Below are 57,230 nucleotides of genomic sequence, written 5' to 3' on the forward strand. Positions count from 1 at the left end.
CCGACTCTCTTCAATAGAGAAAGACCAGCAGTTCCACCTCCAATCACTAACCAGTCGACGTCGAGCTTACGCACTTCATGCTCTCCATCAAGTCTCGAATAGTGGGACGGAACGTTGAAACTTAGAGAGTATCTCTCTAAAATTGAGGGGAAGAACCTGAGTGTCCTCCAATGGAGGACCTTCCTCCTCATCCTCAGCCTGAGAATAGGCCTTGATGATCTTACCCCCTCCCTACATAGGTTCACCCTACGGCCCTCCATCACCTCTTCAGTGTAAGGAAGTCCAGGTTCGCAGTCCCTAACACTCCTAGGCCTTCCGTGAACCTTACTATAAACTACTGGAAGGGGCATGGGGGAACCAGCGCTATCAGGTTAATAGGACTTCCATAAGGACCCTTCCATCAGATCTATTATTGTTCACCCCAAGTACACGGCAGATGGTCGGAGCGACGTCGACTATCTTAGCGTCTTTAACTCTAACTCCCTTCCTAATCTTGTCTCCCATGGTCAGGAACACACCGTACATGTCCTCTCCCCTATAATAACCGTGGTCTCCTGTTATAGTCCTGTAGGGCTTCACAGATTCCAAACCTTCCTCCCTAAGCGTGCTAGAGATCGAATACCCCTCTCCCACCGTCAGAAACACGTCTGCTCCCCTGTCTTCAGCCGGAACCTCTGTCGACACTATGCTCACAAACACCTTCTCACCGGTCTCTGGATCCCTGAGGGCATCGAGATGCTTCACGATGTAACGTACCAGCTTGGGGAACTCAGTTTTACTTACTACACCGTCCTCCTCTCTACCCTTTAGGTTGATCCTTAATACTCCACCTCCGCCGTAATACGCCTTAGTTCTACTCCAATCTATTCCCCTTTCTCCCGTCTTGAGGACGTTGATATCCCTCAGCAACGAATTGACATTAACCCTCTTCCTGACCTTAACAACACCGTGGTCGGAGACCACGAAGATAACGTCGGCTAAGCCCAACTGGGACCCCACGAATCTGTCGGCCATGCGATAGGCCTCGACAACTAATGTGAAGGCGTCATCAACGCCATATAGTAGATGTTGCACGTTGTCAATAGTAGGGAGGTAAGTGGAGGCGAAGTCCCACTCACTTCTCCTCAAGACGTAAGAGGTGTAGGAAAGGAAGAAGTTGAAGGAGAGTCTAACTGTCTCCAAGTATTCCTCGAAGCTTATAAGGCCCTTCTCCAACGACTTGTAGTCACCGTCTAACAACATACCCTGCTTGCGGGACACCTCTTCCCATACTGCCGAAGCCAAGTCGGGATCGTTGCTCCACTCGCCCGTGGTGAAGGACGCTGGGGAAAAATAAACGTCCTCGGCCCTCGCGTGCAGGAACGTGATTCCCTCCACTTTCGATTTCCTGTATGTAGCTGAGAAGGCGATAGGGGAGGACCACTGCCCATTCTCTAGCTCCACCGTTCCTTTACCGTCTCCACTAGGGAAAGAGATCGTGAACTTCCCTCCTTCCTTAGAGACCTCCCAAGTTACCCCCGCGGCTTGGTTGGAGCCCACCTTGAGCACAGTCCCCTCGCTGAGCTCCTTCGGCCTGGCCCTGTAAGGATCCATCAAGGTGAGGCCTGGCAACTTCCACTTATCGGGCAGGGCCTGTGGAGCAGAGGTTATGAGTACCTTCAGCCCCCTCTTTGACAAAGTCGCCCAGATGGGATCCACCTTGAGCGACTCGCTGGAGAACGCAGACACTGCCCTTTGAATTCGCCTTCCCTTGACGAATATCTTAGGAGAGATCACGCCGTGAACCTCTGGACCGAATCCCGTGAACAGGGAGGCCAACGCGACAGGGGTGAGGGAAGGGGTGCTACTAGTCAAAGGTCCATAGGCTCCTTCCTCGATCATCCTACTGAACGTGGGTAACTCGCTCCTCAGCCTCTCCATGACGTGAAAGGAGGCACCGTCGAGCACTACCATGAGTGCCTTCAAGGGAAGTCAGCCCTGCCTCATCTTCCTCTCCACATCCTCGAACACTCCCTTAGTAGAGATCAAGTTCGTGTGGCTCCTCTTAATCTTCCCCTTGTCGTCGAAGCTCACCGCGAATTCGTACAGTCCCCAAGGCGTCCTATACCTACCAAAGCAGTCGTGTCTCTCCTTTCTTCCTTGGTAGAACATTATCTCGACAGTCTCTGGAATCACGTCCGGTTCTATGTCCCTCAGCACCTTGAGTAATAATGCCTTCACCCTGTCCTCCATTTCCTCATCTCCTCCAGTACCCTCCTCAATCCTTGCACGTCGTGTTCCTTAGCCTCTAAGAATGTCAACCCCCTCGACGTGAGGACCTTGGAGGTCTCCGGCCCTATTGAGATTACCGCAGTTCCATTGGGAATTGAATCCGCTACAAGGGAGGCAATAGTGGAGCTAGTTAACACAACCGCATCGACTTCTCCGGAAGCCAACACCCTCTTAGCCGCCTCGACGCCCTCGCTCAGCACGACAACCGTGTAGTTCTTGACCTCCACGTAATTAACCTTACCGGCTAGCTCTCTGACAAGTGAGTCCGAGGCGGTGGAGCTTCTAAAGGCAATCAGGCTCCTAACTCCGTCGGACACGGCCGTCCTGACCATCGCCAGAGTAGTGTACTCGGAGGGGACTCTGACGCTATCCATCCCCAATTCTTTCGCAGTGGCCGGTCCTACGGCGTAAATCCTTTTCCCTTGAAGGAGGGATCTATCTCTGAAACAACGAACTGCGTTGACGCTAGTGAAGGCCACAGCCTCGAAATAGCTCAGTTCTGAGGCTGAGTATGGAAGGCAACGCAGTTCTATGACCGGTAGGCTGATGGCTTCGATCCCGTCGATAGATGGGATCTCCCTTCCCTCAGGCCTCAGCCAAAGCACCTTCACTTCTCATAGCCTCCAATAACTTCCTACCAAGTTCCCTCCCCGCGTAGGTTGGATCTGCCCTGAAGGTACCCTGTACTGACACTTTCAGGTATGGGGTAATGTAAGTGGCCACTCCCCAGAGCGAGTTTCCCTCAACCCTGAACAACACGCCCACAGGGAAACTACATCCCCCTCCCACTATTCTCAACACCTCCCTCTCTGCCTTCACCTCAGTCCAACTCTCATCGTCCAATACGGTCTTGATCTCTTCCGCACCACTCCAATTTGACCTGCCCACCACTGCGATCGCCCCTTGATTCGCCTCTGGAGCTAGCTCCGTGGGATCTATGACGAAGTAGTTAACGTGCTCTCCCAACCTAGCCAGAGAGGCCTCCGCCAAGATTAAGGAATCCACCTCCCCCTCTCTGTACTTTCTGAGTCGAGTGTCGACGTTCCCCCTAATGGGTACCACTCTGAGGTCAGGTCTCAGGAAACGAACGAAGTTGGCCCTGCGTTCACTACCTGTGCCTACCCGAAAACCACCCTCGACATCCCTCAAGGAACGGGGTGAGACGAAGACGTCGAAAGGAGTGTCCCTCTTTAGTACGCCTAGTACAGTTAGCCTTGGGTCGATCTCGGTAGGTAGGTCCTTCATGCTGTGCACTGCCAGGTCAGCTTCCCCCCTAATCACCGCAGAGTTGACTTCGGCCTCGAAGGCCCCTCGACCTAAGGACCTCAAAGGTGTATCCGGTGCTAGGTCTGCCCGGGACTTCACAGGCACGAACTCCACATCCAACCCAAGAGATCGCAAGGCCTCGGAGACTTTCTCGACCTGGATCCTGCTCAATATGCTGCTCCTAGCGGCCAATCTAACCAACTGACCTCACCGCGTTCCTCAGGGCCCTCACGACGAAATCAACGACATCCTGATCGTGTGCGGCAGAAGTGAAGAGTGCCTCGAATTGGCTAGGAGGAATGAAGACCCCTTCTCTTAACAGGCTGGAGTGAAGTCTCAGGTAGGCTTCTCTGTCCGCTTTTCTTGCCTGAGAGGCGTTTCTGACCTCGGAGACTCCTAGGAATACCTGGAACATGCTCCCTACTCTGTTAACCACGTGGGTCAGCTTAAGCGAGTCATCCAAGGAATCGACGAAGGCTTTGGCCGCCCTCTCTGCGACAACATGGTGGTTGCCGTTCTCAAGTTGCTCTATGACTGCAACACCTGCAGCCATTGAAAGTGGATGGGCATTGAAAGTTCCCGCGTTGAATACAGGCCCAGATGGAGTCAGTTGATCCATTATCTCTTTCCTCCCTCCCACCACCCCGATGGGGAAGCCCCCTCCCACTATCTTGCCCAAGGTAGTTATGTCTGGGTTCACTCCGAAGAGCCCTTGGGCACCTGAGATAGAGAGCCTGAAACCTGTGATCACTTCGTCAAAGATCAGTAGGGTTCCAGTACTTGAACAAATCTCCCTCAATCCGCTCAGGAACCCCTTAGAGGGCGGAATGACGCCCATGTTGCCCATCACAGGTTCCACGATAACTGCTGCGTGGTCTTCCTTCGATAGAATCTTCTGGACGCAACTGAGGTCGTTGTAGGGACATACTGAAACTGTCCTCGTCACTTCCTCAGGAACGCCGGCCGACGTTGGAACACCGTACTCGGAGGCTGCGCTTCCCGCATCGATCAATACGTAATCGTGGGCCCCGTGATAATTGCCATCGAACTTAAGCACTTTAGTCCTACCTGTGTACCCTCGAGCGAGCCTCAGGGCGACCATGGTAGCCTCGGTACCGCTATTGACGAACCTCATTTTCTCCATTGACGGGACGTGTCGCCTTATCTTTCTCGCTAACTCCACCTCTGCCCTGCTGGGTGTTCCGAAGAGCCAACCCCTCTCCAATTGTCTTTCCACTGCCCTCCTCACGTAGGGAGGATTGTGGCCCAAGAAGAGGGGGCCGTACCCTAATACGAAGTCTACCAACGCTTTGCCTTCCTCAGTGAAGATGTAGGGACCTTGACCTCCCCTCACGTAGAATGGATAGGGCTGGACCTTGGCCCTTACTGGGCTATTCACCCCTCCCGGAAAGAGACTTTTGGCCACCTCCCAGAGTTCACCGCTCAAAATGGGACACCCTCTCTGAGCCACTTGGCCAACTGTTCCGCGTAGTAGGTGATTATCAAGTCCGCTCCTGCCCTCCTTATCGCCGTGGTGACTTCTAGAACTGCAGACTTCTCGTCTATCCACCCGTTAAGGGCCGCCGCCTTGAGTAGGCTGTACTCCCCGCTGACATGATAGGCCGCCAGAGGGTACTCTGGAAAGCTCTCCTTTACTCTCCTGAGCACGTCGAGGTAGGTGTGGGCCGGCTTCACCATGACAATGTCAGCTCCCTCCTCAATGTCTAGCTCCACCTCTCTCAGAGCCTCTGAGCTGTTGCGGGGATCCATCTGATAGGACCTCCTGTCTCCGAAGGCTGGCCTAGAGAAGGCAGCGTCCCTGAAGGGAGAGTAGAAAGAAGAGGCGTACTTTGCGCTGTAGGCCATGATCAAGGTCTCTTGGAACCCGTTCTCGTCTAGGGCCTTCCTTATGGCCCCAACCACCCCGTCCATCATACTAGAGGGAGCTACCACGTCGGCCCCAGCTTCAGCCTGGCTCAGGGCTATGGTGGCGTGCACCTTTAGGCTCTCGTCGTTGTCCACCCTGTAGCCCTTCTCTTGTCGCTTAACTATCCCGCAGTGACCGTGGGAGGTGTACTCGTCAGTGCACTCGTCAGCGTAGAGTAGCACACTTTCTCCGAAGGTCTCCTTCAAGAGCCTTAGGGACCTTTGTATAACTCCGTCCCTGGCGTAGGCCGAGCTAGCTATGTCGTCCTTATAGGAAGGTACTCCGAAGAGGATGAACTGCTTGAGACCCAGCTCCACGTGTGACTGCACCACCTTGGGCAGATACTCCACCGGGAACCTGACGACACCCGGCATACTCGAAATGGGCTCAGGCTCGGATATTCCATCCCTTACGAAGAGTGGAACTATGAAGTCGTCAATGGACAGGTTCGTCTCCGCCACAGCGTCCCTTACTAACTTACTACTTCTGAGCCTCCTTGGCCTTTGCGTTGGAAACGTCGCCATTGGTTAGAGTGTCCACGAGAAAGTTAATGTAGTTTTCCTGGTTCTCCTTGACCAACTGGGAAATCCTGCTGAAGACCGGCTCCATGGACTTCCTAGCAATGGAGTTAGACATGGCCTCCAACACCTCGACCACTTCGGGGGTGACTTGAATGGCCTTAGAAAGCTCATGAATGGCCCTCTTGACCTCCCTCCTCCTTATGTCCTCAACCCTCCTCATCACCTTCGACACGTACACCTTGGCCTTGTAACTTTGGTACTGTCTGGCGAAGTCGCCAATCTCCTCTTCTATTATGGACTTCGCCTTCTCTATCTCCCCCTCCCTCTGTTCGGCCACCTCCCTAGACACCTCCCTGAGGTCGTCCATGGTGATAACGTTATCCCCAGAGAAGATTGGGGGAACAGAAAGATCCACCACTAGCCTAGCGTGGGGCGCTGTGAGAGAGGGACCAGTGGATGGGTTGGTGACTGCGGCGAAGACCAGTTGATTACCGTCAGTCAAGGCACTTAGAGAGGACCAGTGGACCCCGAGCTTACTCGCCAGTTCCTTGGCCCTCTCTTCCGTTCTGCTGACAACAGTTAACTGCCCCACACCCTCATCCCTCAACATCTTGGCCAACTTGGATCCGACTACGCCTGCACCCACAACGGCGACCCTCAGGTCCTTTAGATCACCGAGCCTCCTCCTAGCGTAATCGACGGCGAGGGAGTAGACCCCGACCTTCCCCCTGGAGATCATCGTCTCCACCCTCACTCTCCTCCCCACTCTTAGGGCCCTCTCCACTAGCATGTGGACCCCGTAGTCGCTAGCTCCTAGGGAACGGCTGTCCTCTAGGCTCTGCCTCACCTGCCTCAGGACGTCGTATTCCCCCACAGCCAAGGAATCCACGCCCGAGCTTACCTCGAAAAGGTGCCTAACTGCTTCCACCCCATACAACACTTTGCCCTCGTTAGATACGTCCCTGGAGTGAACAGCCCTCAGGAAGTCTACCGCGTTTCTCAACTTCGACTCAGGCGATTCGTGGAAGTAGAGCTCGACCCTATTGCAGGTCTGAAGGACTAGGACTCCTCTCCCCACTGCCTTCACAAGTGCCCTCTCCTCGCTGGGCTTAAGGTAGTGGGCGGGAAGTGACTTGAGCCCAACCGTTCTGTAAGTGAAGAGGAGGGCCCCGTAGTTCCTCAGCTCATCCTCAACTCCCACGTTCGACCACCTCCTCAGCCCTCTTTAGGGCCCCCGAGACGTCACCCTTAGCCACCCTTTCCTGAAAGATGGAGTCAGAGAATATGGATGAGTAGAGCTTAAACCTCTTAGATGGGTCACTCACCTTGGACTTCAACATCTTCTTCACCTCGTACATAGCGTCGACCCTGGCCCTCACGTCACTTCCATCTACGACATCCTTCACTAGGTCTAACAGGTACTTGGAACTGAGACTTGACCTACCGTAAGTCGTCACGGCCACCGCAAGCGTTCCGTCGTCGAAGTATATGGGGACTATGAAGTTGGAGTCGGGAGGGGAGGTGGGATCGTTGCACAGCTTCCTCATGGACTTAGCCATAGAACAAACCTTCCTATTGATCTCCTGGTCGTTTGTGGCAGTCACCACGACGTCGAAGTGAGATAAGAACTCCTCGTCCAATTCCCTAGCATCCCCCCTCACTTTGTTCACTTTCATGGACTCGAGTTCAGGAGAGAACTCTAGGCTGTATACCGTGACCTGTGCGCCTAGCTCCGAGAACTTGGAAGCCCTCTTAGTCCCCACCTTCCCTCCACCTACAACCAGCACCCTCATGTCCTTGACGTCAACGAACAGGGGCAGCAACTCCACCAACGCATCACCCATGTTGGGGGACTAGACTTTATATAGATTTTCTAAAAACTGCAAAGCCGAGTTAAAACCACTTATCCAACCCAGATTGCTTGGAGGATCCCTTTAGTTCGCTCATCGCCCTCTCCATTCTCGACAGGGCGCTGGCAACCCTCTCCTCGTTAAAGTCGTGTTCCTCTACTAACAACCTCAACACTGACTCCCTATCCACCTCCCCTAGGTTCAGTTCGCCCTCTACATCCTCCACCCGAGGATTCAAGAAGGCGTCCCTGAGCTCCCTCAGGTCCACCCCGAGATCGCTCAGGTCAAGTTCCCCCGCTCTTGCCGCCGCCTCAAGCGAGCCGTACTTCTTCACCAGGGAGTAGGCCCTCTTGGGGCCGAAGCCTCGCACCCCCTCTGGGTCGTAGTCCGTGCCAACGAGGAGGGCCACGTCTATCAGCTGCTCCCTGGTGATCCCGAGCTCCCTTAGCATATTACTCAGCTCCAAGATCTCAGGTTTGATCTCCACGTAGACTTCCTTGTTAGGCAACTTCCTCCTTCCAGTTACGGTGAGGTTCCTAATCAACCTCTCAGCACCGAAGAGGAGGGAGTCGTAGTCCTGACTGCCAACCGCCCAACTCTTTCCTTGGATGTGAATGTGAGCAGCCTCGGCCTCCCCTTCAGCGGGGGCCTGAACGTGAGGAACTCCCATAGCCTTCAGAAGCTCCTTGGACTGCCTAACCATCTCGTCGGTGAGGTAGGCCGAGGCCGCTGCGTATTTCCGCTGGGATTGAACGTCCCCCCTCTCCTTGGCTTTCTCGTACTTTAGCTTGGCCTCCTCCTTCACTTGCCTCCTCCTCTCCAACTCCCCTCGCTTCATCTCGGGTGGCTTGCCGTCAAAGACGTAGATGGGAGTAACCCCCTCCTCCAGCAGGTTCACTGTCCTATAGAACAGCCCACTGAGGTGACTTGTGACCCTTCCCTTCGAGTCGACTAGCGGAGTCCCGTCAGGTTGCCTGATGGCTGCCAGGAATTGGTAAATCGCGTTATACGCGTCGATGGAGATCTTCTTGCCCTTCAATTCCCTGAGGGAGATCTCCTTCCTTACTCCCTCAGCTAGATCCCCTAAGTCTACTCCTATTCCTTATCCCCCAATAGGGAGATCATGCGCACGTCCTCCTTTATGAGGGTTACTGATATGAAGCCCCTTATCTCCAAGCTCATGAGAGCTCTTAAGAAATCGGAGAAGGAAACTTGCGTAGTGGAGCTCTTCACTACGTCGGCATAGAGGTCCTGATCCCTCACTGATGTTCCCATCTTCCTCAGTCTTTCGAGGACCAAGTAATGAAGCGGGACTTCCCTCCACATGCTCTCACGCGAAGGTGCTCGGCTTCACTACCTGCTTGGGGAGTTGCTGCCTAGCCCTTTCGAACCACGAGGCGTAGAACTGCGTCATCTCCTGAGTTATTGAGGGCTTCACCTTCCTCATGGCCTCCATGAAGTGAGTCCAGTTTACCTTTAAGTCCTCAGCCCTTATCCCCTTTCTGAGGCCTTCCCTTAGAGCCACTAGCCCAGCCTCTCTAACTAGGGCAGCTATGTCAGCTCCAGTGTAGCCCTCGGTCTTCGCTCCCAAGTCGCTTAAATCTACGTCGTTGGCCAGGGGCACTTTGCTGGTGTGGACCTTCAATATCTCCGTCCTAGCATCCCTATCGGGAGGTGGCACAAGTATCATCTTCTCGAACCTCCCTGGCCTGAGGAGCGCTGGGTCAACTATGTCAGGCCTGTTAGTTGCAGCTATGACAGCAACGTGCTGCATCTCTTCTATTCCGTCCATCTCAGCCAGCAACTGGTTCACCACCCTCTCAGTCACTCCCGAGTCGTAGCCCGCTCCCCTCATTGGAGTTATGGCATCTATCTCATCGAAGAATATCACAGCTGGAGCGTACTGCCTTGCCTTCCTGAATATTTCCCTTATGGCCTTCTCGCTCTCCCCAACCCACTTCGACAGTATCTCGGGGCCCCTGACGGCTATGAAGTTGGCCCCACTCTCCGTGGCCACCGCCTTGGCCAACATGGTCTTACCCGTCCCAGGTGGACCGAAGAGGAGGATGCCCCGGGGCGGCTCTATGCCCACCTTCTCGTAGTAGTCTGGGAACTTCAGGGGATACTCCACTATCTCCCTCAGCTCCTGCTTGGCCTCCTCCAGTCCACCTATGTCGGACCACTTGACCTCGGGGACCTCTATATATATCTCCCTGAGTCCACTCGGCACTATCTCCTTCATGGCCTTCATGAAGTCGTCCATCCTCACCTCCATCTTCTCGAGGATCTCGGGCGGGATCTTGTCTTGGGAGAGATCTATTTCTGGGAGGTACCTCCTCAACGTATTCATGGCTGCCTCCCTCACTAAGGCCGACAGATCGGCACCAGTGTAACCGTGAGTTATGTCGGCCATCTTCTCTAGGTCGACGTCCTTGGAAAGCGGCATGTTCCTAGTGTGGATCTGTAGTATCTCTAACCTCCCCTGCTTGTCGGGGAGGGGTATCTCTATCTCTCTATCGAACCTCCCAGGCCTCCTCAGGGCTGGGTCCACCGCCCCCGCCCTGTTGGTGGCTGCTATAACTATGACGTTACCCCTACTCTCAAGGCCGTCCATGAGAGTAAGGAGCTGAGCCACAACTCTCCTCTCGACCTCCCCTATCACTTCGTCCCTCTTGGGAGCTATCGCGTCTATCTCGTCTATGAATATGATGGCGGGAGCGTGTTTCTTGGCGTCCTCAAATATCTCCCTGAGCCTCTGTTCGCTCTCACCGTAGAACTTGCTCATTATCTCGGGGCCGTTTATGGAGGTGAAGTAAGCCTCAGTCTCGTTGGCCACCGCTTTCGCCAATAAGGTCTTCCCTACTCCTGGAGGACCTATGAGCAGGATCCCCTTGGGTGGCTCTATGCCCAACCTCTTGAAGAGTTCGGGGTGCCTCAGGGGGAGCTCCACCATCTCCCTGACTTTGTCTATTATGTTCTTCATGCCCCTATGTCCTCATAGGTTATCCTAGGGAGCCTAGTCTGCTCTATCGGCTTCTCGGATATGGTTATACTAGTCTCGTCGTTAGCTATCACCACTCCGACCGGCTTAACCTGTATTACAGTGAACGGTATGGCCTGCCCCAGAACTGGAATCAAGACGGTGTCTCCCTCAACCATGGGGTAGTCCCTCAACTTCTTCTTGACGTAGCTGACGAAGCCTGGATCGACCGTGATGGAGAAGTTGGAGGGAGCTAGCTTTACGAAGCTGGCTGGCCTGACCTGGGCCTTCCTCACTACCACTCTGTCCCCTATGCTAACTCCAGCGTTCTTCCTTGTTATCCCGTCCATTCTTATGACGTCCATCCCTGCGTCCTCGCTGGCGTTTGGCCAGGCTATGGCCGCGGTTTTCCTAGTTCCCTCTATCTCCACCACGTCCCCTGCGGTGACCCCTATTGACGCCAGGAGATCGGTGTCTATCCTAACCTTACCCCTACCTACGTCCTTCTGTTTCGCCTCGAGGACCCTGAGCTCGAGCTGCCTCCTCTGTGGCTGTCTCTGCTCCTCAGAACCGCTCGCCATGGTAATCTACTACTATCTCTCGGAGAGGAGGTTATTAGAACTTGCTATGAGGGGTTTAACCCCAAAAATTCACTGTTTTGAAGTGAGGGTGGAGGAGTGGGGGAGTTCTGGGAACTTCTCCTTCATGCGTTGTTCCGCTATCACGGTTGCCTCGCTCAATATCTGCCTAGCCTCGGGGCTCGAGACAGCGTAACCGTACCCTGAGCCGGTGAACTCACCCGCGCTCAACACGACGTCGTTTAGTCCCTCCCCCAACTCCGAGAGCTCCAGGGAGAGTTCGGGCATCATGCCCCTTATGGAGTTCTTGAGTTCATTTATCACACTCACTACCGGCCCTAGGCCCACGAAGACGTCCGCGAACTCACCTATCGTCTCTAGCCTCAACTGCACCTGTTCTAGGGCGATCTGTGTGACTAAGAGCTGTTTAGACATCTTCCGCAGTTCGGCGACCTCGTTAGCGTATATGGATGCCCTCTGACTGTCCTTGCTCATCTGCGCCTCCACTACCCTCTCGAAGAGCACCCTGTCCCTCTCTTGCATCCTAGATATCTGAGTCTCCAATCTGCCTATCATGGTCTTCAGCTTGTACTGAGCGTGCACCAGCCTATACTTCAGGGGCTCCTTGTTCTTGAAAGCCCCTCTGACCCTCTCACCGAGGGAAGGTTCGTCACTTCCTGCCCAATACCTCTGGAAATCCTTGCCCAACATACGCAATGTCTATCTTATATCACGGAACTTAAAAGGGGGTTCCCACGGTAATATCCGATAGGCCGCCCAGGAAACCTGGAGGACCCCTTCGTTCTTGGAAAGAGGCTCATCTGTTAGTCACCTCTAGGAGTTCCACCACGCTAGGGTCTTGTAGCCAGTCGACGCTCCTGCACTCTCCTTCCTCAAAACGCCTTATTACTTCCTGTACTGTGACATTACTACCATCGACCACACAAACCTTCCTAAAACTCTCCCAAGCTTCGGCCTCAACCACTCCTAAGGCCTCGGCTTCTACGTTCTCCATCACTTTACTCTCCGGCCACCCCCTGTTCGACAAGTCCCTGTAAACTAGGAGCGGGTGCCTCCTCAGGACGAGGACTTCGTCCCCTTCCACCATGGATGGATATATGGACTCCACCACTGCGTCCCTTCCACGCAAGTACATAGAGAGCTCGGCTCTAGTCCTCTCCTCGTCCACCAAATAGCTTAAGCTTCCCTGGTCGAAGGAGGTGTAAAGTCCTCGAGAGACGACGAAGGAGGAGAGGGAGACGTACTCGGCCCTTCTCCTTTTGGCCAACTCCGTGGCCACGGCGGTCTTCCCAGTCCCCGGAGTGCCGCTCACCACTAATATCATACGAGGAGGAAAAAGGTCTCCGCCACAAATAAGACTACCGAGACCGTCAATAGCACCATCCTCGTCCTTCCCCTGAACTCGTTCCATAACTCCCTCATTCCGTAGGGAAAGGAGAGGAGCCCAACGACGAAGAGGATCAGTTCCAGCGTCTTCACGTCGACCTCTTTGCTTAGCTCACCTTTTAAGGGCTTCAGCTAAGTATAACAGGTGTTCTCCGAGCTCTTGGACGTGGTGGATAAGCTCAACAAGAACCAAGTGGTGGAGGCGGCCGAGGCCCTGATAAGGTTGGCTAGAGAGGAAGATGAGGCAGCCCTAGTGTGCTCTGAGATGGAACGTGAGCTGATGGACGTCAGGAGGAGGGCGGAACTAGAGGTAGAAGGGGAACTCGGGAGGAAACTTAGGGAAGTGGAGGAGGACCTGAGGAGGCTGAAGCTGAGGAGGCTGAAGCTGCTTACGCTATACGCCGTGCAAGTGCTTAGCAGGGGAAACCCAGTGATAATGAACGTTGCTAGAAGGGACGACATAGATACGACACACACGTACCTCTAACAGCTGCTACACCTAACGAGAGATCCACGTACGTGAACGCTTCCACTATTGAAAATTAAGGCATGAAACTAAAGATCCCGGCACTTCTCGACTTCTCTGAAGTTGTAGAACAATCTACCTTCGTGGCGTATCCTATAAGTGATGCTAGCCCCACTACTGTCCTTCCCCCGATTCGATTGGAAGAGACTGCCCGGAACTGCCCTAGGCATCCCTCTTGCGGGACTTCCGAGGTTCCAGGATGGAGCCCCACCTTCTTAGTTTACACAGCTTTGACCAAGCCATAGAAAATCAAACGAATTCCGCAACGAACCGTGAATCCCAAATCAAACCGATAGCAAACACATCAGTCCACCAGCCCTGTATACATGCGACAAGCGCTTGGTCGTGGGAGGATTTGGCCGTGATAAGCGTAGCTTGGCCCAGCCGCCTAGACTCACTCCAAGGGGGCTGACCCGTTTGGGAGCAGCGGGCTAACCGCTCGGACTGACGCCCTCGCGGCGCACACCCCTGCCCCATCAACCCCCTGTTCTAGAGGAGGGTCCCTGGCCCGACGAGTTGCCCCGCCAGACCAGAACCACCTATTTTCGGGGAGGGTTTCCCACTTAGATGCTTTCAGCGGTTAACCCTCAGGGCGTGGCTGCCCGGCTTTGCCCTACCGGACAACCGGTAGACTAGAGGCCCCGGTACTCTGTTCCTCTCGTACTAGGAGTACCTTCCCCTCAGGTGGTAGGCACCCCCCACCCTTAGAGTCCGACCTGTCTCGCGACGGTCTAAACCCAGCTCACGTTCCCCATTAACGGGCGGGCAGCCCTACCCTTGGGGGCTACTGCACCCCCAGGGTGGGAAGAGCCGACATCGATATAGCAAACCGCGGGGTCGATGGGAGCTCTCGCCCGCGACGACCTTGTTATCCCCGGGGTAACTTTTCTGACATGCCCAGCCCCCACGTGTGGGGGCATGAGCGTTCGCTAGGCCGCGCTTTCGCGCCGAGACCCCGTACTTTGAAGGGTCTCGTCAAGCCGGCTTTTGCCCTTGCACTCCACGGCGGCGTTCTGTACCGCCTGAGCCGACCTTTGGGCTCCCGTGTTATCTTTTCGCGGGAGTGCCGCCCCAGCCGAACTGCCCACCTGACGTTGTCCCTCTGCGAGGTAAGTCGCTCGAACACCCGTGGGTAGTGTTTCACTTTCGGCTCCACCGTCCCCGAAAGGACGGCTTCGACGCCTCCTACCTACTCTACGCACAGGCGACCGAACGACAGCGCCAGGCTGCAGTTAAGCTCCACGGGGTCTTCTCTCGGTGTGGGGGGTTGCGGGACTGTGCACCCACTCTGGGCGTTCACGGGGCCCCTGGCTGGGACAGTGGGGACCGCGTTGATCCATTCATGCGCGCCGGAACTTGCCCGGCAAGGCATTTGGCTACCTTGAGAGGGTCAGAGTTACCCCCGGCCTTTAGCGGAGCTTCGTCCGGTTGGACCCGGATTTCACTTACCGCCAGTGGCCAGGATTCAGCTCCCGTACACACCCTTACGGGCTAGCGGGAACCTATGTTTTTATTAAACAGTCAGGTCCCCCTTGTCACTGCGACCTACTGCGACGTTTCGCGCCGCGGTAGGCACCCCTTATCCCTAAGTTACGGGGCTAATTTGCCGAGTTCCCTAGCCAGGGTTAGCCCCCATACGCCTTGGGCTTCTCACCCAGGGGCACCAGTGTCGGTTCTTGGTACGGGCACGGAGGATCGATCTGCACTCCCTTTTCATGGGGACCGGGGTTCGGGAGAACCCCCCATACGGGAGGCCCATCGCACCTTCGCCCCCTTCTCACCATTACGGTACTCCAGGGGCTTCAGTACTTGGCCGAGGCGGTTACCTCGGTTTCCCTACCCCCATCCGTCAGGAGCACAGCTTGCGTTGCCGCACCTACCTCCGTGGCAGGGGAATATTAACCCCTTTCCCTTTCGGCAACTGCCAATTGGGCGTTGCCTTAGGACCGGCTCACTCCCGGTCGACGACCGTTGCCGGGAAAACCTGGCCCTTCCGGCGAGGGGGATTCTCACCCCCTTTCGCTGTTACTGCCGCCGGGATCTGCACCTGCGACGGATCCAGTGGACCTCACGGCCCACCTTCTGCTCCGCCGTAGCGCCCTCCTACCGATGGGGCTCCAAAGGAGCTCCACCCTTGGGTATCGGCGGCCGGCTTGAGCCCCGACCAGTCTGCAGGGCCCGTAGCCTCGGCGGGTGAGCTATTACGCACTCCTTAGAGGATGGCTGCTGCTGGGCCCACCTTCCCGCTGTCTGTGGCTACGGACGCCCTTGTACGCACTTAGCCGGCACTTTGGGGCCTTAACCCAAGTCTGGGTTGTTCCCCTCTTGCCACCCAACCTTACGCCGAGTGACCCACTCCCCCCTTCTACGGCGCTCGCAGGTTCGGAGTTTTACTGGGAGTCCGGACCTTTCGATCCGAAGCCCCAATAAGTAACTCTACCCCACGAGTAACCTCAGGGGAGGCTGCGCTAAGACGCATTTCGGAGGGAACTAGCTATCACCGGGCTAGATTGGTCTTTTGCCCCTAGGCCAGGGTCAGGGGAACGAATTGCACGTCAGAACCCCTATTCGGCCCTCCACCAGGGTTTCCCCTGGTTTCGGCCTGCCCCGGTCTAGATCGCCCGGTTTCTAGCCTCACGCCAGTGACTTGAGGCCCTGACAGACCCTGCCCCTCACTCGTCGCCGAGTTGCGGGCATTCGGTTTCCCTTCGCCTTCGGGGTTGAACCCCTTAAGCTCGCCACTGACGTGAACTCCCCGGCCCGTGATTCAAGACGAAAGGCGAAACCCTGATCAGGCCCCCACGTACTAAGGGCTCGCGCCCTCCTCCTTACGGAGCCCTCACCTCTTTCGAGCCTCGCCCTGTATCGCCAGACGGTTTCAGGCACTTTTCACCGCCCTCCCGGGCTACTTTTCAGCTTTCCCTCACGGTACTTAGTTCGCTATCGGTCTCGGGAGATATTTAGCCTTAGAGGCACGTGTCCCCTAGATTCCCACCCTCAAACCAGAGGATGGTACTCGGTACGCTGTCACGCCCACTCTCCTTTCGTCTACGGGGCTTTCACCCTCTTCGGCCCCCCATCCCAGGGGAGTTCGACTAGGAGAGTTAGGACGTCCAGGTTTCCCCCGACAGCGCGCCACTACCCCACATCCCCAGACTACTTATCGCAGCCGGGTTCGGTCTGGGCTCTTCCCCTTTCGGTCGCCCCTACTCAGGGAATCTCGCTTGATTTCTCTTCCTTCCCCTACTAAGATGCTTCCGTTCGGGGAGTTCCCCCTCCCACTTGCGCGGGAGTGCCCATACGGGCAGGAAGTCCCATTCGGGAATCCTGGGGTCGACGGCCGCCTGCGCCTAACCCAGGCGTTTCGCCGCTTGCCGCGCCCTTCTTCGGTCCCCGAGCCGAGCCATCCACCGCCTGGCTTGGTGCCCTCTTGGGCTTGAGTCCAGTCGGCTGTTTAGCCCTACGCTTACCACGGCCTCATAGAGCCTATACCTCCTCAACGAGAGGCCTCAGCTCTAAGCCCTTCACCCTCCTCCCTCCCGAAGGGGGGTTGCATAGACTAGAGGAGGAACGGCTTTCACGGGGTTTCCCCAATGGGGAAGCACTGTGAGGTGATCCAGCCGCAGGTTCCCCTACGGCTACCTTGTTACGACTTCTCCCCCTTGCAGGAAAGAAGTTCGACTCCCCACACGAGGCAGGGAGCCTCACCCCTCCCCCGCTCGGGTGGAGCGACGGGCGGTGTGTGCAAGGAGCAGGGACGTATTCACCGCACGTTGTTGACGTGCGGTTACTAGGGATTCCTCGTTCACGAGGGCGAGTTTCAGCCCTCGATCCCAACTGAGGCAGGGTTTAAGGGATTGCCTCCCCCTTTCGGGTTTGGATTCCCGCTGTCCCTGCCATTGTAACCCGCGTGCGGCCCGGGAGTTTCGGGGCATGCTGACCTGCCGTGGCCCCCTCCTTCCTCCGGCTTAAACGCCGGCAGTCCCCTTAGTGTGCCTCCGATCCGGAGACCAGAGTAGCAACTAAGGGTGGGGGTCTCGCTCGTTGCCGGACTTAACCGGACATTTCACAACACGAGCTGGCGACGGCCATGCGCCTCCTCTCCGCGAGTCTGGCAAGGTCGTCAGCCTGGCCGTCATTCTGCGGTCTCCCCCGGTGAGATTCCAGGTGTTGACTCCAATTGAGCCGCAGGTTCCACCCCTTGTGGTGCTCCCCCGCCAATTCCTTTAAGTTTCGGCCTTGCGGCTGTACTCCCCAGGCGGCGGGCTTAAAGGACTTCCCTGTTGCACCAGGTGGACTCCAAGCCCACCTGACACATAGCCCGCATAGTTTACGGCCGGGACTACCCGGGTATCTAATCCGGTTTGCTGCCCCGGCTTTCGCCCCTCACCGTCGGGCGCGCTCTAGCTGGGCGCCTTCGCCACTGGTAGTCCTCCTGGGATCTACGGATTTCGCCCCTACTCCAGGAGTACTCCCAGCCTCTCTCGCCCCCTAGCCCGGCAGTATTCGCACCATTTCCGAGGTTGAGCCCCGGCCTTTAGACACGAACTTACCGGGCCGGCTACGGGCGCTTTAGGCCCAATAAAAGCCCAGACCACTCGCGGAGCTGGTATTACCGCGGCGGCTGACACCAGTCTTGCCCCCCGCTTATTCCCCCACCTTTTTAGAGTGGGGAAAAGCCTCTAACGAGGCACTCGGAGTAGCGCCATCACGCAAACGCGCATTGTGGACGTTTCGCGCCTGGTGCACCCCGTAGGGCCTGGGCCCTTGTCTCAGTGCCCATCTGGAGGCTCCCGCTTTCACGGCCCCTACCCGTTATAGGCTTGGAAGGCCTTTACCCTTCCAACTACCTGATGGGCCGCAGCCCCATCCTGAGGCACCCTTGGACAGTAGCCCAAGGGCCTTTCGGCGAGGGGACCTTCCAGTACCCCTCACCTATCGGGAATTATCCCCAGTTTCCCGGGGTTATTCCCGTCCTGAGGGCAGGTTAGCCACGTGTTACTCAGCCGTACGCCACACCTCCTTGACCCGGAGGTGTAGACTCCCATGGCTTAGCCCTACTCCGATAGCGGTCTGGTCCGGCAGGATCAACCGGAATTGGTGGGGAAACCCTCACGTGGCCATTCCTCCCCCATCAGACGTAAGAATTCCGCAGTTACCACCGCGGGGAGCTTACGTCCTCACATCGCCGGCAACCTTGATTGTAAGGTGCCTATCGGCGAAATAACCTTATGCACCGAACCCCATATAAAATTATCCTCGTAATGGTACGGACTTAGAACTCCTTCACCTGAAGGTAGAGAGGACTTGGTTTACCTACCTCCTCATTAACGAAACGTTTAAGAGCGACTGTCTTCCCGTATCCCTTTTTTCCACGAGGAACCGCTCCACATGACTTCGTCAACGCCTTCCTTCAAGTTGACCCATAGAGCCATGACAAAGAGTAGAGAAGATAGTCTGTTTAGATACTTCACGTAGACTCCCTGAAGAGAACCCTCCCTAGTCACCCTCACTAGGGACCTCTCTGCCCTCCTGCACACGGACCTAGCTAAGTGTAGAGTGGACGCGCCGATGTTCCCACCTGGCAGGACGAAGTTCTTAAGCTCCGGCACCTCGTCAGCGAATTTCTTCAAAGTGAGCTCCAACCTTGTTACCCTGTCCTCCCCGAAACCCAACGGAAAGCCGGCCAGCTCGGAGGAGATTGCTAGGATCTCCGATTGAATAGGTAATAGGAACGACCTGAGCCTAGGGTAAATTGAAGCCGCCAGTCCCAAGACAGAATTCAACTCGTCTAAGTCCCCAAGGGCCTGGACTAGCGCGTCGTCCTTCCAGAGTTCTCCGGCCGAAGGTACCTTAGTCCTCCCTCCGTCGCCCGCACCAGTATACCACACTTAGTCCACCTTTGTACCAATATTCCTTCGGAGAGCCTCCTCGTACACGAGGAGGGCCGCCGCCAAATCCTGTGCTGCCACCCCTACTGACTTGAACACCGTCGGCCTACTAACTCTCTGGCCCTTTAGAAGGGCTCCTAACTCCACGATCGGTTTGCCCAGTTCTCTCGCTTTCAAGTAGTCTCCGCTTTCTGCCTCTACCGCCTCTATCGAATCCACTAAGACGGTGGACGCCCTCTTGAGCACGTCGTCGTCCAGTTCCCTAGAATCAAGCGTGTGAGCGCCAACGCTTGAGATGTGAAAGTCGTCCCGAAGTAAGGAACCCCTGACTACCGGGGAAGTGGAGGAGGTGGCAGCGTAGATGACGTTGGACTGTCTCATTAGTTCCTCCAACGTTACCGCATCTGCGCCTAACTCTGAGGCTAGTTTAACGTGGCTAGTCCTGGCAGTGAAGAGGAATTTGTCTACCTTGAGGTATCCAGAGGCCACCGCGTAGTGGTACCTAGCCTGAGTGCCAGCCCCCACTATGCCTACCGTACCTACACTCCTTCCTACTACTAGTTCCGTGGAAAGGACACTAGCCGCAGCCGTCCTCCACGCCGTGAGAGTGGGTCCGTCTATAACGGCGAGGGGAAGGCCATTCTTGGAGGAAGCCAGCACAACTAGGCCGTTTATGGTAGGGAGTCCACGAGACTTATTTCCCTCTATAACGTTTACAAGTTTAACGGCGAAAACGTCTGGACCGTAGGAGTGCATCAATCCCCACCAATTGCCCTCCACAGTGAACACCTGCCTCTTTGGCTGTGCCACCTGCTTGTCTATCAACCACGAGAAGGCTACCTTCGCCGCCTCTACGGCCAACTCAGGAGTCATCAACAGGTCCACGTCCCTAGGGCTGATGAGAAGCACAGTAACATTGAGCAGACGTCCCTTTTAGGCGTAGTGTAAAAAGAAGGGTATGTGAAGCTGCAGCTAGGGAGCTGTCCTCGAGGAGTAGAGCCCCTCTCTGCCTTCATAGAGGCGTTACGGGCGGCTGGGGCCTCAGAGAACACTGTGAAGCTCTACTCCACCGCTGTTAGGGAGTTCCTCGAGTTCGTTGGGAAGGAGGTCGAGAAGGTGACCCAAGCGGACGTCAACGCGTGGATGGCCGAGATGGTAAAGAGAGGGGGGAGATCTAGCACGATAAGATATTACGTCATCGCTGTAAGGAGATTCCTCGGTTGGGCGTCAGTAGACGTGAGGCCTCCAGTCCCGAGGAGCAGGCCTAGGAAGGTGAGGGCGTTGACGCCTGAGGAAATAGAAAGGTTGAGGGCTATTGCTAAGGGGGAAGACGCTGTCGTACTTAACCTCCTCCTGGATACCGGCCTCAGGGCCAAGGAGCTTCTCTCCCTCACTAGGGAGGATATCGACTTGAGGGGAATGACGATAAGAGTGAGGGAGACTAAGAACGGTGAGGAGAGGGTGGTATTCTTCACAGAAAAGACCAAGAGTCTCCTCGAGGATCACTTGAAGAGGTGTAAGGGGAGGCTCTTCGACTTAAGCTACCAAGGGCTGTATAAGAGGTTGAGGGAGCTAGGAAGGAGGGCTGGAGTAGAGCTAAGGCCGCACCTGTTGAGGCACACCTTCGCCACCAACGCTGTCAGGAAAGCCATGCCCCTCCCGGCGCTCCAGGCCATAATGGGACACAGGGACATAAAGACAACACAGGTTTACCTCCATTTGGTGAACAGGGACCTGGAGGAGGCATACAGGAAGTCTTTCGCTGAGAGTCAGAGCTGATGCATAGAAAGAGGCCGAATCTTAAGAGGACCTACTCAGAAGGACCTACCGGTGAACCTCCACCTACCCATCTCCCACACGTAATGGGCTAGGTCTCTTATATCATTGAACATGGATGTCTGAAGGTGAAGGTACTCAAACCTGGCTGCATCCAGCAACATCTTGGATTGGAGGTCCTTCACAGTTGAGCTAGACATTATACTCTCTAAACGCTCTCTACTCAGGTTCCCCACCACTACTCCCTCCATGTCGTCTGGATAAGGAAGATCTCCGTTGGGATAGATAGTTATAGAATAGCTGGTCAGTCTTTTGGGCCTCCGCTTCGCCACTAGGGCCTCTATGAATCCCCACGAGTTGTTGAGGACAGATCCGTACCTTCTCTTCAAGTCGCTAAGAACCTTGTATAATTCCATTGGATCCGGAGCTAACTTAACCTTAGAGGTAGGGTAGTCTACAGCTGGAAGTACCAACAACTTGTACCGGCACCTCTGTACTGCTTTCACTTTATCCTCTAGCCTGTTCAGGTTGTGTTTCGTCACGACAGTCTGCACGTTGACCTTTAATCCGTACTGCCTCAACTTGCAGAGGTCCTCCAACGCCTTCACGTTCCAATGATATTCATCAATGGAGTAGTGCACAAAGTCTACAACCTCTCCGACCTTGGAGAGGAACGTCTCGTCCGACATTCTGTAGCCGTTCGTGGTGAGCATCACATAGAGGGAGCCGTCGTGGGCATACCTAAGCAGTTCCAGGATGTCCCTACGGGTTGTAGGCTCACCTCCTTCGAACGAGATGACAACAATTGAGGATCTCCTGATGTTATCTATTATCCGTTTCACAGTCTCGGTGTCGGCCTCTCCGAGGGAACCATCGTAGTAGCTTGGACTACAGAACGTGCAGCGCAAATTGCACCTTGAGGTGACCTTGAAAGTGGCATACGCTGGCCTGAAGTTATCCCCTAAGAGCTGAGTCCTTAGGAACCAAGATAGTGCCTTTAGGTCTCTATTCATTCTTCATCCTCTCTATTAGCCTTACGTAGTCGAGTGCGTTCTCCTCTATGGCCTTCACGTCCTTTTCATTGACTTTCCTGACCACCTTCGCGGGAACCCCTAGGGCGACGCTGTAGGCCGGCACCTCCTTTCCCTCGGGGATAAGTGCTCCAGCTCCAATTATGGAATATTCCCCTACCTTACTCCCGTTGAGGAGGATGGCACCCATTCCCACTATGACGTTAGAGGAGACGTGAGCCCCGTGAATCACGGCGTTATGTCCTATCGACACCCTGTCTCCTATGTAGACCCTGAAGCCTCTGTCTGTGTGAACAGTTGAACTCTCCTGCACGTTGCTCTCTCTTCCCATGTATATGGAGTCGTTGTCTCCTCGAAGCACTGCGTGATGCCATACGCTGCTTCGTTCATCCACCTCAACATCCCCCACTAGATAGGCAGTGGGGTGAACATAAGCGTCCCTGACCCTCGGCATCTTCCCTAGGAAAGGTTCTAGTGGCATAGGTAACGTTACTAAGTCCTTTTCTTTAATTTTGCTATGAAGAACCCCCGGTTCCGTGAGTCTGTGGATGAAAGCGTAGTAGATACTCAATTTCGAATCGAGGATCGTCGATGACTTCCTCGTTCTCTAACATAGTTACTGTGCAGGTGGAGTAAACTAGTTCGCCACCAGGTCTGAGAACTCTGTAAGCAGCTTCAATGAACTGCCTCTGATAGTTGTGCAGTCTCAGGAGCTGGACCCCGTCCTTCTTATCGTATAGCTTGGGTCTCAGTCCTAAAGCCGAGCACGGTGGGTCGACTAGAAGCTTGTCCACCCCCCTGAGGCCTGTCTCCCAAAGGTAGCGGGAGTCGTATCTGAGGAGCGTCGCCTCAAGTCTCAGTCTAGCCAGAGCTTCCATCACCTTGTTGAGTTTAGACTGAGTCCTATCTATACCTATGACCCTAGCGTGGGGCTCCAACTGAAGAATGTGTGTGAGCTTACCACCGGGGGCCGCGGTTGCGTCTACAATCAGCTCCCCTGGCCTAGGGTCCAACACGTGCGCCACGAACTGAGAAGGCTTTCCCTGCACGTAAATGAGCCCGTCGGAGAACCACCGTGTCTCCCGCAAAGACGGAACATCGCAGAGCGATTTCTTTACCTCGACTACAGGTCCAGGTGGTCCCCTCAATTCTCCCTCTCCCACCACCACACCTCCTGGTCCGACTACGGAGACGTAACGTGACTTTGCCCTAACCTCGATTACGCCCGCAGAGTAGACGTGAGCTCCCTGCATGACGCTCTCAGCAGTTGGGCCGTCAACGATTACGATGTCCCTCCTGAGAGGCAGAGAGCCGGAACACTTGACCTGAAAGTAGATGGCCTCCTCTAACTCATCGTCGAGCTCCGCCCCCAATTCCCTCGCCAGCTTCTCTGGGTCGGAGAGCCTCGTGTTTACCCTAAGGTAGAACCTAGGGGGTGGTGTCTTGATTTCCCTCAGGAAATCCTCCAGTTGGGAACCATAAACCCTCCTAAGCTCATCCATCACGAATTGGTCGTACTCCACTCTACCTTAGCACCTCTGTTGTTAGGTTCTGTTACAAATCCCCCGAAGGTCGAAATCAACTCTCTGCCCTCCCTCTCACTAGAGAGAAAAGTATAGATCGCGGGACCGAAAGAAGATAGTCCCACGTAAAAGCCCCGTGTCCTCATAGAGCTGGCTAGGCTCCTCACCTCCTCACTCTGGAGGAGCCACTCAACACGCTTGAAACCCAAGGATTGTATAGCATCTATGGACCTCAGAGCTTCCTCTACGTCTTCCTCTACAACTGAAGGTAGCAGTCCCATAAGTACAACTCTAGCCAGCTCAGCGGTTCCCTCAACCCTGGCCCTAAACGCCGCTCTCTCCTCCTCTCCGAATATCCTCCTTCCCCGGCTCGGGATATTAACGTAAAGCTTCCAAGGGAAACGAAACCTAGCGAGCAAAGGTGGAGGAGGAGCTGAGCTATAGTCTGAGGGGGATGGAGTGGGCTTCACCTTGACGGAGTGTCCACCGTCCAGCACCATACCTCCCCATTGGAAAGCATGCACCCCAACTCCAGAGGTAGAACCCCTACCTACTAGTCTTGCCAATCTAACTGAGTCCATCGGCACACCGTTGAATTCAGCTGAGGCCTTAGCAACTGCCAAGGCTAGCTGAGTTGTGTGGCCCAGACCCACATGAGGCTCATAGTCTTCGTCCAAGCAGACACCTGGAACTTGGAAGGGCGGCTGTATAGGTGGAGCACACTCCCCAATCCTAACCACCACACGGGGTCTCTCTAACGCTATTCCCACTCCGCCATCTAACCTACCCCACTTTCCCTCTAGGTCTAAGAGTGTCACGTGCAGCCTAGAGATCCCCACAACCTTGAGCATCGCGCTTACTTCGGCAGCTGAAGTAATATGTGAACTACCCCGCCCTCATGGACGGGGCATCCCCGCCTCACGATGGAGACTTCCTGCTTCCCGGAGGGACCTAGATCCCCTTCCGTAGCGGAGGTTCAGTGGAACCTTTCTGTGAAAATCGTGGAAGGGGGGTCGCGGAGGGTTTCCTCTCCACGGGCGTGAGTTCCCCCAGTCCAGAGGGTGCGACCCAGCTCTCACAGTAGAGGTCGTAGAAATAGTATTTTGACAACCGTAAAGAGGTTTACATAAGGGGGCTGTCCGTCCCCACGGAAGGGGACTTCCGTCCCCTCAACCCCCGTTAAGTTAATGTAAGTCCCAACTTAACGCTCCACTTGGGCCTTTGGGCGCTGAAATTAGCCTAGATTTACACTGCTTTATTATCGAAACACACTTTATACACGGGGACGTCCTACAGTCCAGGTTCTGCCTAACATCTATATAAGTCAATTGAAATACTAAGCTGGTGAGGTACCTTGAGCGAAGCCGAGCTGAGTGAACTGGCCGAGGCCTTGAGGATTAAGTACGAACAGCTGCAAGAGGGAAAGCCAATTGAGTCTGCTACTGAGGAGACCATAAAGTCAGTGCTAGAAGGAGGTGTAACAGTGCTAGCCTTCTTGGCGAAGTGGTGCGCCCCGTGTAAGCTATATGAACCGTCCCTGGCTAGGGTGTCAAATAAGCTAGGAGAAGCGGGTTTCTACAAGATCGATGTGGACGAGGAGAGGGAGTTAGTCAGAGAGTATCAAGTAAATGAGTTGCCCACAACTCTAGTTTTCGTGAAGGGAAATTTGGTCTGGAGAGAAGAAGGGGCTATCGACGAAGCGAGGTTAGAAGAGGTAGTAAGGGCAGCTCTGGGAAAGCAATCCGATGAGTGAGATCGTTTGATAGAGGCCCGTTTCAAGGTCCAGTTGGGGAAATTCTCACTCGATGCTGACCTCCAAGCTGAAGGTTTCACAGGGGTAGTGGGGCCCAACGGTGCAGGTAAGACCACCCTTCTACTTACCATGGCAGGATTCAGAGAAGCCAACGGAGAACTTAAAGTGGATGGAGTGGACGTGATACGCGAGCCTCCAGAGAGACGAAGGCTAGTTTACGTAGATTCTAACACCTTCATACCGCACTTGGAAGTCTGGGACCACCTTAGATTTGGGGCCAAGTTGCGAAAAAGAGAAGTCAGCGACGAGGAAGTTAAAGAAGTGGCAGAGATCCTGGGAGTCCCCGTGAAGGGAAGAGTAGGTAAGCTGAGCTTAGGAAACAAGATCAGGGTAAGCCTAGCCACAGCTCTCCTCTCTGGAAACAGAGGAATCTTAGTAGACGAGGTCTTTACTAACTTACATGAGAGTTCCAAGGTCGTCAACGAGTTCAAGAGGGCATGCAGGGCAAGGAAAGTGGACGTCGTCTTCACAACTCACGTAGAGGAGCTTGCTAGGGAGGCTGAGAGACTCTATCTCGTAAGCTCGGGCAAAACAGTGAGAAAGTTTTAATTTACGTGTAGCGCTCATTTCCACTTCTCCAAAAACAAATGATAGATTTTAAGCATTGGATTAAACATTGTTTAGAACATACGTGGATCACGCTTTTATGATATGTATTAACTGGGCTTAACCTATGAATAGTACGATAGAAAAATCCCTGAAGCTGGTCCGTGAAAATCAGATCGAGTGGTTAGACTTACAGTTCACGGACCTTCCAGGCAGGCTTCATCACATAACTATACCCGCCAAAGAGTTGACAGAAGAGAGCTTCAAGACAGGATTCGGCAAGTTGGACGGGAGTAGTATAAGGGGGTTCACCACGATCTACGAGAGCGACATGGTCCTCAGACCTGTTCCAGAGACCACTGCCCTACTTCCTTGGAACAAGGGAGTGGCGAGGGTTTTGAACCAGGTGTTTTGGGGGGCAGGCAGGGTAGATTCGAAAGAGACCCGCGGGGTGTGGCCGAGGCTGCGGAGACGTTCCAGGAACAGAGAGGGTTAAAGAGTTATTTCGGACCGGAGTTGGAGTTCTTTCTTTTCGATAAAGTTGAAATAGACGTCTCTACCCCAAGCAGTGGAACGGGATACAAAATAAAGGCTAGGGAAGCGCCTTGGGAGAAAACAGGGAACTTCCTCATAAGGTTCAAAGAGGGATACTATCCCGCTCCCCCGGTGGATCAATTGATGGATGTGAGGTTGGAGATCGTGGAGACCCTAACGAAGTTCTTCGGCTTCGAGATAGAGGCGACTCATCATGAGGTGGCAACCGCAGGACAGGGTGAAATAGACTTCAGGTTCTCAACGCTCGTAGATACAGCGGACAAAGTTCAAACCCTGAAGTATGTTGGGAAGAACGTGGCAGCGAACAAGGGGCTAGTAATGACTTTCATGCCTAAGCCTATGTTTGGAGACAACGGAACAGGAATGCACACCCACTTCAGCCTCTGGACGGCTGACGGAAGTAAGAACCTTATGTATGACCCGTCCGATGAATATGCGGAGCTGAGTCAGACTGGTAGGTACGTGGTTGGAGGACTCTTGCATCATGCTAGGGCCCTTTCTGCAATTGTGTCACCAACTACTAACAGCTACAGGAGGCTAATACCAGGTTTCGAAGCCCCAGTTTACTTAGCTTGGAGTAAGGGAAACAGGAGTGCAGTGATCAGAGTGCCCTCTTACTATAGAGGTATGGAGGTAGCGAAGAGGATCGAATATAGGGCGCCAGATCCTTCCACTAATCCATATTTGGCCTTCTCTGCAATCCTTATGGCCGCCCTAGACGGAGTGAACAAGAAAATGGACCCAGGGGATCCGGTAGACGAGAACATATACCACCTCACGCCCGAGAGGCGGAAACAGTTGGACATAAGAGAGTTGCCAAGGTCACTGGATGAAGCTCTAGACGAGCTGGAGAGCGACTTAGAGTTCTTAAAGCCGGTTTTCAACTCATCGATCTTAGACACATACATATCCATGAAGAGGGACGAGGCCAGGGCTGTGGCACAGTATCCCCACCCAGTGGAAATGTACTACTACCTAGACTCCTAGCAAACCAGGCACGTAGAAGCGAGCAGTCCTAAGCTTATTTCTAAGCCCCCTCTCATCTAAGTACGGATCGAACACGTAATTACTCACGGCTTCAGCGATCAGCGAGTAGTCCTCCCCGAGAACCTCGGCGTACGGAGACAACCACCTCTCTTTACTTGACTTGAAGGAGTCCATGGCTTTCTCGTAGATCTTCTTCACGTCATCGCTGTCCACAGTCGAACTTACGGCCATGGTGCAACAAGGCATTAACTCGAAGGGTTCAACGGTGTAGCCCATTCGCTTTAGCTTCGTGACGAAGGGTTCCCATAGCGCTACTGCACCTACCGTACCTGTCAACAGCATCCTCTCTAGCTCCTCTGCGCTCTTCGCAGGGATCACCGCCTCCTTTCCCGCCAAGAAGGTCCACAGCTCCATGCTCGAAAGCGAAGTGGAACCAATCGGATCGCCACGCCCAACTAGTGCGCCACCTCCATGTGCGGCGCCAGCTACGAGCTTTATGTTAGGGAAGACAGTCGACAATATGAGTTGAGTAATATAGGGGGAAAAACCTACCTCCAACTTCCCTAGAGCCAAGTCTAGCGTGAGTTCGACACCATTACGATAGAACCTTAGATCTGCGAGCAGGCCTTTCTCCTTCAAGATCTTAATAAAGGGAAGGACAAAGGGATACTCCGCGGCTCTTATGATCCCTATACGTAACACCTTAGCCAATCTAACTCTCCTGGTATTGCCAGGTCCCTTGGCCCTTACAACTCTCCCCTCCTTCTCCAGTTCCTTCAGAACTTCGGATACCCGGCTCTTGGATAGGCCAGCGAGTCTAGGGAGGTCAGTCTGCCTCACATCAATGAGCTTGCTCAGTACATCGAGCAGCCTGTCCCTAGCACTCATGAGTTAAATATAGAAGGCCCCCTAAAATAGGCCCACCTTCTGCGTCTCGAGCAACCTGAAGGCCTGATTCCTGACAGTAGAACTCGTCTTCATCACTCCGCGAGTTACCATGGTAACTAGATCTGCTTCTCTGTCCTTCACTCCCCTGACGTAGGCACACATGTGGACTCCCCTTATTATAACCATCACTCCCTTAGGCTTGACGTCACTCTGCATTAATGAGTCGGCGATCTGATTGGCCAACCTCTCCTGAAGCTGCAACCTAGATGCGAAGTGATTGACCAACCTAGAGAGCTTACTGAAGCCTGCGACGTATCCTTCCTTCCCGACTACGTAAGCGACGTCCACCTTCCCAAAGAAGGGGAGAACGTGATGTTCACACAGTGATGAGAAGTTCACGTTCCTAGCTACCACTATTTCGTCCTCGCCGTAGGTGCTATTTTCCTCCCTTAGACTAAAGACCTTCACCTCTGGCATCTCAGTCCTCATGCCCTCAGTCATTTCCAGCAGGGCCCTAGCCACTCTCGCCGGAGTTTCAGCCAGCCCCTCCCTGTTGGGATCCTCACCGAGAAGCTCTAACACCTCCCGAATTCTCTTTGCTATGGCCTGCACCACCTCTTGCTGGTCGAGTTGCGGTTGCTCCATGAAAACACCGAGTACTAAACCCATCGGTGGTTATATAACACTTTATTCAAATTGGCTTCACGGTTTCTTTTTATTTCAGACAGGAGTCGATGTTTTTGGGGACTCCTTTAGGTCATTGATTTCTGCTTTGACTTATTGGCTTACAGACTAGGGCCTTGAATGAAGACTGGGCTTCTTCCTAAAGGCCTTCACCGAGTTCACGGTAGCTCCTTAGGGAAAGTAGAAAGTACCTTGGGACGGTAGTCGACAATTATGGTATCTTCTATCCTGACCCCGAACTTTCCGTTGAAGTAGACCCCCGGCTCCACCGTGATTACCATATTCCTTTCCAACACGTCCTCTGATCTAGGAGAGACTGTCGGACTTTCGTGTACCTCAATTCCAACCCCATGCCCAGTGGCATGAATGAAGTAGCGTCCTAGGCCTGCCTTCTCAATCACTTTTCTCGCTGCCAGGTCTACGTCAGAAGCCCTAACACCTGGTTTTACTAGATCTATCGCCTCACCTTGTGCCTGGAGGACAACCTCATATACCTTCCTCACCTCTCCCTTGACCTGAAAGGTCCTGGTACTGTCGAAGCAGTAACCCCCAACTTTAGCTCCTATATCGAACAGTGCATTATCCTCATCTCTCAATTCCCTACCCCTTGGCTGAGAGTGTGGAAAAGCAGTGTCCGGACCGAAAGCGACTATGCTGGGAAATGCGTAATCCTCTGCACCGCTCTTCCTCATGGTAGCATCAATTTCTCCCGCCACTTGGTATTCGGTCACCCCAGAGACTAGGGCCTCCGCTCCCCTCTTCATTGCAGAGGAGGTGACCTCACCCGCGGCGCTTATGCGCTCTAGTTCCCACGATTCCTTGATCGCCCTCAGCTTGGAGATCTGTGCAGAGATGTCCACCAGCTCGAACTTTGCTTGGAGGACATTGTAGAGGGGCACTTGTATCCAAGCCAGGTCTACGGCAAGTCTCTTACCGTTGACAAGTTTCTCTAACGCTGAGATCATGGTGGAAAACCGTCCTGAATTGTAAGGATCGTAGATCACTACCTCTGCCCCCTTAACGTTCTGCGCCCTATACGCATCCAAAAGAGGGGTTATGACGTAAGTATTCTCGCCACAGCGGAGAACTGCACCTGCTCCTTCATATTCTGCGAAGTAGTAGAGGTTAGGAGAACCCAATAGTAGGACGCAGGAGCCTGAGTCCCGAGTAATTTGTTCCAACTTTGAAGTTCTTGATGCCATCATCTCTTGGATAGTATTTGAAGTTGGGCTCCCTTATAAGTAGGGCAGTCCTGAACGCCGTCCTGATGAAGTCGATCTTCTCCTCCTCACCGTAAGCTCCATTGAGAACTTCGGATATGTCGACTACTTTGTCCTCCCTGTAAAGACAGGTCTTTAACTCTCCCTTAGTGGTCAGCCTTATCCTGTTACATCCAGAGCAGAAGAGTGGATTCCTGTAGGGCCTTACTACCTCCACGACCATACCAGACGATAGTTTGTATCGAGGTCTCATGTGTTTGCTCCGTTGTTCAATCCTCTTGGTGATCTGGGAGAGCTTCTCCTCTAAGCGATCTAGCCCTACGTGAGCTGAAAAGGTTTGTTTGCCCAATCCCACCGGATGAAGTTCTATGAGATGAACTTCGTCCACTCCTAAAGACTGAGCCAACTCTAAGAAGTCAAGCGTTTCACTTTCATTGTAGCTATTGACCACATAGTTGAGCTTGAGAGGTCTTAATCCAGCCTCAAGGGCCGCCCTCACACCGCCCAATACAGTGTTGAAGGCGTCTACCCCAGTCACCCTACGGAACCCATCTCTACTGATCGCGTGGAGACTTACGTTAACTCTATCAAGTCCTGCGTCCTTGAGCTTGCGAGCTAGCTTCGCTAGCAAGACTCCGTTAGTGGTCATGGAGAGGTCTTCTACCCCAGTGGACTTGATCGCGGATATGACATCTAAGAGATCTCTTCTAAGGGTGGGTTCACCTCCTGTGAGCTTTACGCTATCCACTCCGAATTCCCTAGCAACTCGCGTCACGACGGCTAGTTGACTTGGCGAGAGCAGGTTTTCCACTAAAGGCTCGCCCTCCATGTGACAAAAGAAGCAGCTGAAATTGCAGGTGTGGGTTAGCGTTATTCTTAGGTCCTCTAACGGTCTTCCGTACCTGTCCAGCATTACTAATATAAGCGCCACACCGATTATAAATGGAGATGATGAAGGAAATGGACTGTCCCCGGTGCGGGGTGAGAATGGACTTTCAGGCAGAGACAGAGATCATGAGTGACAAGTTGAAGAAGATAAGGTACCTCTACAAATGCCCAGCGTGTGGTGTGAAGACTAGCGACTTGGAGCTGAGGCTGACCAGAGACGGGGGAGTAACAATAAGTGTATACAGTTTTTAGGAATTGAGGATCCGTTGTACTGCTCGCCCGTGCAAGATAGGCATGAAAGCCAATAGGAACGCGTTCTTGGCACTGAAGACAAGCTTACTTACATCCGAAGTAGGTTGGTAAGCGTCGACGAAGAGCTGCACGCCTCTCTCGAACTGGTCTAGATCGTTGAAGTATTTATATGCGGTGAAAAGGAAGAGAACAAGTAGATCCCACGCCTTCAACTCGCTGGAGTCGGAGGAAGTAGATTGCTCAGCATCAATCACATAGAGCCTTTCTTCAGATATTAGAAAGTTCTCTACCTTAGTGTCCCCCATAACTACTCCTCTGTCATGGATTTCCCTGAGTCCTCTTCCAAGTAGCTTCATGTCCTCTGCTTCTGGTTCCCTGCCTTCTAGGAACTCTCTAGTTAACGATGGCTCATCCAAGTCAAAGTCTATGACCTTAGGGGTCGAGAACCCTTTCCAGTTCGTGAGAAGGAAATCTAGTTCCCTGGATAATCTCTTCTTAGGGTCGGCAACATAGGGGTAGGTGAAGAAGGCAGTTGTTATGAAGTACCATTTTATTGAGTAAGGTGAGCTATAGTTCTTTATGATCACCTTAACGCCTCCGACCGTTGAGACCCTAGACTGAGAATAAGTTTCCCTGATCAATCTCTCGAGGGTGGTGGCGAGACCCATTTACAGTTGCAGCGTAGAGGTGGTGGCTTAAAATTGTGGGAGTTGAACGGCCCTAATTTGACCCTATGGAGGTCGAGGGGACGGAAGTCCCCTTCCGTGGGGACTGATACCCCCTCATAGAAACGTTTTCGTAATGAGACTCCAACGTCTTCTAGACATCGGCCGTGAGAGCTGGGTCGCACCCTCGGGACTGGGGGAACTCACGCCCGTGGAGAGGAAACCCCCCGTGACCTCTCTTCCACACGGGGCATCACAGGACGGTTCCGTTCGATGGAACCTCCGCTGTGGGTGAAGGGGGATCGAGGTTTCTCTGAGAAGGAGGAAATCCCCATCGCGAGGTGGGGATGCCCCGTCCGCGAGGGCGTGGTAGTTCACAGACCTAAATACCTCTTGTAGAAATCAAGGTACTTCGAGGCGTCGTCTGGGAAGATCAGGACAGTTGTACCCTGAAGAGAGAGCTTCATTGTAGCGGCAACTGTTGCGCCCGCGCTAGGGCCCACAAGAAGTCCTACAGCCCTGGCCACCCTTAACGCACCTTCAGCGGCCTCCTCAGCCGTGACGTCAACCACTTCGTCTATCTTAGTGGTCTTAATGAACCTGTTGTCGCTTTCCAGTCTCTTTATACCTGGTATTCCACTCCCAATCGCAGGTTGCACCCCAACGATCCTGACGAGATCTCCATACACCTCCCTGAGGTATCTTGCCACGCCAATAATGTGGCCTGCTGTGCCTAAGGTAGCCACCAAGTTCTTTGGTACTTTTCCCACTGCTCTCAACTGTCTTTCAAGTTCAATTCCGGTTGTCCTGTAGTGTGCCTCCACATTCAACTCACTATTGAACTGATCGAGATTGATAGCACCGGAGGCTTGGGCCAGTTGTTTCACTAGTGGCACTATCTCACTGGTTCTAGAACCCATCTCTTGCACATCAGCGCCTAACATCTTCAACATCACCTTAAAAGAGTTAGGAGAAGTAGTGGGTAGGAAGCAGGTGAACTTGACTTTGAAGTAAGCAGAGAGTGCGGCCAACGCTAATCCTGTGTTTCCGGAGGTAGCCTCCATTATCCATTTCGAGTCCTTCTTTAGGGCCTCCTTGAAAAGGAACCAAGCGGTCCTATCCTTAACACTTTTGCTGAACGGGTTATAGAATTCGAGTTTAGCCCATACATCTCCATCAAAGGGTAATCTAAGTAAAGGAGTGGGCCACATGCCCTCCAATAGCTGAACTGGGTCTTCGAACACGTTCTCCTTCTCGAAGCTCAGGGACACAAATACTGACCACCTTGGATAAGCGCTCCAGGGAGGGACTTTAACTCTTTCTCTCAGTGGATTTTTAGGTGAACTTACCTTCAAGGCGAAGTCTCACGACGTACCTGCCGCCTTCTCGCTGGACCGAGAGAAAGGTGTTTCCAGTCTCGGTGCACCATTTCCCAAGCTCAGAGGCGGCTCCCTCCCATGGCGTTCTCACCACAACGATGTCTCCAGGAGAAGCATTACGCCATATCCTCAATAACTTCACTAACACCATACTACAAACATCGTTTGAATCTATCACATACTCGCTCAAAGTGTAACCACCACGTCAGAATCTCTAGCCTCTTGAAGGAAGGAGACCCCCCCTGATAACTTAACTCCGTCCATGATATCCTCCTTACTGAAGCCGACCATCTTGAGACCTATCTCGTCGACGTAAAACTCCACTCCCTCCTGTAAAGCTTCTTTCAACATGTCTTGGGCAGATGACAACCCCAACCTCTTCATAGAATAGTTTACGTAAAGCCTGGCTAGCGTCCCCATTTTCATCCTACCTTTTCCTTGACTCTTCTTTGTAAAGAGAACTATAGCCTGGGATGTGACGAAGAACTTCACCGTCCAACCCATAGTCTTTGCGTCTAACGCCATCACCAATCCGTGATAGAGCTTGTCCAACGCGTTATCTGCCAACAAGAGGGTGAGCTTAGACATGCCAATAGCTTTTCCTAAACCCTAAAAAAGGTGTTAAGGAAAACGTTGTTAACTCAATGTTAATATCCATGCCTCAGTTATGAACCCGTGAGCAACACCTCAAAGGGTATTGAGGAGAGAGTCCCCCCTGGCCAGGTAGTAACTAATAAGTTCCCCGTCCTAAGCCTAGGTCCGACCCCTAAGGTTGAGAGGAGCCGGCTAAGGTTAAGGGTGTTTGGGAGTGTAGGACGAGTGATGGAGTTAAGTTGGGATGAGCTAATGAAGTTCCCCAAGGTGGAGAAGATTCTCGACTTCCACTGCGTCACTGGATGGAGCCGCCTAGGAGATCTGTGGGAGGGAATCTCGCTGAGGTCTCTCCTAGAAGCTGCTGGACCTAAGGGTGAGTACATCATGTTACACTCCTACGACGGATATACTACCAACGTGCCACTCAGGTACGCAATTGACGATAACTCCATGCTGGCCTACAAACTCAACGGAAAGGAATTAGAACCAGATCACGGGGGTCCGCTCAGAGCGCTAATACCGCAACTATATGCTTGGAAGAGTGCCAAGTGGATCTCGGCGATAGAGGTGATGGTCGAGGACTCGCCGGGGTTCTGGGAACAGAGGGGGTACCACATGCTGGGAGACTATTGGAAGGAGCAAAGGTACGCTGAGAGCTACGACTTCATGAGCATTATTAATATAAGAAAAAGGCGCAGCAAGTAGAAGCGACTGCGGTTGAAGCTAAGAGCTTTAACTTACTTCGTTTCCTCCTTAGATAGGGTTGCAGAAGTCTCAGACTCGTTGAGCGCAATACAGTTAGACGTCTGGAGTAAGAGAGTGGCATTACCGCCAACCCCGCGGGAGATAACAACGTCTAAATTAGTGGAACTCCCCCTGAGGAAGGAACTCATATACGCCTTGGTGCACCTTAGAGGCAAGGATCCTCGAGTCAAGGACGTACCCGATCTACTTAGATCGGTCCCTAACTCCTTCGGCTCAATACTAGTAGGAAGCGTGCAGCAGGTTGAAGAAGTGGCCTCTATCATGTCAAAGTTGGAACCCGAAGAGGCCACTAGGCTCCTAATATTGTTAAACCATGACTTCCTTCTTACTCCATACTTTCCGGCGGCATGTTCGTCAGGGAAGGAAGGCGTGGGAGTGGCCCTCCTTTACGTTCAAGAGTTCAAGGAAGGGAGGGTGAGTGAGAGTCTGAGGATCGCGGAGGAAGTGGGAATTAGAGCCGCCTCCTCACTCGGGACAAAGTTCCTCGGTGTGGATCCCTCACTTTCACCTTGGATGGACGAAAGTGTAGGGGCCCTAATAGAAGAAAATAGTGGAAAGCTCTTCTCCCCAGGAAATATGGGAGTAGTGATGAACTTGAACAGGAAGATAGAGGAAGCATCTAACTTGGTCGACAAGAGATTGGGGTTTTCGGAAGTGATGCTTCCAGTGGGAGAGGACAACGTCTTAAAGTCTAGGGTTGAGGAAGGGACGCTCACCTTAAGCTCACTGATTTCACTTACGGCAGTATGTGCAGCCGGGCTAGACATGGTAGCCCTAGGAGAGGTGAACCTTAAGTCATTGCTTCTGGATTTGTTAGCCCTAAGGGCAACAAAGGGTAGGCCTTACGGGGTTAGGGTAATTCCCACCGGACTAAAATACGGCTCAGTCATTAACCTTGATCAATTCGGCCGTATACCAATCGTCAAAGTCGTGTGACTTCGACTTAAATCAGTCTTATAAGTCTGTTTGCATTTAAACTCAGCTTAGAGGAGATAAGTTTGGAGATAAGGAGAGTACAAAAGTTTGGTAAGTCCACTCTGATGGTGTCCCTCCCAGCAGGTTGGGTAAAGGAGGTGAGCTTGACCCCAGGAGAGAACGTATACATCGAAGTCGATGAAGACGGAAGTTTGAAGGTCTACCCTCCTTCGATGAAGGTTGAGTCGTCGTCAAAGGAACTCAAGGTGACCGCGCCTGGAAGCACAATGGGGGAACTGCTGGCCAGGATAGTTTATGCCACCTACATCACAGGGTACGACAAACTTACAATTGAGAGCAAGGACGAGCCCTTCAGCGAAGACTCTATGAAGAGAGTTAAGGAGGCGGTTAGAAGCCTGATAGGACTGGAGATCATTTCTCAGGCCCCCGATAGTATAACTGTTCAGTCCTTCCTAGACCCCACTAAGTACACTATGAGTAGTCTCATGCTCAGAATGACTAGCTCCTTGAAGCAAATGCTGCATTACCTGAGCCTAGGAATAAAGGAGTCAAGTAGGACATTCCTTCAGGAGGTAATAGAATTGGAGAAGGAGGTGGACAGGCTCTACTTCCTTGCACTAAGGCAATTAATACTCTCCCAGACCAACAGGACCTTGGCATACGTCATAGGTGTGAAGAAGATCCAGATAATCGGTAACAGGATATTAGTCAAGGCAGTAGAGGAGGCGGCGGACGAGGTATCCGAGGCGGCGACGGATCTCTTAATGTTAAGCCCTGATGAGCTGGAGAGTTTTAAGAGCAGGTGGAATGAGATAAGTATGCTAATAGAGCAGACCTCAGTGATAATAGATCACGCAACCAAGATGCTCTCCAAGGAAGACATAAAGCTTACCAACGAAGTGATGGAGGAATTAAGGACAATGAGAAGGACACTCCTGACCGAGATTCCTGAGGTGGAGGTCCCGAAGAACGGGGACGGGAAGAGAGCTGACATGGCCCTAAGGTTACTGTTCATGAGACTCTACAATTCCATAAGACGCATGGAGCCAATAGCGGAGATATCGTTCAACAGGGCGTTAGAAAACCTAAGGGAAATAATCATTTGATGAGTTCGAGCTGGGAGAGTTGGGAGATCACGTAGTCCCTGATCTCCTTCAGTGAGGGGAGACTCTGGATTATCTTGCCAGCGCTCATATACTGTCGTAACAACGGTCTGCAACCTTGGAACTCTACCTTTTCCTCCATGAGCGTGATGTGATCCTGCATTCCTTGACATCGATATACCTGCTTAGCTCCAGGCCACTTTCCCCTCTTAGTGAACTTAACCCACTGCCCATTCACATACTTCTCTACTATGTCCATACTGAGGTCAACGCTAGGAGGGAACGCTATAGACGTCCCAACTCCGAACCCATCAACGACGTCTCTCAATTGTAGTATGTCTTCCTCGTCTATACCTCCGCTCACGAAGATCTTAACATGCCCGTGGCCATTTATCCTCAGATTCCACCTGACCTCCTCTATAATCCTCCTGAAGTTTCCTCTTCTACTACCTGGAGTGTCAAGTCTGACTCCCGTCAACTTCTTCCCAAGTAACCTAGCAGCCTTTAGAGCCTCGGTCCTTTCATCCTCTAAAGTGTCGACCAACATTATTCGGGGTACCTGAGGCTCCACGAACTCATCGAAGGCCTTCCACGCGCTCTCGTTGTCACCTACCGCCAAAACCAAAGCGTGGGGCATTGTGCCTGATGGTTCTAGGCCGAAGTAGTCTCTGCTCACCACCCCCGAGACGGAATCCACCCCTCCAACGTAAGCAGCCCTATCTAGTACAGGGGCGAGGGCTGGATGAGCAGAGCGTAGTCCAAAAAAGAAGAGGGTCTTGTTAGTAGCAGCGAGCCTTATTCGAGCTGCCTTCGTCGCTATGCTCGAGGAGTGCCTTAGGACTCCAAGAAGGGCGGTCTCATAAATCGCCATCTCCTCATAGGGCCCCTCAATTATCATTACTGGTTCCACCTCCCTGAACAGAGTCCCCTCAGGCATAGCGTATACGTCAAGTTGGCGTCCCTCTAGTAACCTCAACGCCTCCTCCAACCCTGCGAAAACCGCCCACTGATAGCCATGAGGTAGCCCGTAGGAATGCACCTCCATCTTCACTCTGAGGTTGGCGAGTCCCATGGCCTTCAGGACTCTCATTGTTCTTTCAAAATACACATCAGTAACCTTACCCTCCACTATGTCCCTCTCCTGAGCTGCGAACGTCCTCATTGCGTGATGAGCTGACTGATAACTTTTAAAGTTTGGTGGAGTGCAGAGATTGACGTTCAGAGGGTGGAGTATGAATGATAACTGCGACCATGGTTCCAGCTGACGCCTTGATAAGGAGGCTGTCAAGTTACATAAAGGAGAACTTCAAGGAGGTCTCGCCTCCTGAATGGGCCCTTGTAGCCAAGACTGGACCTATGAAGGAGAGAGTGCCCGACGAGCCAACAGAATGGTGGTACATCAGAGCCGCATCCATAATGAGAAAGATATACATAGAGGGAAAAATAGGGACGTCCTCCCTGAGAACAATATATGGGGGAGCAGCTAGGAGAGGTTCAGCTCCCAACAGGTTCACAAAGGCCCCGGGTCACGCAAACAGACTCATAATGCGACAGTTAGAGAAGGCGGGCCTGCTTCACAGGGTGAAGGGAGGAAGGATTCTCAGCGGCAAGGGCAGATCTTTAATGGATAGAATGTCTATGGAAGTCTTCAAGGAAGTAAGCGAAATAAACCCTGAACTGAAAAAGTACCTAGGGAAGTGAATGTTATGTCAGACGAGTACGACCCAGAACTAGAGGAACTCCTAAGGAGAAGGGCTAACGAAACGAGAAGGAAGGCAGACGAGGAGAGACAGAGGGCTGAAATGAGAGCAAAGAAGGACGCCGCGCTAAGGATTATCTTGACGCCAGAGGCCAGGGAAAGATTGAACAACGTCAGGTTAGTAAGGCCTGAAGTCGCCGACGCCATAGAAAACCAGCTCATAGCCCTAGCCCAAGCTGGAAGGGTGGCGGTTCCAGTGAGTGAAGAGGACCTGAAAAGGATCCTAGAACAACTCTCAGGACAGGGGAAGAGGGACTTCAACATAACAATAAGAGAGAGGGGTTGGAAGTGAGCAAAGCCAAACCATTGGCGTTAAAGCTTAGGTTGGGAAAGAAGCTTAGGGCCAATAGGGCCATTCCAGCTTGGATAATCCTCAGAACCAATAACGAAGTGAGGTACAACCCTATAAGGAGGAACTGGAGGAGAACTAAGCTGAAGGTGTAAGAAGTTGCAGGAAAAAGAGAATTTCGAGATGGTAATTTCGCTCCGAGAAGTACAGACTGGGAAGAGGGCAGGAAGGGCTAGCAGGGCTATACGTGAAATCAGACGGGAAGTGAGGAGACACACCGGTGCAACAAGAGTGATAGTGGATCCGTTGTTGGCAGAGCTGGTCTTAGGTAGGGGAAGAAATAGATGTCCCTCCAAGGTTACAGTGGCCATCTCTAAGATCGGAGAGAAGACCGTTATAGTAAAGTCCGTTCTAAAGGTCAGCGCATGACTCTTCAGAAGGCTTCGGTTTTCGGAAGCGATAACATAGGAATATACGTCTTCACCAACAACAAGTACACCCTGATTCCGCCTGGATTGGAGAAGGAGACTAAGAATGCAATCGAGGGAACACTGAGAACCGAACTAATCGAGATTCAGGTGGCAGGAACCTTCTTAGTGGCAACTCTAATAGCTGGAAATGACAACGGATTGCTAGTACCCAAGGTAATCAGGGAGGAAGAGCTCAAGACTCTGAAGGCAATACTTCCGGACATGAGGATCGACGTACTCGACACCAAAGCCACCGCCTTAGGAAATATCATTCTAACAAATAACAGGGGGGCTCTGGTGTTCAAAGATTTCCCTGATGCGGCGTTGAGGGTGATAAAGGACACACTGGACGTAGAGGTACAGAGGGGAACTATAGCCGAGGTGCAGATCGTCGGCTCCGTGGGAGCTGTTAACAGTAGAGGTGCACTAGTTCACGTTGATGCAACCAAGGAGGACATAGAGTTAGTTTCCTCACTCTTTAAAACTAAGGTCGACGTAGGTACCGTTAACTTCGGAAGTGTCTTCGTTAAAAGTGGCGTAGTTACTAACGATAAGGGAATTTTAATAGGGCCTGCTACTACAGGTCCTGAGATAGTCAGAATAGAAAGAGTGTTGGGTGATTAGGGATGGAAGTGAAGAATTACATGGTGAAAGGGCGAGCTAAATTCAATACAGACAAGTTTCCTATTGAACAACAGTTCACAAAGTACGTTAGGGCAGTTAATAAGAAGGAAGCTATAGAGAAAGTCTACTCACATTTCGGAAGTAAGAACGGTATAAGAAGGGACGAAATAAAGATCACGTCGATTGAGGAGATCTCGTTGGAACAGGTACCCGACAAGAGAATAACAGATCTAGCATCGATGAGCAGAGTAATATGAGGCGGGGAAGGTGACGGAGCAAAATAGGGTCGAGGTGTCGGTAGATCAGTTGGTGGCCCAAGCAGAGCAATTGAGAGACTACATAAATAGGTTGCAAAACATGGTCAGGGAACTCACAGACTCCCTGATATCTATAGAGAGCAGTAAGGAAGCCATAGGACTCCTCGGCTCGGGTGGAAGGGAGCTGTTGCTCGCTACAGATAGGAAAGGCTACGTGATTCTAGAAGGCGTCACTGTGTCATTAGGGAAGGTGTTGGTGAACCTAGGAATGAATTACTATGTGGAAGTTGACCCTAAGACGGGAGTAGAAATGCTCAACAAGGAGGAAGAGAGCGTTAAAACCAACATCCAAACACTGCAGGAGGAACTATCTAAAAGCGTCAGTGCCTATAACGAAATAGCGGCGATCCTGAACCAGATACAGCAAGCGGAGAGACAAGGTCCCTCAGGAGAGGGCGAGTGAATTTGTTTCGACAGATTAAAGAAGGCGTTTTCCAACCTCTTCGGTAAAGATGAGAAGGAACACATCGAACAGGGAACTCGGGTCACTGCGGAGTCATCGCTGCCCCTGCAGCCAGGGGAACAGGGAAAACAGGAGACTACTCAGGGTGAAGGTAAGGGTGGCATCCTTGACTTCCTGAAATACAGGGAGGTCAAGGAAGACGAACTTAATCAGCTACTGGAGGAGCTGAGAACAGAACTGCTGGAAAGTGACGTGTCTTACACCGTAACTGAATCATTGTTGAACGACTTGAAGACTGCACTAATGGGAAGGAAGTTGAGGAGGGGAACTGATGTGGAGGAGGTGGTGCGAACCACCTTAAAAAAAAGCATTTACGAGATCGTGGCCCAGGGGGCCGGACTCGATCTAATAGAAGCAGTTAAAGTTGGGCCAAAACCATACGTAATCGTTTTCTTCGGCATAAACGGTGTAGGTAAGACTACTACCATTGCCAAGGTGGCCTACATGATGAAGAAGGCCGGCCTGGTTCCCGTGGTTGCAGCGGCGGACACGTTCAGAGCTGCAGCCCAAGAGCAATTGGAATATCACTGCAAGAAACTCGAGGTGACTCTAATCAAGGGCAAGTACGGTTCAGATCCAGCCTCTGTGGCCTACTCGGCCATAACCCACGCCAAGAAGGTGGGGGCTCAAGTGGTCTTAGTAGACACCGCTGGAAGGATGAACACTGACGCCGACTTAATGGAGGAACTGAAGAGAGTCGTCCGCATCTCGAAACCCAACATGAGGATCTTGGTCTTAGACTCTTTGGCTGGAAACGACGCGCTTAACCAAGCCAAGGCCTTCGAGGAGAACGTAGGCTACGACGGTGTTATACTAACTAAAGTGGACGCAGACGTTAAAGGTGGCACCATACTTTCCGTGGCCAAGGAGCTTGGGAAACCAGTTGTTATGCTGGGCGTTGGACAAGAATACGACAGTTTAGTCAAGTTCGATCCAGAATGGTTCGTAGAGAGGGTATTCAGTTAGATTAATTTAGTCCCGTTTACACCTTTTCACCATGAACATTAGGGAGAGTCTTAGAGAGCTAGCAGATGGCTGGAAGAGGCTAATGACTTCGTCCAGTAAACCAGACAGGAAGAACTTCACCTTCAACTTAAGGACGGTGTTTCTGGTACTTGTGGTGATTGGTGTTTTGGCGTTGGTGATTCAGCTGGCCACAGTCCTTTTAGGGGTATGAGAGTTGCAAGAAGCAAGGAACTACTACGTTTTAAAGGTGACCAGTGGGCAGGAACTTAACGTAGCACTTATGATGGAGGAGAGAATAAAGGCGAATAATATAAGCGAGGTCTATGCCATACTCATTCCCCCAGAGCTCAAGGGGTACGTGGTAGTGGAGGCCTCTGGGGCACACGTGGTGAGGCTCATAACCGCGGGGATAAGATACTTCAGGGGCCTTGCCCATGGCCTGCTGACTAGGGAAGAGGTGCTCTCCTTCGTTAGCAAGAGAACAGTACAGATAGGACTCAAGCCGGGAGACGTCGTGGAGATCGCCTCTGGGCCATTCAGAGGATTCCAAGCACAGGTTGCTAGAGTTGAGGAAGCAAAAGGAGAGGTAGTGTTAAATATACTGGAGTCCGCATACCCCTTGCAGGTCACAGTCCCTGCGGATAACGTGAAACAGATTAAGAGGTAGAGAAGTATGCCCATCAAGTCCATCAAGATAGTGGTAGAGGGAGGCAACATTAAGCCAGGACCTCCTCTAGCGCCAACTCTCTCTCAGTTAGGACTTAACGTCGGAGAGGTAGTTAAGAGGCTCAACGAGGCTACCTCACAGTTCAAGGGAATGAGCCTCCCAGTCACTCTCGAAGTGGACGTTGATTCGAAGAGATACGAGATTAGAGTTGGAATACCCACAACAACTTCCCTACTAGTGAAGTACGCGGGAGCCCAAGGCCCTTCTGGTGATCCCGCCCACAACAAGGTGGGAAACATAACGATGGAACAACTTGTAGAGGTCTGTTTAATGAAGAGGGAAGGAATGCTCTCTAGGACGTTAAAGGCAGCAGCTCTAAGCGTCCTTGGAACTGCCCACAGTGTAGGCGTAACGGTGGAGGGGAAGGATGCCAAGGAGGTAGCAAAGGAGGTGAAACAGGGGGTGCATGACGAACTTTTTAGTAAGTACGAGGAAAAGTGGAGGGGGAACTGAAACTTGATCGTCACCCAAGAGAAGCTGGCGGAGGCCCTGAGCGAAGCACTTTCAGAGGGACTCAATCCAAAGAGGAACTTCACCCAAGCTGTTGATGTGATAGTGGTCTTCAAGGATGTCAACATGAAGGTTGGAGACGTGAAGCTCAGGGAGACGGTTTTCCTGCCTAACAGACCATCAGTGGAGAGGAGAGTTCTCGTCGTGCCCAACTTCGAACAACTAGAGAACGCTAAGAAGGCCCAACCAGCCGTCGTAATGAGCAAGGACGAACTACAGAAGCTTCAGGGGAACAAAAGGGCAGTGAAGAAACTAGCCAGCCAAAACCAATGGTTCCTCATTTCCCAAGATAATATGGCCCTAGCTGGTAGGGTCCTAGGACCAGCCCTTGGTCCTCGAGGCAAATTCCCGGTTCCTATGCCCAACAACCTAGACCCAGTGGAGGTCATCTCCAACTACAAAAGGGCAACACTTCTTAGGACCAAGGATCAACCTCACGTACAAGCATTCATAGGTACAGTGGACCTAGGTCCGGATAAGCTTGCCGCCAACGCTTTAGCTGTGCTCAACGTAGTCGAGTCGAAGCTCAAGAGCCAATCTAACGTGAAGGCAATCTACGTGAAGACCACGATGGGGAAGCCAGTCAGGGTGAAGTGAATGGCACTTGCTATGAAGGCCAAGAAGATTGCAGACTGGAAGATTAAAGAAGTCGAGGAGCTAGCTCAGAGACTAAGCGAGACAAAGACTTTCATAGTCGCCAGCATAGAGGGATTCCCCGCAGATAAGCTAGGAGAGATAAGGAAGAGGCTAAGAGGTAAAGCAGAGGTCAGGGTGGTCAGGAACACTTTATTTCAGCTCGCCGCCAAGAAGGCTGGAATAGAGATTGGTGAACTAGAGAGAACTCTGACCGGACCGAACGCCTTCATCATAACTGACAAGAATCCGTTCGAGGTCTCAATAGACATCTCAAAATTCAAGCTGAAGAGGTTCGCCAGGCCAGGTGATAAAGCAGATGAGGAAATAGTGATACCGGCCGGAGACACTGGAATGCAAGCTGGGCCCATCCTCAGCACGTTCGGGAAGCTCAAGGTGCAAACCAGAGTTCAGGAGGGAAGGGTCTTTGTCGTAAAGGACGCTGTCATAGCTAGGCCTGGAGATCCCATACCTATAGACGCTCTGGCCATATTGCAGAAGCTAGGAGTACAGCCAGTCTACATCCAACTGAAAATGAAGGGGGCCTACCAAGATGGTGTTGTCATAGATGCGGAACAACTGAAGATAGACTTGGATTCCTACAGGAATGAGGTAGCCGTAGCTGGGAGAAACTCAGCGACTCTAGCGTCTGAGATAGCCCTTCCGATACCCGAGGTGTTGAAGGCGAGCATAACCAAGGCGTTCCAAAGGGCCACGGCAGTCTCGGCTGAAGCTGGGTTCGTAACACCAGAGACGGCCCAGGCCGTGTTCAGCAGGGCAGTGGCAAAAGCGACGGCCCTAGCGTTAGCAATCTCGGGCTCTGTCAACCTCGGGGTGGTGCCAGCACAGCAGGCTGCTCCACAGCAGGAGGCCAAGAAGGAGAAAGAAGAGGAGAAGAAGGGACCAAGCGAGGAGGAATTGGCGGAAGGACTGTCCTCCCTCTTCGGCTAAAGCTTTTTATAGGGAGCTTCAGATGTCAGTGAAGTGAGAAGTTATGGAGTATATATACGCTAGTCTCCTGCTACATGCTGCGAAGAAAGACATAAACGAGGACGCTCTAAAGAACGTTCTAAGTGCAGCTGGCATTGAGGTGGACGAAGTGAGACTCAAGGCTGTTGCCGCGGCCCTCAAGGAGGTCAACATAGACGAAGTCTTGAAGTCGGCTGCCACGGCCCCGGTCGCGGTAGCAGCTGTGCCAGCACAGCAGGCTGCTCCACAGCAGGAGGCCAAGAAGGAGAAAGAAGAGGAGAAGAAGGGACCAAGCGAGGAGGAATTGGCGGAAGGACTGTCCTCCCTCTTCGGCTGAGGTAACTATTTTATTGAACCGTCTCCACTTCTCCTAGAATGTCCAACGCTCAAGAGAACGAGTACAGGCTTGATTTTTTCAAGGATCGAGGTTACGCGCGCAAGTTGTGCACTTCCTGCGGCACTCCGTTCTGGACAAAAGGCGAGAATCAAACTTGTGCTGACGTCCCTTGCACAGAGTATTACTTCTTCGATCTACCAATATCTTCCCATAAACTGAGCGTAAGAGAGGCGCGCAGGAAGTTCATATCGTTCTTCGCCTCCAGAGGGCACACGCCTATACCCCCAAAGCCTGTCTTGGCTAGGTGGAGGGAAGACCTCTATCTGACAATAGCCAGCATAGTGGACTTTCAACCCCATGTAACAAGTGGTATAGCACCTCCACCTGCCAACCCCCTGGTGGTCTCACAACCATGCATCAGGTTAGACGATATAGATAACGTGGGAGTGACGTTCGGGCGCCATCTAACCACCTTCGAAATGGCCGCCCACCACGCCTTCAACTACCCCGACAAGTTCATCTACTGGAAAGAGGATACAGTGAGACTAGCTAAGGAATTCTTCGTCGAGGAGATCGGCGTACCTGAAGAGTTCCTGAACTTCAAGGAGTCCTGGTGGGAAGGAGGAGGGAACGCCGGTCCTTGCTTTGAGGTCACTGTGGGAGGACTGGAGGTGGCAACGCTGGTGTTCATGCAGTACTCTGCTAGAGACGGAAAGTATGAGCCGCTACAGTTGAAGATCGTTGATACCGGCTACGGTGTAGAGAGGATCGCTTGGCTAACACAGAAAAGTCCTACTGCATTCCACGCAATATACGGGGACTTAGTTCCGACTTTCTTCAGGAAGCTGGGCGTCCAAGAACCCGAGGAGGAGGTTTTGAGGACAGCATCTGTTCTGGCAGGCAGAATAGACCCAGATCACTGGGAGACCGTGAAACGCCACAGAGAAGAGGTGGCCCGCAGAACTGGGAGGAGTTTGAAGCTCGTGGAAGATCAACTAAACGATGCAGCCAAGGTGTTCCAAGTCCTGGATCACACAAAGACGTTGACATTGATGTTAGGAGACGGAATGGTACCCTCAAATTCGGGCGAAGGGTATCTAGGGAGGTTAGTTCTGCGCAGGGCTCTCAAGGTTATGAAATTGTTGGGAGCGGAACCCAACTTAACAGATCTGATAAGGACTCAGATAGGGTTCTGGGGAGATGATTTCCCGCAAATGAAGCGGAATATTAGATATATCCTTGAAGTCGTAGAGGATGAACAAAGGAAGTTCCAGGAAATCCTGAACAAAGTTCCCTCATTAGCCCTTTCCCTATCCAAGAGGGGTAAGGTGACTTCGGATGACCTAGCGGCAACTTACGACAGTCATGGGGTACCCCCAGATCTCCTCTCCAGCGAGCTGAGGAAGTACGGAGTAGTGGTAAACGTTCCAGAGAATTTCTACGCGGTCGTGGCTAGGAGACATCAGGCGGCGCCGCTTAAGGGGGAAAGGAAGAGAGATTGCCAAAGGAACTGCAGCAGTTGGTGGAAGGATTGCCAAAGACAGAGAAGGTGTTCTATCAAGACCAGTATAGGAGAGAAGTGGAGGCCGTGGTGCTGGCGGCAAACGGGAGGTATGTGGTGCTAGACAGGACGGTCTTCTACCCACAGGGAGGAGGACAACTTGGAGATAGGGGCAAACTGGTAGGAGATCAGGAGGAGGAGGTCGTCGACACCCAAGAGGTTAAGGGAGTGGTAGTGCACGTTCTAGAGAGGGACACTGTGTTGAGAGTGGGGCAGAAGGTCAGGGCATCAATAGACTGGGAGAGGAGGTACAGGCTGATGAGACATCACACGGGAACTCACGTGGTCCTAGCTGCGGCCAAGCGGGTATTGGGCGAACATGTGTGGCAAGCGGGGGCCGAGAAGACACCAGAAAAGGGAAGGCTAGACATAACTCACTACAAGACCCCGACAGAGGAGGAGGTGAGAGAAATAGAGGAATTGGCCAACTTCGCCGTTATAGATAGAAGACCCGTGAGGTCTATCACGATGACGAGAACCGAAGCGGAGTCCAAGTTCGGCGTCAATATATACGAGGGAGGTGTCCCCATGACTAGGGACATTAGGCTCCTAGAGATCCAGGACTGGGACGTGGAGGCCTGCGGAGGCACTCATGTTCTCAATACTGGGGAAATAGGCTCAATAAAGGTGGTGAACGTTGAAAGAATACAGGATGGAGTGGTAAGACTGGAGTTCGTAGCTGGAGATCAAGTATCTCGTTACGCTTCCTCCCTAGAGGGGACGATGAAACATATAGCGGAGTTAATTGGGGCCAGCGAGGCACAGTTAGTTGGTAGGTTGCGGAGGAGGCTCGAGGAAGAACGCCGCACTGAAGACCTCCTCAGGAAGTACAGGGAAGCGTACGAGGAGGCGTTGGTCAGAGGCGTCTCGTGGACTACCGTCGATGGATTCAGGATCTCAATTTTGGACGAACTTTTCGACGACGAACTGAGTAAGAGAGTTATGAGGAGACTCACTGAGAGGGAGAGAACAGTAGCGGTTCAAGTGGGGAAGGAGAGGGTGCAGATAGCGACGTCAAGAGACGTTAAGGTGGAGCCCCTGATCAAGAAGCTAGTGGAAGTGGGAGGGAAAGGCGGAGGGAAGGGCACAATGGGGATCGTCTCCATAAGGATGGAGAAGGAGGCAGTGCTGAAACTTCTGAGTGAGGCCTTGAGAGGATCCAGCTAAAGCCCACCTAGGAAGAACAAAAGTCCCAAGGCGATCAGCACCACTGCAATCCACCAGGTCTTGCTCCACCTGAATATCTTGTAACCGTCGAAGACTCCGAACGGAATCATGTTGAACAGAGCCACGAACGCGTTTATGTCTGCAGTGCTGACAAGGAAGAATTGGAGGAGGAAGGGCATCGGAACGAAGAAGACCAAAGCCAGAGATATGAGCGCTACCACTAGGTTAGTCACCGGTCCAGCTACGGCGGTCTTCCCAGAGAGCTCTCTGGCCTCACCCATATTGTAGAAGGAACCACAGGATATGGCGGTGTAACCTGAGGTGAATATCAAAAAGGGAGCGAAGAAGTTCAGGAGAACTGTGAGTATCAGCCCTTGAGGGAAAAGCTGGAACCTAGAGTAGCAACCGTAACGCCTCGCGGTCTGTCTGTGGGCGATCTCGTGGGGAACTATGGCAAGCGCCGCTCCTCCAGTGTAGACTAGAAACTCGTCCAAAGAGTGGTTATAGAATGGACTCAGGAAGTGGACGGCTATTGACAATATAGCCACTAAGAAGGCGAGGGCCTCGTTCATGTTTTGTATCCTATACATTATCTCATCGAAAGCCAAAACTCATCCCTCTAGCAAAGTGACTATAAGAGATATTAAATGTGGGCCGAGCTCTTCTTACCTGATCTGTGACGACTTTACAGCCCCTAAACCCCTACCACATCTAACGTAAGTGGAACCGGTTTACTATCTCGTCAGGCCGACAAGGGTCAAATCGCTTGCATCACAGCGGCCTTGATGTCCTTGTCCATCCTAACCTCGCTGAGGTAGGAGAACTTACTCGCCTCCACCGGCCATAGAAGAGCGTTGAACTCTCTGTCAACCGAGGTCATGAACTCCCTTTCCTTGACTTTTACAAAACCGGTGTAGGTGGGGTTGTAGAGTTGCCTAAAGGTATTGAAGGCCTCGAAGACGATGAACTTGTAGGGATAGTCCATGTCGATCTCTAGACACTGGTACTTACGTGCGAAACCGAGTATCTTGGAGACCACGGCACCCACCGACGAAATCCTGCTTACACTCACCTGCCCCACGTCTCCGAAACTGGCCAAGGAAATGAACACGTCAAACTGATCGACGGGGGTCACCACCCTTGCCCCAACTACCCTGCAGTAGTTGGAGCAGGTGGAGGGAACCTTGAATTTGCCGGTGAAGACGTCCTCCTGGTCCTTACCCTCCACCAACATGGTCATGACTACGTTCGCAAGGTGTTCCACTTTGCACGAGAGCCTCTCCAACTCTGCCCATAATCCTGGGGAGATCTCGATTACGTCTCCCGAGTCTGTGAGTACCCTCTTCCCGCCTCTAAGTATGTTCACCCTGAGCTCATGTAACATTCTGAGGAGAATAATTAGGCTTCAGGGCTTATATCGTTTTTTCCCGACTGAACTCCAGCCCGTTAAGCCGAGCCTTACAAACACTGAAATTCCACTGGGTCTCCCTTCTCTTGGAATGAGGAGGCAGTTGATAGCCTGGGTGGTGATCCTAGTGCTTGCTACCTTACCGGCGCTCAACACCCCAAGCAGGTTAGTCTACACCGATTCTCCTTTCCTTTCCAGGAGCTTTCCTAGTCAAGAGGCCCAAGAGCTCCTCAAAGAGGACTTCCCGTCCTTCTATCCGAACTACTCTACTCTTTACGTGATCTTCGTAGGAGGGAACTTGACTGAGGATGGTGCTAGACTAGCCCAAGCAGCGAGGTACCTCTACAGGCCCATCCTCCTTTCACCTCCTCAAATCCAATACGAAGAGAACGAGACGGCATACAGGTTAGCCGAGACCATCGTTGAACCCCAGGTGAAGAACTTGACTACGTTTTACCTCGCGGTTCACGAACTCTACCTCAAACTCAACCAGAGTAGGACGGAGTTCATGCGGAATCTGAGTGTTATACTCGATCATGCGAACCAAACTTTCACCTTAGCGAGGGAGTTGGACGGTGGACCCAACTACACCGCTGCTTATAATTCTCTATCTAGGGAATTGAACGGTACTCAACTCATCCTCCTGAAAATGATGTACGGCAACCTGACTAAGTACGGCAACGTGGAGTCGGCGGCCGCCCACATTGGAGCCTCATACTTCAAGGAGCCTGTAATAGCGAAGCTTGGATTCTCAAACTTCTCTAACGCCTCCAAGGTGGCCTCGCTCTTACCCAACTCCTACTTATACCAGCTCAACTCCACCGAAACCTACGCCTCGGCAATAGGTGACGCCCTAGGAATTCCGGTAAACTCGACGTTCATGGTGAACCCTTCCCTGGTCCAGGTTTACGTCATAAGAGACGTCCTAGGTAACTTCCTCCCTCCTACGCCAAAACCTAAATATATGGATTACCTGTTATTCGCGGTCGAGGTTCCCCCAACGAGAGCCTGGCAGATGTGGAGCTCTTCTCCTCTCACCTCAACAATGCATACGTCACGGGTCACCTCCCCATATACGCGGAGTCGGCCTTCGCGACCAGCTCGGAGCTTGAGATAGTGGACCTTATAACTATTCTAGCAGTTGTCCTCCTCCTTACTCTGCTGTTGAGGGCAGTAGTCCCGATTCTCACCCTGGTGATTACTGCCGGTTCCGCCCTAGACTTGGCCTACGGACTGACCTACGTCTCTTCCCTACTGGGGTACAGGATGTACTACATATCAGGTTTCGTGGTGGCCCCTATAGTGTTCGGACTCACAGTGGACTACTCCATGCTCCTACTCTACAGGTACTTCGAGGGACTGAGGACGGCTGAGGGCTCGCTCGATAGGGCACTCAGGAGCTCTAGGAGGACGGTTTACATGAGCGGGATATCAGTTACCTTGGGGTTCTCTTCGTTCCTCCTCACCCCCTCTCCGCTCCTGAGGAACATAGGCCTCTCGCTCATCATCGCGGCGGCCAGCTCAGTTGCAGCCTCCACCACGTTCTACCCCTCTCTGCTCTCCATCGTAAATCCAAGGACCATGGCATTCCCTCGACGCGAGTTGCCCGATCCCGACGACGTAAGACAGAGCTACCTAGAGGCCGCGTCCACCTTCGCGGTCAGAAAGAAGTGGCTAGTCGTAGGACTCATGATTGCCTTAACCGCAGGCTCCCTCCTCGTCTTGGTTACCCACCCAACTAACCTCAGCGTGGGGGAGATCCTCCCGTCAGGCTCAGGCGCAGTCAAGGGTGAGGCGATACTCTCTTCCATGTACAACTACAGCCAGCTATACGCTATAACATCCTCGCAGGAACAGACGAAGGCCCTAACGAAGGCCCTCCTGGAGGAGGGGGCGTGGGTCTACGGCCCTTACTCTCTGGGGAGGGGTCTCCTCAGCCGGCCACTGACTGGACCGTTCTACAGGGATGGGCACTACCTTGTGGAAGCCATAGTACCTGGGGCCGTGTTCTCTAATGAGGCCATACAGGCCACAGCTAGGGTGACTGGACTCGGGTTGGTGGGTGGCTCCAACGCTCAGAGGCTGGACATAGTGAACAACACGGTCTTCAGTTACTTTCACTACACTCTACCCATCACCGTGGTCCTCATATTGGCGTACCTGTTCGTCGCGATGGGCTCGGCGATTACACCTCCCAGACTGGCTGCCACGGTGTTGGTGAGTAGCTTAGCTGGAGTAGCAACAGTGGAGCTGATCTTCGGCTCGGTCTACTGGCTCTCCCCACTAATAGTGTTTGCCCTAATGTTTTCGCTCGGAATAGACTACGACGTCTTCCTGGTGAGCAGAATTATGGAAGAGGAAGGAGGAGACGAGGAAGTGCGAGTGATCAGGGCCGTGAAGTCCACTGGGTTAGTCATAACTGCGGCTGGACTTGTCCTAGGAGTCGCCTTTTTCTCCTTAACTACAGCCAACATGCGGTTCCTCGAAGAGATAGGGGTGGGGGTAGGTGTGTCGGTCTTGGTCGACACCTTCGTAGTTAGAACAGTTTTCGTCCCAGCGGTGATGGCCATCCTCAAGGAACTGAACTGGTGGCCCAAAAAGAGGGTTAAGCCTTCTTGACGGGGAATTCGAACTCCTGATGTCCGTCCTTGTACAGCTTCGCCACTATGACGCTAGTCCCAGTGAAAGAGTCCCTCTTTATTGCAGAAGTTATGGCTCTCCTGGCCAAGTCCACAGCTTGGTCCAATTCCATCTCCTCGCTGTACTCGTCCTCCAGGAGACCTATGGCAACGGGTGAACCCGATCCAGTAGCAACGAACTTCTCTTCTGTCATGTCTCCTAGGTAGTCCAAGTTGTACAACTTCGGAGCATCGTCGTAGCCGCCTATGAGGAACTGCACAACGTAAGGGAAATATTTGGAACTGGAGAGGATGTTTGCTACGTAAGTTGACATGGCCTTTATTGTAGTGGGCCTACCAATCAAGGAGTTATACCTGTACACGTTACTGAGCACGTTGTAAAGGAACTGAATATCAGCCACACTCCCCGCCGTGGTAACGGCGAGCTTATCAGTAACGTAGAGGACCTTCCTGACGTTCTTGTGGGCCACGTAAAACCCCGCACTGGCCCTCCTATCCGCGGCCAAAACAACACCGTCCTTAGTTCGCAGGCCTACCGTTGTTGTTCCCTTCAGGGTCTTTATCTTCATTTCGTCAGGTCTTTCCATGACTTCTCAACAACACAGAGAGCTATAAACTCTTCTAAGGTGTCCTTGTATACCCTCAACACTTTTAAGAACCTGTGTGAAGAGAAGGATTGTGCCGCGGTAGTATAGTCCGGTCAAGCCTTGCGCCGAAAGTATACGGGCCTTTCGAGCCCGTGACCCGGGTTCAAATCCCGGCCGCGGCATTTCTCTCGCGATGAGCTGCAAGGGCTCTTCGTTGGTGAAGCGCTGAAACCGGTTCCAGACAACAGAGACTAATAATTGATAAACGATAATCTGCTAAGACTAAATAAGGATAATAAATATCGTGATTGATTAGAAACCTAGTGACCGCACTTACTCTTGTGTTTTGGAACGGATTGCCGCGCTGGACTTCACGATCCTAAAAGACAAGGCCGTTAAGGAGTCACCTCCATATTCTTATATGGTCTTAAGTGTTGTATAAGCCCTAGTCACAACTTCGCCTTGCGAAGTAAGTAGAAAGGGACAAGGAATGCCTCAAATTCCATTACAACAGGAAGTTCCTAAATTTCTACTCTTAGAACATGTCATTTACAACCATAGCTTAACGTTATATTCTAAAATTTGCAATCTATCCCGGCCTCCACAGAGTAGATTTCCGTACATGAATTGGTCCTTTTTACCACCAACTTAGACCTTCCTGTAACACTCGGTCCTCACTTCTATCACTAGACCAGACTTCCTCATTTCACTTAATATCTTCTCCACTGCGGCTTTGTCTATACCGTATCCTCTAGCTTCCTCTATCACCTCGCTTAGCTTAGCGCACTCAGTCTCTTCGGCTAGAGCATCCACGATCTCACTAACTTTAGCCATCCTGTCGCGAGCGGTCTTGGGTCTTCCGGTCATTATAGTGTCTATATCTAACCTCCCCGACTCGACGTCTATCCCTACGGCCTCCAGAAATATCCTCATTATGTTGATTGCCCTCTCCGCATCCTCCCTCTCCGCGGTCTGTTTCAGGGCCATCCTGGCGTAGGCCTCTGTCATCCTTATCAGGGCCTCGAGTTGCCTAGGAGTGATCAATATTGGACTGTCTGAGCTCTCAGCACTCTTCTTCCTCATCTCCACGAAGAAGTCAAGCAATAGTTGTCTAGCTTCCGCAGACAGCACAGGCCTTACGTTCTTCCTTGCGAACGCGATGTATTTCTTGAGGACGTCTATCTGAATCGGTTGACCGTAGCTGCTCTCCGAATGCATGTCCAAGATGTGAGAGGCGAGCAGTTGGTCCCCCTCCCCAGGCTTGTCCCTTAAGATGAATATTAGATCGAACCTGGAAAGGATGGTAGACGGCAAGTTTATGTTGTCGGCCACTCCCCTCTCTGGGATGTAGCGACCGAACTTGGGGTTTCCAGCGGATATGACGGTGGTTCTTGCGTTTAACTTGGCCACTATTCCAGCCTTGGCTATAGAGACGGTCTGCTGTTCCATGGCCTCGTGTATAGAGACCCTGTCCTCCTCCCTCATCTTGTCTATTTCGTCTATTACCGCGACCCCCCCGTCCGCTAACACCAGCGCTCCAGCCTCGAGGTAGTAGTCCCCGCTATTCTTGTCTCTCACTACCGCGGCGGTGAGTCCAGCCGCCGTTGCTCCCTTACCTGTAGTGTATACAGACCGAGGGGCCGTTCTATATGCGAACTGAAGCATCTGGGACTTGGCCGTACCTGGATCTCCAACTATGAGTAAGTGTATATCCCCCTTTACCCTAGTTCCGTCGGGCAGGACCTTAGGGACTCCTCCGAAAAGCGAGAGGGCTATCCCTCCTTTATCTCCCAGTGACCATAGATGGAGGGAGCTATGGAGGAAATGATCCTTTCCCTTATCCAGGGGTCCTGGGCCAATTCCCTCAACTTGAGCTCGTCCTCCTCCGAGATCCTGACCTCGTCTAACGCCTTCTCTGACAACTCTATACTATTGGCCCTCATGTACAAATCGAAGACTGCCCTAGCACCCCTCTTCATGGATCCCTCCTGTTGAAGCTCAAGTATTCCCACCAGCTTCACTCTGTCTCCTGGCCTCACGGAGTCCACCAGATCGTCCTCTACTACCACCGCCAGTTGCCTTGGGAGCTGCCCAGCCGGGATCTCCTCTGGTCTCTCCTGAAGGATCACCCTCTGCCAGTCCGTCAGCTCCGACTTCTCAGGTATGAGTTTCATCTGACCTGGTTTCTCACAAACTGGGCAAACTGTAGGGAGTTCCACGTAGTCTCCCATTTCCTCGTCCACCGGCCACACGAATTCGGCCATGCAGGAGGGATCGTTGTGCCTGAACGTACCTCTAATCATCCTCTCCTTGACTGGTGTAGACCTCACTAGTATGCCCTCCACGGCTATGAGCTTGTTCAGATCGTCGCTCCTAAGTTTCCTGAGCTCCACCGAGTTAGGGACGTTAGTTACCCTAACGTGAACTCGAGGAACCTCTTGGGAGAACTGCGGTTCGAGCTGGGATATCGTAGCCATGAGCGCCTTCTCCATCAGTGGCAACACCTCCTTAGGTCTGTTCACTAGGAGGGTCGCCAGCTCCCTATCGAAGAGTAATAGATCGACGAAGTCGACAGAGAGGCTCCTACCCCTCTTAGCGACGATCTCACTCACTCTTGGGAGGTATTTGGACTTCCCCCTCTCATCTTTCCAATCACCCAAAAACTCCCTGAACAGTTCCTCAACGTTAAGCTCTCTCTCCAATCAACTCACCATAGTACAGGTTTACCAGCTCACGTATTTCCGAAAAGAGAAGCAGTTCCTCGTCCGTCATTCCTTGAACAATTGAGGGATCTTGCACCCCCAGGAAAGCCAAGTTCATTATTTTCCTTAGTCTCAAAGTCACCAGCTCCCTGGCCACGGACTCGGCCTTCTTAGACACGTCAGGCTGGCCCTTTAGTTCGTTGAGGAGTTCCCTCACTCTAGCGTAGAAGTCCCTGTGTAGTGGAACTAGAGACGCGGGCTTGCTGGCGCTCTGAGTCTCCTGAAAGAGGACCCTGTTGAGCTCCTGTAGGGTCAGCCTCTGAGTCGGCTTGAGGATCTGAGTTACTCCCGTAAGCCACCTGGGAACTTCTCCTTCCTTACCTCGCTGCAACGACACTGAACCCTCGATTAGTTGCCAAGGGCCTACATCCTCTTCGGCAGTGACCTTTACTCGCTGAAGTTTCCTAGCGGCCTTTAACGCCCTAAATTTAGCCCGCTGCACAGGCCATATATTGGCACAATCACAAATTAAGCGATGTGCCCGAGCCCAAGCTACTCGCAACAACGTTGGCCGGTAAGTCGTCCAGGTGTGTGAGGGAGGTGCTGAATTCCATTATGCCTAGGGACCCAGAGGTCGAGGTGACCGAGGTCTGTCAAAACGTGTTGGTGGTGCGTTCCAACCTCCTACCCAACGAGGTCTACGGGACGCTTAGGGCGGCTCCACCTTCATGTCTAGCTAGGGCATATCCAGTTCACACTTTGGCTCCGCTGAACGAAGTCGAGGCGATTAGGGCAAGTCTAGAGTTGGTTGGGAAGTATCAAGGTACGTTTTTAGTAGATTGTGTGAACAGAGGAGCGAAGGTTGACTGCAGGCAAGTGGAAATGGGGATAGGTATGATGTTGGGCGGAAGAGTGAGCTACGGGAACCCAGACTGGGTATTGACTGTGAACTGTGCCGACATGTGTTATATCTCGGTACTTAGGAGGGGACAGGAAAAGTTTCGGTCTAGCCTCCCGATGTCCATATAAGGGAAAAGACAGGAATTATAAAGCAATGGAGGAGTCTTCACAATCACCGAGGGACATACTCAGCGAGTCAGCCAGCGGGCTGTCGGTCTTCAAGGATAGGAGCAAGCTCTCCCCAGATCATGTGCCAAGTAGGCTTCCATTCAGGGAACAGAAGCTGAGGGAACTGGGGGTGAGTTTCAAGGGACTAATAGAATCCCCAGGGTCCTCTTCAATGAGGGCCCTCATAGTGGGTAAGACTGGCACGGGGAAGACTGTGACGGCCAGGGTGTTCGGAAGGGAGTTCAGGGAATTAGCTAGAAGCCGCGACGTGAAGCTGGAGTACGTTCACGTGAACTGTTACAGACAGAGGACCCTCTACATGATCACCTCCGAGATCGCGGGTACCCTAAGACTCCCAATACCGATGAGAGGTTTCTCGTCCCAGGAGGTATTCAGGGCAATAAACGATTATCTTGAGAAAAGGAACATGCATCTGATAATAACGTTAGACGAGTTCGACTATCTGATAAACAGCGCTCCTCTGGGGAAGTTTACTTCCTTGTCAGACTTTACGATGAGATAGCGGCTTCGGTGAAGAGAATAAACTACATCTTCATCGTGAGGGACTGGAGCACGGTCAACGTGTTGGATAAGTCCTTAAGAGACCACGTGGTGAGGAACGTGGTAGAGTTCAAGCCCTACACAGCGTCCGAACTCTACGCTATATTGGAGGACAGGACCAAGGAGGCCTTCCACGAAGGCACTGTTCCTCCTGAAGCCCTGGAGTTGATCTCCGAGATGCATGGTTATGATAAGGGGGGAATGGGGAACGCGAGGCTGGCGATAGAGGTACTCGAGCTGGCGGGCGACATAGCAGATAAGGGAGGACACCAAATGATAACGCGAGAGATAGTTAGGGAAGCCAATGCTAGGGCCAACCCAGAGTCCACGGTGGTGAGCGAGAGCATCTCCTCCCTCGAACTGCACGAACTGATAACCCTCTACGCGGTGGTCAAACTCTCGGAGTCGAGAAGGGGGGAGTACTTCACAATGGGGGAGGTAGAGGAGGAGTACGCTTCGGTATGTAGAAGCGTAGGAGAGGAGCCAAGGAAACACACTCAGTTCTACGAGTACGTTAGAAAGATGAGACTGATGGGAATACTCGACACTAAGCAGAGTGGGAGAGGCATGAGAGGCAGAACTACACTAGTCGCGCTCAACGTCCCCCACTCCAAGGAACTGAAAATGGCGATAGAGTCGAGAATGGGATTG

Annotated in this window: 57 protein-coding genes, 1 tRNA gene, 2 rRNA genes and 6 pseudogenes (2 of these 66 only partly in view); 29 read left to right on the forward strand and 37 right to left on the reverse strand. The window is 52.7% G+C overall.

What is annotated here, in order from left to right:
* The 15 genes and pseudogenes from HS1genome_RS04585 to HS1genome_RS11985 form a co-directional block, all read right to left on the reverse strand.
* Positions 1-350 carry the beginning of a (2Fe-2S)-binding protein gene (locus tag HS1genome_RS04585; protein WP_126449803.1) on the reverse strand. 1,042 nt of this gene lie to the left of the window's left edge, so the window shows 350 of its 1,392 coding nt (coding positions 1-350); the start codon lies at positions 348-350; the stop codon falls past the left edge of the window.
* A 16-nt stretch (positions 351-366) separates the two neighbouring features.
* Positions 367-1,965: an alkaline phosphatase family protein gene (locus HS1genome_RS04590; protein WP_126449804.1), complete on the reverse strand. Its 1,599-nt coding sequence runs from the start codon at positions 1,963-1,965 to the stop codon at positions 367-369.
* A 6-nt stretch (positions 1,966-1,971) separates the two neighbouring features.
* Positions 1,972-2,232, reverse strand: a complete 261-nt coding sequence (locus HS1genome_RS04595; RefSeq protein ID WP_126449805.1) for a hypothetical protein — start codon at positions 2,230-2,232, stop codon at positions 1,972-1,974.
* Complete coding sequence (locus tag HS1genome_RS04600) at positions 2,217-2,882, reverse strand: uroporphyrinogen-III synthase (RefSeq protein ID WP_126449806.1); 666 nt, start codon at positions 2,880-2,882, stop codon at positions 2,217-2,219. The genes HS1genome_RS04595 and HS1genome_RS04600 overlap by 16 nt, the downstream gene beginning before the upstream one ends.
* The gene (hemC, locus tag HS1genome_RS04605; protein ID WP_126449807.1) at positions 2,857-3,738 is read right to left on the reverse strand and encodes a hydroxymethylbilane synthase; all 882 of its coding nucleotides are present in this window, start codon (positions 3,736-3,738) and stop codon (positions 2,857-2,859) included. The genes HS1genome_RS04600 and hemC overlap by 26 nt, the downstream gene beginning before the upstream one ends.
* On the reverse strand, positions 3,731-4,984 hold the full coding sequence (hemL, locus tag HS1genome_RS04610) for a glutamate-1-semialdehyde 2,1-aminomutase (protein ID WP_179950430.1): 1,254 nt from the start codon (positions 4,982-4,984) through the stop codon (positions 3,731-3,733). Before hemL ends, hemC begins: the two co-directional genes overlap by 8 nt.
* The gene (hemB, locus tag HS1genome_RS04615; protein WP_126449809.1) at positions 4,981-5,988 is read right to left on the reverse strand and encodes a porphobilinogen synthase; all 1,008 of its coding nucleotides are present in this window, start codon (positions 5,986-5,988) and stop codon (positions 4,981-4,983) included. Before hemB ends, hemL begins: the two co-directional genes overlap by 4 nt.
* Positions 5,945-7,186, reverse strand: a complete 1,242-nt coding sequence (locus HS1genome_RS04620) for a glutamyl-tRNA reductase (protein ID WP_158613718.1) — start codon at positions 7,184-7,186, stop codon at positions 5,945-5,947. Before HS1genome_RS04620 ends, hemB begins: the two co-directional genes overlap by 44 nt.
* On the reverse strand, positions 7,176-7,829 hold the full coding sequence (locus HS1genome_RS04625; protein WP_126449811.1) for a precorrin-2 dehydrogenase/sirohydrochlorin ferrochelatase family protein: 654 nt from the start codon (positions 7,827-7,829) through the stop codon (positions 7,176-7,178). The genes HS1genome_RS04620 and HS1genome_RS04625 overlap by 11 nt, the downstream gene beginning before the upstream one ends.
* Positions 7,830-7,878: 49 nt before the next feature.
* On the reverse strand, positions 7,879-8,934 hold the full coding sequence (gene fen, locus HS1genome_RS04630) for a flap endonuclease-1 (RefSeq protein WP_126449812.1): 1,056 nt from the start codon (positions 8,932-8,934) through the stop codon (positions 7,879-7,881).
* On the reverse strand, positions 8,931-9,161 hold the full coding sequence (locus HS1genome_RS04635) for a hypothetical protein (protein WP_126449813.1): 231 nt from the start codon (positions 9,159-9,161) through the stop codon (positions 8,931-8,933). The genes fen and HS1genome_RS04635 overlap by 4 nt, the downstream gene beginning before the upstream one ends.
* Positions 9,162-9,165: 4 nt before the next feature.
* Positions 9,166-11,396, reverse strand: a pseudogene (locus HS1genome_RS04640) (CDC48 family AAA ATPase).
* A gap of 69 nt (positions 11,397-11,465) precedes the next feature.
* Positions 11,466-12,104, reverse strand: coding sequence for a cell division protein CdvB1/B2 (cdvB1/B2, locus tag HS1genome_RS04645; RefSeq protein WP_126449814.1), 639 nt, complete (start codon positions 12,102-12,104; stop codon positions 11,466-11,468).
* 106 nt (positions 12,105-12,210) lie between these two features.
* Positions 12,211-12,738, reverse strand: coding sequence for an adenylate kinase family protein (locus tag HS1genome_RS04650; RefSeq protein WP_126449815.1), 528 nt, complete (start codon positions 12,736-12,738; stop codon positions 12,211-12,213).
* Positions 12,735-12,893, reverse strand: coding sequence for a hypothetical protein (locus HS1genome_RS11985; protein WP_158613719.1), 159 nt, complete (start codon positions 12,891-12,893; stop codon positions 12,735-12,737). The genes HS1genome_RS04650 and HS1genome_RS11985 overlap by 4 nt, the downstream gene beginning before the upstream one ends.
* A 52-nt stretch (positions 12,894-12,945) precedes the next feature.
* Between HS1genome_RS11985 and HS1genome_RS04655 the strand changes: the two genes are divergently transcribed.
* Positions 12,946-13,287 (forward strand): hypothetical protein, encoded by a 342-nt coding sequence (locus HS1genome_RS04655; protein WP_126449816.1) that lies wholly within the window; start codon positions 12,946-12,948, stop codon positions 13,285-13,287.
* A gap of 436 nt (positions 13,288-13,723) precedes the next feature.
* Here the strand turns inward: HS1genome_RS04655 and HS1genome_RS04660 are convergent.
* From HS1genome_RS04660 to HS1genome_RS12315, 4 genes are all read right to left on the reverse strand, one after another.
* Positions 13,724-16,760, reverse strand: a 23S ribosomal RNA gene (locus HS1genome_RS04660).
* Between the two features lie 172 nt (positions 16,761-16,932).
* Positions 16,933-18,424: ribosomal RNA gene (locus tag HS1genome_RS04665) — 16S ribosomal RNA — on the reverse strand.
* The 16S and 23S rRNA genes sit together here, the layout of an rRNA operon.
* A gap of 241 nt (positions 18,425-18,665) precedes the next feature.
* Positions 18,666-19,217, reverse strand: a complete 552-nt coding sequence (locus HS1genome_RS12310; RefSeq protein WP_179950431.1) for a cob(I)yrinic acid a,c-diamide adenosyltransferase — start codon at positions 19,215-19,217, stop codon at positions 18,666-18,668.
* Positions 19,218-20,126, reverse strand: coding sequence for an ornithine cyclodeaminase family protein (locus HS1genome_RS12315; RefSeq protein WP_179950432.1), 909 nt, complete (start codon positions 20,124-20,126; stop codon positions 19,218-19,220). It abuts the gene before it with no gap.
* A gap of 51 nt (positions 20,127-20,177) precedes the next feature.
* On the opposite strand from HS1genome_RS12315, the gene xerA reads away from it, so the two are divergent.
* The gene (gene xerA / locus HS1genome_RS04675; RefSeq protein WP_126449817.1) at positions 20,178-20,996 is read left to right on the forward strand and encodes a site-specific tyrosine recombinase/integron integrase; all 819 of its coding nucleotides are present in this window, start codon (positions 20,178-20,180) and stop codon (positions 20,994-20,996) included.
* Between the two features lie 35 nt (positions 20,997-21,031).
* Here the strand turns inward: xerA and HS1genome_RS04680 are convergent, their stop codons facing one another.
* Genes HS1genome_RS04680 through HS1genome_RS04695 form a run of 4 tightly spaced genes read right to left on the reverse strand, consistent with a single transcriptional unit; the run spans position 21,032 to position 24,398 of the window.
* Positions 21,032-22,006, reverse strand: coding sequence for a radical SAM/SPASM domain-containing protein (locus tag HS1genome_RS04680; RefSeq protein WP_126449818.1), 975 nt, complete (start codon positions 22,004-22,006; stop codon positions 21,032-21,034).
* Entirely contained in the window at positions 21,999-22,505 is a 507-nt protein-coding gene (locus HS1genome_RS04685; protein WP_126449819.1) for a gamma carbonic anhydrase family protein, read from the reverse strand. The genes HS1genome_RS04680 and HS1genome_RS04685 overlap by 8 nt, the downstream gene beginning before the upstream one ends.
* A gap of 34 nt (positions 22,506-22,539) precedes the next feature.
* On the reverse strand, positions 22,540-23,547 hold the full coding sequence (locus HS1genome_RS04690; RefSeq protein WP_232018791.1) for an RsmB/NOP family class I SAM-dependent RNA methyltransferase: 1,008 nt from the start codon (positions 23,545-23,547) through the stop codon (positions 22,540-22,542).
* The gene (locus HS1genome_RS04695; RefSeq protein WP_126449820.1) at positions 23,526-24,398 is read right to left on the reverse strand and encodes a beta-ribofuranosylaminobenzene 5'-phosphate synthase family protein; all 873 of its coding nucleotides are present in this window, start codon (positions 24,396-24,398) and stop codon (positions 23,526-23,528) included. Before HS1genome_RS04695 ends, HS1genome_RS04690 begins: the two co-directional genes overlap by 22 nt.
* A 503-nt stretch (positions 24,399-24,901) precedes the next feature.
* Here HS1genome_RS04695 and HS1genome_RS04700 point away from each other — a divergent pair.
* The 3 genes and pseudogenes from HS1genome_RS04700 to glnA all read left to right on the forward strand — a co-directional run bounded on the left by HS1genome_RS04700 (position 24,902) and on the right by glnA (position 27,448).
* On the forward strand, positions 24,902-25,300 hold the full coding sequence (locus HS1genome_RS04700; protein WP_126449821.1) for a thioredoxin family protein: 399 nt from the start codon (positions 24,902-24,904) through the stop codon (positions 25,298-25,300).
* Between the two features lie 6 nt (positions 25,301-25,306).
* Positions 25,307-25,909, forward strand: a complete 603-nt coding sequence (locus HS1genome_RS04705; RefSeq protein ID WP_126449822.1) for an ATP-binding cassette domain-containing protein — start codon at positions 25,307-25,309, stop codon at positions 25,907-25,909.
* A gap of 124 nt (positions 25,910-26,033) precedes the next feature.
* Positions 26,034-27,448: pseudogene (gene glnA / locus HS1genome_RS04710) on the forward strand (type I glutamate--ammonia ligase).
* Here glnA and HS1genome_RS04715 read toward each other — a convergent pair.
* The 4 genes and pseudogenes from HS1genome_RS04715 to moaA form a co-directional block, all read right to left on the reverse strand.
* Entirely contained in the window at positions 27,437-28,336 is a 900-nt protein-coding gene (locus HS1genome_RS04715; protein WP_126449823.1) for a MarR family transcriptional regulator, read from the reverse strand. The pseudogene glnA and the gene HS1genome_RS04715 overlap by 12 nt on opposite strands.
* A gap of 21 nt (positions 28,337-28,357) precedes the next feature.
* Entirely contained in the window at positions 28,358-28,981 is a 624-nt protein-coding gene (gene folE / locus HS1genome_RS04720) for a GTP cyclohydrolase I (RefSeq protein WP_126449824.1), read from the reverse strand.
* Between the two features lie 197 nt (positions 28,982-29,178).
* Positions 29,179-30,225, reverse strand: a complete 1,047-nt coding sequence (locus tag HS1genome_RS04725) for a M24 family metallopeptidase (protein ID WP_229768164.1) — start codon at positions 30,223-30,225, stop codon at positions 29,179-29,181.
* Between the two features lie 10 nt (positions 30,226-30,235).
* A pseudogene (gene moaA / locus HS1genome_RS04730) lies at positions 30,236-31,153 on the reverse strand (GTP 3',8-cyclase MoaA); the annotation flags it as partial.
* Positions 31,154-31,182: 29 nt separating this feature from the next.
* Between moaA and HS1genome_RS04735 the strand changes: the two are divergent.
* The gene (locus HS1genome_RS04735) at positions 31,183-31,380 is read left to right on the forward strand and encodes a hypothetical protein (RefSeq protein ID WP_229768163.1); all 198 of its coding nucleotides are present in this window, start codon (positions 31,183-31,185) and stop codon (positions 31,378-31,380) included.
* On the opposite strand, the gene HS1genome_RS04740 is transcribed toward HS1genome_RS04735, so the two are convergent.
* The 4 genes from HS1genome_RS04740 to HS1genome_RS04755 form a co-directional block, all read right to left on the reverse strand.
* Positions 31,377-32,048 carry a BUD32 family EKC/KEOPS complex subunit gene (locus HS1genome_RS04740; RefSeq protein ID WP_126449826.1) on the reverse strand — a complete coding sequence of 224 codons (672 nt, stop codon included), beginning with the start codon at positions 32,046-32,048 and terminating at the stop codon, positions 31,377-31,379. The two genes, HS1genome_RS04735 and HS1genome_RS04740, sit on opposite strands and share 4 nt — an antisense overlap.
* A 371-nt stretch (positions 32,049-32,419) precedes the next feature.
* Positions 32,420-33,256, reverse strand: coding sequence for a cysteine synthase family protein (locus HS1genome_RS04745; protein WP_126451316.1), 837 nt, complete (start codon positions 33,254-33,256; stop codon positions 32,420-32,422).
* A gap of 124 nt (positions 33,257-33,380) precedes the next feature.
* Positions 33,381-33,614, reverse strand: coding sequence for a sulfurtransferase TusA family protein (locus tag HS1genome_RS04750; RefSeq protein WP_229768162.1), 234 nt, complete (start codon positions 33,612-33,614; stop codon positions 33,381-33,383).
* Positions 33,611-34,012, reverse strand: coding sequence for a DsrE family protein (locus HS1genome_RS04755; protein ID WP_126449827.1), 402 nt, complete (start codon positions 34,010-34,012; stop codon positions 33,611-33,613). The genes HS1genome_RS04750 and HS1genome_RS04755 overlap by 4 nt, the downstream gene beginning before the upstream one ends.
* Positions 34,013-34,099: 87 nt before the next feature.
* Between HS1genome_RS04755 and HS1genome_RS04760 the strand changes: the two genes are divergently transcribed.
* From HS1genome_RS04760 to HS1genome_RS04770, 3 genes are all read left to right on the forward strand, one after another.
* Positions 34,100-34,723: a sulfite oxidase-like oxidoreductase gene (locus tag HS1genome_RS04760; RefSeq protein ID WP_126449828.1), complete on the forward strand. Its 624-nt coding sequence runs from the start codon at positions 34,100-34,102 to the stop codon at positions 34,721-34,723.
* A 12-nt stretch (positions 34,724-34,735) separates the two neighbouring features.
* Positions 34,736-35,719, forward strand: coding sequence for a DUF711 family protein (locus tag HS1genome_RS04765; protein ID WP_126449829.1), 984 nt, complete (start codon positions 34,736-34,738; stop codon positions 35,717-35,719).
* 62 nt (positions 35,720-35,781) lie between these two features.
* A complete protein-coding gene (locus HS1genome_RS04770) occupies positions 35,782-36,825 on the forward strand; it encodes a phosphate signaling complex PhoU family protein (RefSeq protein ID WP_126449830.1) in 1,044 nt (347 codons plus the stop codon).
* On the opposite strand, the gene HS1genome_RS04775 is transcribed toward HS1genome_RS04770, so the two are convergent.
* Positions 36,818-37,984 (reverse strand): nicotinate phosphoribosyltransferase, encoded by a 1,167-nt coding sequence (locus tag HS1genome_RS04775; protein WP_126449831.1) that lies wholly within the window; start codon positions 37,982-37,984, stop codon positions 36,818-36,820. The genes HS1genome_RS04770 and HS1genome_RS04775 overlap by 8 nt on opposite strands.
* A 74-nt stretch (positions 37,985-38,058) precedes the next feature.
* Between HS1genome_RS04775 and HS1genome_RS04780 the strand changes: the two genes are divergently transcribed.
* From HS1genome_RS04780 to alaS, 15 genes and pseudogenes are all read left to right on the forward strand, one after another.
* Entirely contained in the window at positions 38,059-38,523 is a 465-nt protein-coding gene (locus HS1genome_RS04780; protein WP_126449832.1) for a 30S ribosomal protein S19e, read from the forward strand.
* A 5-nt stretch (positions 38,524-38,528) separates the two neighbouring features.
* A complete protein-coding gene (locus HS1genome_RS04785) occupies positions 38,529-38,873 on the forward strand; it encodes a DNA-binding protein (RefSeq protein WP_126449833.1) in 345 nt (114 codons plus the stop codon).
* Entirely contained in the window at positions 38,870-39,025 is a 156-nt protein-coding gene (locus HS1genome_RS04790; protein ID WP_126449834.1) for a 50S ribosomal protein L39e, read from the forward strand. The genes HS1genome_RS04785 and HS1genome_RS04790 overlap by 4 nt, the downstream gene beginning before the upstream one ends.
* 4 nt (positions 39,026-39,029) lie before the next feature.
* Entirely contained in the window at positions 39,030-39,299 is a 270-nt protein-coding gene (locus HS1genome_RS04795) for a 50S ribosomal protein L31e (RefSeq protein WP_126449835.1), read from the forward strand.
* On the forward strand, positions 39,296-39,964 hold the full coding sequence (locus tag HS1genome_RS04800) for a translation initiation factor IF-6 (protein WP_126449836.1): 669 nt from the start codon (positions 39,296-39,298) through the stop codon (positions 39,962-39,964). Before HS1genome_RS04795 ends, HS1genome_RS04800 begins: the two co-directional genes overlap by 4 nt.
* Before the next feature lie 2 nt (positions 39,965-39,966).
* Positions 39,967-40,221, forward strand: a complete 255-nt coding sequence (gene rpl18a, locus HS1genome_RS04805; RefSeq protein ID WP_126449837.1) for a 50S ribosomal protein L18Ae — start codon at positions 39,967-39,969, stop codon at positions 40,219-40,221.
* 10 nt (positions 40,222-40,231) lie between these two features.
* Positions 40,232-40,684, forward strand: coding sequence for a prefoldin subunit alpha (gene pfdA / locus HS1genome_RS04810; protein ID WP_126449838.1), 453 nt, complete (start codon positions 40,232-40,234; stop codon positions 40,682-40,684).
* Positions 40,685-40,783: 99 nt separating this feature from the next.
* The gene (gene ftsY, locus HS1genome_RS04815; protein ID WP_373286770.1) at positions 40,784-41,710 is read left to right on the forward strand and encodes a signal recognition particle-docking protein FtsY; all 927 of its coding nucleotides are present in this window, start codon (positions 40,784-40,786) and stop codon (positions 41,708-41,710) included.
* A gap of 31 nt (positions 41,711-41,741) precedes the next feature.
* A complete protein-coding gene (locus HS1genome_RS04820; RefSeq protein ID WP_126449840.1) occupies positions 41,742-41,921 on the forward strand; it encodes a preprotein translocase subunit SecE in 180 nt (59 codons plus the stop codon).
* A gap of 3 nt (positions 41,922-41,924) precedes the next feature.
* On the forward strand, positions 41,925-42,377 hold the full coding sequence (locus tag HS1genome_RS04825; RefSeq protein ID WP_126449841.1) for a transcription elongation factor Spt5: 453 nt from the start codon (positions 41,925-41,927) through the stop codon (positions 42,375-42,377).
* 6 nt (positions 42,378-42,383) lie between these two features.
* The gene (locus HS1genome_RS04830) at positions 42,384-42,890 is read left to right on the forward strand and encodes a 50S ribosomal protein L11 (RefSeq protein WP_126449842.1); all 507 of its coding nucleotides are present in this window, start codon (positions 42,384-42,386) and stop codon (positions 42,888-42,890) included.
* 3 nt (positions 42,891-42,893) lie between these two features.
* A complete protein-coding gene (locus HS1genome_RS04835) occupies positions 42,894-43,544 on the forward strand; it encodes a 50S ribosomal protein L1 (RefSeq protein WP_126449843.1) in 651 nt (216 codons plus the stop codon).
* Positions 43,545-44,531: a 50S ribosomal protein L10 gene (locus HS1genome_RS04840; RefSeq protein ID WP_126449844.1), complete on the forward strand. Its 987-nt coding sequence runs from the start codon at positions 43,545-43,547 to the stop codon at positions 44,529-44,531.
* Between the two features lie 43 nt (positions 44,532-44,574).
* Entirely contained in the window at positions 44,575-44,886 is a 312-nt protein-coding gene (gene rpl12p, locus HS1genome_RS04845) for a 50S ribosomal protein P1 (RefSeq protein ID WP_126449845.1), read from the forward strand.
* 38 nt (positions 44,887-44,924) lie between these two features.
* Positions 44,925-47,614, forward strand: a pseudogene (alaS, locus tag HS1genome_RS04850) (alanine--tRNA ligase).
* Here the strand turns inward: alaS and HS1genome_RS04855 are convergent.
* Together HS1genome_RS04855 and HS1genome_RS04860 are read right to left on the reverse strand one after the other, a co-directional pair.
* On the reverse strand, positions 47,611-48,222 hold the full coding sequence (locus HS1genome_RS04855) for a zinc metalloprotease (protein ID WP_126449846.1): 612 nt from the start codon (positions 48,220-48,222) through the stop codon (positions 47,611-47,613). The pseudogene alaS and the gene HS1genome_RS04855 sit on opposite strands and share 4 nt — an antisense overlap.
* Positions 48,223-48,371: 149 nt before the next feature.
* Positions 48,372-48,980, reverse strand: a complete 609-nt coding sequence (locus HS1genome_RS04860) for a hypothetical protein (RefSeq protein ID WP_126449847.1) — start codon at positions 48,978-48,980, stop codon at positions 48,372-48,374.
* 133 nt (positions 48,981-49,113) lie between these two features.
* Between HS1genome_RS04860 and HS1genome_RS04865 the strand changes: the two genes are divergently transcribed.
* Both HS1genome_RS04865 and HS1genome_RS04870 read left to right on the forward strand, forming a co-directional pair.
* Positions 49,114-50,139, forward strand: a complete 1,026-nt coding sequence (locus HS1genome_RS04865) for a hypothetical protein (RefSeq protein WP_126449848.1) — start codon at positions 49,114-49,116, stop codon at positions 50,137-50,139.
* Positions 50,040-51,641, forward strand: a complete 1,602-nt coding sequence (locus HS1genome_RS04870; RefSeq protein ID WP_126449849.1) for an MMPL family transporter — start codon at positions 50,040-50,042, stop codon at positions 51,639-51,641. The genes HS1genome_RS04865 and HS1genome_RS04870 overlap by 100 nt, the downstream gene beginning before the upstream one ends.
* Here HS1genome_RS04870 and psmB read toward each other — a convergent pair.
* Positions 51,628-52,248: an archaeal proteasome endopeptidase complex subunit beta gene (psmB, locus tag HS1genome_RS04875; protein ID WP_126449850.1), complete on the reverse strand. Its 621-nt coding sequence runs from the start codon at positions 52,246-52,248 to the stop codon at positions 51,628-51,630. The genes HS1genome_RS04870 and psmB overlap by 14 nt on opposite strands.
* A 93-nt stretch (positions 52,249-52,341) precedes the next feature.
* On the opposite strand from psmB, the gene HS1genome_RS04880 reads away from it, so the two are divergent.
* A tRNA-Glu gene (locus HS1genome_RS04880) sits at positions 52,342-52,430 on the forward strand.
* 466 nt (positions 52,431-52,896) lie between these two features.
* Here HS1genome_RS04880 and mcm read toward each other — a convergent pair.
* A pseudogene (mcm, locus tag HS1genome_RS04885) lies at positions 52,897-54,950 on the reverse strand (minichromosome maintenance protein MCM).
* Positions 54,934-55,452: a DNA replication protein Gins23 gene (gene gins23, locus HS1genome_RS04890; protein ID WP_158613720.1), complete on the reverse strand. Its 519-nt coding sequence runs from the start codon at positions 55,450-55,452 to the stop codon at positions 54,934-54,936. The pseudogene mcm and the gene gins23 overlap by 17 nt, the downstream one beginning before the upstream one ends.
* Positions 55,453-55,487: 35 nt before the next feature.
* Here gins23 and HS1genome_RS04895 point away from each other — a divergent pair, with 35 nt between their 5' ends.
* A complete protein-coding gene (locus HS1genome_RS04895; protein ID WP_158613721.1) occupies positions 55,488-55,979 on the forward strand; it encodes a THUMP domain-containing protein in 492 nt (163 codons plus the stop codon).
* A 25-nt stretch (positions 55,980-56,004) separates the two neighbouring features.
* A pseudogene (locus HS1genome_RS13300) lies at positions 56,005-57,230 on the forward strand (ORC1-type DNA replication protein); it runs 15 nt beyond the window's last position.

The sequence above is a fragment of the Sulfodiicoccus acidiphilus genome (genome assembly GCF_003967175.1).
GTDB lineage: Archaea > Thermoproteota > Thermoprotei_A > Sulfolobales > Sulfolobaceae > Sulfodiicoccus > Sulfodiicoccus acidiphilus.

Coding starts and splice junctions, on each gene's coding strand:
- HS1genome_RS04595 (WP_126449805.1), bottom strand. CDS start 2,232: ATGGAGGACAGGGTGAAGGCATTATTACTCAAGGTGCTGAGGGACATA.
- hemB (WP_126449809.1), bottom strand. CDS start 5,988: ATGGCGACGTTTCCAACGCAAAGGCCAAGGAGGCTCAGAAGTAGTAAG.
- HS1genome_RS04625 (WP_126449811.1), bottom strand. CDS start 7,829: ATGGGTGATGCGTTGGTGGAGTTGCTGCCCCTGTTCGTTGACGTCAAG.
- HS1genome_RS04635 (WP_126449813.1), bottom strand. CDS start 9,161: ATGTGGAGGGAAGTCCCGCTTCATTACTTGGTCCTCGAAAGACTGAGG.
- cdvB1/B2 (WP_126449814.1), bottom strand. CDS start 12,104: ATGTTGGGCAAGGATTTCCAGAGGTATTGGGCAGGAAGTGACGAACCT.
- HS1genome_RS04650 (WP_126449815.1), bottom strand. CDS start 12,738: ATGATATTAGTGGTGAGCGGCACTCCGGGGACTGGGAAGACCGCCGTG.
- HS1genome_RS04680 (WP_126449818.1), bottom strand. CDS start 22,006: ATGAATAGAGACCTAAAGGCACTATCTTGGTTCCTAAGGACTCAGCTC.
- HS1genome_RS04685 (WP_126449819.1), bottom strand. CDS start 22,505: ATGCCACTAGAACCTTTCCTAGGGAAGATGCCGAGGGTCAGGGACGCT.
- HS1genome_RS04695 (WP_126449820.1), bottom strand. CDS start 24,398: ATGCTCAAGGTTGTGGGGATCTCTAGGCTGCACGTGACACTCTTAGAC.
- HS1genome_RS04715 (WP_126449823.1), bottom strand. CDS start 28,336: ATGAGTGCTAGGGACAGGCTGCTCGATGTACTGAGCAAGCTCATTGAT.
- folE (WP_126449824.1), bottom strand. CDS start 28,981: ATGGAGCAACCGCAACTCGACCAGCAAGAGGTGGTGCAGGCCATAGCA.
- HS1genome_RS04725 (WP_229768164.1), bottom strand. CDS start 30,225: ATGATGGCATCAAGAACTTCAAAGTTGGAACAAATTACTCGGGACTCA.
- HS1genome_RS04735 (WP_229768163.1), top strand. CDS start 31,183: ATGGAGATGATGAAGGAAATGGACTGTCCCCGGTGCGGGGTGAGAATG.
- HS1genome_RS04740 (WP_126449826.1), bottom strand. CDS start 32,048: ATGGGTCTCGCCACCACCCTCGAGAGATTGATCAGGGAAACTTATTCT.
- HS1genome_RS04745 (WP_126451316.1), bottom strand. CDS start 33,256: ATGTGGCCCACTCCTTTACTTAGATTACCCTTTGATGGAGATGTATGG.
- HS1genome_RS04755 (WP_126449827.1), bottom strand. CDS start 34,012: ATGTCTAAGCTCACCCTCTTGTTGGCAGATAACGCGTTGGACAAGCTC.
- HS1genome_RS04775 (WP_126449831.1), bottom strand. CDS start 37,984: ATGAGGACGTTCGCAGCTCAGGAGAGGGACATAGTGGAGGGTAAGGTT.
- HS1genome_RS04780 (WP_126449832.1), top strand. CDS start 38,059: ATGATAACTGCGACCATGGTTCCAGCTGACGCCTTGATAAGGAGGCTG.
- HS1genome_RS04785 (WP_126449833.1), top strand. CDS start 38,529: ATGTCAGACGAGTACGACCCAGAACTAGAGGAACTCCTAAGGAGAAGG.
- HS1genome_RS04800 (WP_126449836.1), top strand. CDS start 39,296: ATGACTCTTCAGAAGGCTTCGGTTTTCGGAAGCGATAACATAGGAATA.
- rpl18a (WP_126449837.1), top strand. CDS start 39,967: ATGGAAGTGAAGAATTACATGGTGAAAGGGCGAGCTAAATTCAATACA.
- HS1genome_RS04820 (WP_126449840.1), top strand. CDS start 41,742: ATGAACATTAGGGAGAGTCTTAGAGAGCTAGCAGATGGCTGGAAGAGG.
- HS1genome_RS04830 (WP_126449842.1), top strand. CDS start 42,384: ATGCCCATCAAGTCCATCAAGATAGTGGTAGAGGGAGGCAACATTAAG.
- HS1genome_RS04840 (WP_126449844.1), top strand. CDS start 43,545: ATGGCACTTGCTATGAAGGCCAAGAAGATTGCAGACTGGAAGATTAAA.
- rpl12p (WP_126449845.1), top strand. CDS start 44,575: ATGGAGTATATATACGCTAGTCTCCTGCTACATGCTGCGAAGAAAGAC.
- HS1genome_RS04865 (WP_126449848.1), top strand. CDS start 49,114: ATGAGGAGGCAGTTGATAGCCTGGGTGGTGATCCTAGTGCTTGCTACC.
- psmB (WP_126449850.1), bottom strand. CDS start 52,248: ATGGAAAGACCTGACGAAATGAAGATAAAGACCCTGAAGGGAACAACA.